The sequence below is a fragment of the Vescimonas sanitatis genome (assembly GCF_049060325.1).
GTDB lineage: Bacteria > Bacillota > Clostridia > Oscillospirales > Oscillospiraceae > Vescimonas > Vescimonas sanitatis.
Genome location: NZ_JBMGPW010000005.1, coordinates 1 through 57,671 on the forward strand (window position 1 = coordinate 1; position 57,671 = coordinate 57,671).

Here is a 57,671-nt window from a genome sequence, read left to right on the forward strand (position 1 = left end):
TCCTCACGCGTTACTCACCCGTCCGCCACTGTCCTCTGCTTCAATTGGACGAATCCTCTTTCCACAGATTCTCGTTCGACTTGCATGTGTTAAGCACGCCGCCAGCGTTCGTCCTGAGCCAGGATCAAACTCTCTATAAATCGTATCTAAACGACCGTAGCCGCTTAAATCTTTACAGAGCTATTTGTCATAGCTTAAAACTTTTTATACTTAGCTTTACCGGTAATTGACTTAACCCGGCTCCGCCAAGTTTTCAGTTGCACATCTTACAATGTGCTCCCGTCTGGTGCTTTTCGTTTCGTTCGTTGTTTAATTTACAAGGTACACGTCCCATAACCGCGGAACAGTCATTATCTTAGCACATGTCTGCCATCTTGTCAACTACTATTTTACCTTTTTTAGACATTTTTCATTGACTCGCTTTACACGCGCTCTGCCCTCCCGGACAGCTTTGTTAGACTACCATACACTGTGCCTTTTGTCAACGGTCAATTCCACATTTTGTCCACTTGGAATGGAAGGCTTCACGTCATCAGCACAGCTTATGTATTATCTCCGCCGCCTGCCTCTTTGATACTTACAGAAACACCTCGTTCTTTGCCGGCCGGGCGTAGATCTCCTCCAGTTCGCTCTTGTGGTATAGATACCCGGGGTCATCGAAATACTTGGCGCCGGTGGGACAGCCCTTGACACAGGTACCGCACTTGATGCACACTCCGTTGACTCGGGACACGTCCGCCGGGTCGATACTTCCCATGGGACACCGGGCAGCACATAGACCGCAGCCCCCGCATTTTGTCACATCCGTTTTGGGCTTGACCTTCAGGATATTGATAGAATCACCATGACGGTCACGGGGGGTGTAGTAGGGCCGTATGGGGTCGCAGCCGCCCACGGTGACGGGCGCAGTATCTCCCGCTACCAGCTTGGCGGCCACATGCTCGGCAAAGGCATCCATCTCCCCCACATCCGCCCCACTGGGCCGACCCGCGCCTAAGGTACGGGAAAAGCTGTGTTCCCCCACGAAGGCCCCTCCGGCCACGCAGGAAAAGCCGTCAGCCGTCAGCAGCTGCGACAGCTCCATCAGTGCGTCATCGTAATTGCGGTTGCCGAACAGCACCACAGGCACCGCCAAAGCACCCTCGCCGTGCACCATATCCCGCAGGTACGGCATCAGCAGATTTGGAACGCGCCCAGCGTAGGTGGGACAACCCACTACGGCCACATCACCGGACGGAATGGTCAGCTCCTGTCGGCGTGCGGCGGGCAGCGTGTAGTCATACACTTCGCAGTCTGTGCCCAACGCTTCTGCCAGACGGCGAGCGATGCGATCGACTGTTTTCTTCGTGGTGCCAGTCCCGCTAAAGTACACAGCCCATACTTTTTTAACAGTCATGCCATTTTCCTTTCACTGCACGGGCAGCCGGCGGCTGCCTATTGTGCTTACAGTTGAAAATCCTCTTCCCGCAGCTTGTCTGTATCCAGCTTCATCGGCCGGGGCGGTACCCGCTTCAATGGGTCGTACTTAAACGCGCCACAGTGGTCCTCCGGCATCACGACACCCCGCCTGACGCAGGCTACCTTGTCCTCGCCAATGCGGCTTCCTTTGGCACAGTATGCGCACCGGGGGTCCATATCCTTGCGAAACAGCATAGACTCACCTCACAATGTGTACAGCTGCACCGCGCCGTCGCGTACGGTGGCGCTGATCTGCGTAATGGGATGTTCGAACGCATCGATGATACGGGCGGCCATGGGGTCCTCCAGCTCCTTTTGGATCAGGCGCCGCAGGTTTCGGGCGCCGTAGGTCAAAGAGTAGGATTTCTCTACCAAATAGTCCACCAGTGCCTCGTCATAGCGGAGGGTATAGCCCTTGTCGCCCAGCGAGGCTTTCAACTCATCCAGCATGATACGGGCGATCCCGGCAAAGTTCTCTTTTGTCAGGTGGTTGAAGCACACGATCTCGTCCACGCGGTTCAGGAACTCCGGCCGCAGGAAGTCCTGCAGTGCCTTCATGATTCGCTCCCTGCCCTGGTCGTCAGCGCTGCCGCCGAAGCCCACTGCACCGGCGGATTTAGTGTCGGACCCTGCATTTGAGGTCATCACGATGACGGTGTTCTCAAAATTCACCTTCCGTCCGTGGGCGTCTGTGATCTGTCCGTCGTCCAAAATCTGCAGCAACACATTCAGCACATCCGGGTGCGCTTTTTCGATCTCATCGAACAGCACAACGGAGTAGGGCTTGCGGCGTATCTTCTCCGTCAACTGCCCCGCCTCGTCGTAGCCTACATAGCCCGGAGGACTGCCCACAATACGGGAGACAGAGTGCTTCTCCATAAACTCGGACATATCCAGGCGGATCAGGCTCTCCGGCGCATTGAACAGATCGTCAGCCAGCTGCTTCACCAGCTCCGTCTTGCCCACACCGGTAGGCCCCACAAAGATGAAGCTCACCGGCTTGTGCTTGGGGGAAATACCCACGCGGTTGCGGCGGATCGCGGCGGACACGGCGGCGATCGCCTCGTCCTGGCCCACCACATGGGCGCGCAGCCGCTGGTCAAGCTCCGCCAAACGCTTGAACTCTTCTTCCTTGATCTTGCTGGCGGGGATCTTTGTCCACATCTCGATGACCCGGGCAATGTTCTCCATGGTCAGTTCTGGCATCCCCTTGGCCCTGATGGCATTCAGCTCATCCGTCACCCGCAGTTCCTGGCTGCGAAGCTCCGCGATGCGCTCGTACCGCTGGTCAAGCTCCTGCTCGGTAAACTGCTGACCGTCCGACGGCTGGGCGGACATCAGATTCTCGCGCTCAAAGATCAAATTGGACAGCTCCTGTTCCAGCTCCATATGGCGGTTGATCTCCGGATCGTGGAGGTTCCGGTCGGAGCAGGCCTCGTCGATCAGGTCGATAGCCTTATCCGGCAGATAGCGGTCCGTGATATAGCGCTCGGACAGCAGCACCGCCTGGCGCAGCACCCCCTGCGGGATGGACACACCGTGGAACTGCTCATAGTAGTGGGCAATGCCCTGCAGTATCTTCAGCGTATCCTCTACATTGGGTTCGCTGACGGTAACGGGCTGGAAGCGGCGCTCCAGCGCCGTGTCCTTTTCGATGTGCTTACGGTACTCGTTGAACGTGGTGGCACCGATAACCTGTATCTCGCCCCGGCTAAGGGCAGGCTTAAGGATATTGGCGGCGTTCATACTGCCCTCGGCATCGCCGGCACCCACGATGTTGTGGACCTCGTCGATGACCAGGATCACGTTGCCGGCCTTGCGTATCTCCTCGATCAGGCCCTTCATACGGCTCTCGAACTGGCCACGGAACTGCGTACCTGCCACCAGCGCCGTCAGATCCAGCAGATAGACCTCCTTCTGCCGCAATTTGAACGGCACCTCGCCCTTGACGATCCGCTGCGCCAGTCCCTCGGCGATAGCGGTCTTGCCCACGCCCGGCTCGCCGATCAGGCAGGGATTGTTCTTCTGGCGGCGGTTCAGGATCTGCACCACGCGCTCGATCTCCTGCTCCCGGCCAATAACGGCATCCAACTTGCCCTCCCGGGCACGTTGGCTCAGATTGATGCAGTAGTTATCCAGAAATTTGCGCTTTTTCTCCGTCTTGCGGCCGGTCCCTTGCTGTCCGGCGCCGCCGTTCTGGGACGGCTGCTGCTCGGCCGGCGGATTGCTGCCGTTGTTGAACAGGCGGTTCAGAAACGGGAACGTAGCGGTCTTGCCGCTTTCCTCATCATCTTCCTCGCCCTCGTCCACCGGCGCATCCAGCTCCTCCGCGCCGCCGAAGGCCTGCATCATCTCACTGTTGATGTTCTCCAGGTCCTCCGGCGTAATACCCATGCGCTTCATCATGTCCTCCACCTGGGGCAGACCCAGCTGGGCGGCACACTTAAGGCACAGGCCCTCGTTGACCATCTCGTTCTTCTCATTCATCCGGGAGATGAACACAACGGCCACATTCTTCTTACATTTGGAACAAAGAGTCGGTTGCATGGTTTTCCTCCGTTATCTCTTATCAAAAAAAGCATATCCATTATAGCCGTTTTCACAGCTTAGCGATCAGATCGATGGGGCTGTTCTGGGCGAAAAATTTGAGCAGCACCGTTTTGTTCACCAGCTCCGGCGTCACCAGCAGCTGCAGCTTCTGCAGCACCCACACTGCCAAAAACAGCAGCAGTGCCGCCTTTACCAGCCCCAGCACACCGCCCAGCAGGGCGTTGACGCCGTGGACCACGGGCAGCTTTGTGAACAGATGCAGCGGTGTCAGTACCAGCCGCAGCAAAAGCAGCAGCAGCAAAAACGACATCACATACACCACCGCGTAGGCCGCAGACTTCAGCGCGGTGGACACCACAGCGCTCAGCAGCGTCTCGCCCGCCTGCTGGGCCTTCTCCACAGCGTTGTCCACCAGCTCTGACAGTGTATCGCCCTCAAAGCCGAAGGCCGCCAGCATCTCGCCGGCGTCGTCGGTGTTGCCCTGGGCCGTCAGCCGCTGCTCCAGCTTCTCCGAAAGGATCGGCTCCAGCCATCTGGCCGCCGGCTCCGCCAGCTTTCCGGCGATCCAGCTGGCCAGCAGCAGTGCCGCCACCACCACGATGATACGCGTCAGCGCCTGCACGAACCCCTGCCGCCAACCCAGCACCAAGCCGATCAGCAGCAGTGCCAGTAAAATCAGATCCACAAATATTCCAACATTTCCACTCATTGGTGATCACCTCACATAGGGCACTCGCCCTGTCACACCTTACGGCAGATACAGGCTTGCGGCGGTACTTCCCGCCAGCACAGCTGAGCCGTCACTCCGCATCAGCACCTCCCGTGCCTGGCTGACCTCCTCCAGCTCCGCCACGGGAAGCAGCTGCTTATCATAGATCGTCAGATGGTCGCTGCACAGCACGGCCACGTATCGTCCCGCAGCGGACAGGCTGCTGACCTCCGCGTCCAGCTCCAGCGATGCCAACTCCTGACCCTCGCTGTTCACCGTCACCACACGGTGCTGCGTGCCGGTACGGTACCGGCCCAGCAGCAGAGCGGCATAGCCGTCGCCGCTGATGCTGACCCGCCGCAGATAGTCTCCGCCGTAATCATAGGCGGCAGTCATCACGCCGCTGCCGTCAATGAAGCACAACTGCTCCTCCGTCACGGCGCAGAACCCGGTTCCCGCAGCCATCAGATCATAGACCACGCTGCCCCGCAGGGTGCAGCGTCCGACCTCCTGATCACTGTTCACCCGGTAGAAGATCACATAGCTGGCAAACGTGCCGTTTTCCTGCCCCATGGTCACCGCCGCCAAGGTACGGCTGTCGGCGGACAGCGCCGCCGTCATCACAAAGCGGTCCGACGACTTGAAGGCGAACACCGCTTCTCCGTTGCCGTCATAGACCCGTACCGCGGCCTTGCAGCCGCTTTCACTGCACACCACAGTCAGCCAGCCCTTGGTATTCAACGATGCACTGAGCACCTCTCCGGCGCAGTCCAGTGTGTACACCAGGCCCTTATCCGACAGGACGTATACCACCGTTCCGCCCACGTCATAGGCTGCGGCACGTCCGCCGCCGACGGACAACGCCGGTGACTGGAACTTCACCGCCTCGTCATACAGCGTCTTGTTCTGCTCATCCAGCACCGTCAGTTGGTGCATGGACACAGACACAAGGCTGCCCTCCAGCGAGGCAAAATGACCCGACTGGTCGCTGCTGTAACGATACAGCTGAGCGCAGCCGGTCTCATCCTTCACCGCCTTGGCGTAAATGACCTTGCGGCGCAGGCCATCAAAACCGCTGCGGTCCAGCAGCACCGCCGCCGTCACCGCCGCTACCGCCAGTACCGCCACGATCAGCAGTACCAGCAGCGGCTTCCGGCTGCGCTTGGCCACACGCCGGGGATGCTCCTCCTGGACGTCGCCCAGGGCAAACTCTTTCCAGTTGTTGGTGTTGTTATCCATTCAACCGTTCATCCTCATACCATACTCGCGTGAGATACAGCCCTCCCGGCGGTGCCGTGGGCCCCGCCAGCGTCCGGTTGCCCGAATTCAGTATCTCCGGGATGTCCTCCGGCATCAGCTTCCCCTCCGCCGCGTACAGCACCGTGCCGGTAATGGCACGTACCATATTATACAAGAAACCGTCCGCGCATACCTTCAGCTCCAGCAGTTCCCCATTCCGCGTCACACGGCAGTAGTGGATAGTCCGCACGGTGCTCCGCACGTTGGTCCCCACACTCCGCACAGCGGCGAAATCGTGGGTCCCCTCGAACATCCGGGCCGCCCGGTCCATCAAGTCCTCATCCAATTTCTTGGGATAGAAATACGCCCGGTGAACGTAAAAGGGGTTTTTGATCCGGGAGTTGTAGATACGGTAGGTATACTCCTTTTGGATGCACGACCCGATGGCGTTAAAGTCATCGGCTACCTCATAGGCCGCCTTTACCACAATATCCTCCGGGATATGGGTATTCACCGCAAAGGGCAGGCGATCCACCGGTATCCGCGACTCTGTACGGAAATTGGCCACATAGTGCTCCGCGTGGACGCCGGCATCTGTGCGCCCGCAGCCGATGACCTTCACCGGATGGCCGCACACCATAGACAAGCCCTTTTCCAGCGTCTGCGCCACAGAGGTCTCCGTCTTCTGCACCTGCCAGCCGTGATAGGCGGTGCCGTTGTACATCAATACCAGCGCGATATTCCGCATAGGCCCCGCCTCCTCTCACTCAAAAGCCAAGCTTTTTCAAAACGATAATGCCTGCCGTCAGCGCCAGGAACGCCACCAGCACAAGCCAGTCCGCCGCCTTATACCGCAGCACCCGCAGGGCTGTACGCCCCTCACCACCGTGGTAACAGCGGCACTCCATAGCCGTAGCCAGTTCATCGGCACGGCGGAACGCACTGATGAACAGCGGCACCAAAATGGGAACCAACGCTTTGGCACGCCGGAAGATATTGCCTGTCTCAAAGTCCGCGCCGCGGGCCTTCTGTGCCGACATGATCTTGTCTGTCTCCTCGATCAGCGTGGGAATGAACCGCAGCGCGATAGACATCATCATAGCCAGCTCGTGGATCGGCAGGCGCAGCTTTTTCAGCGGCCCCAGCAGGCTCTCCATACCATCCGTCAGGGCGATGGGACTGGTGGTGTACGTCATCAAAAATGTGCCCATGATGAGCATCACGATCCGCAGCACCATCTGCACGGCGGCTACAACACCCTCCCAGGTGATACTCCGCAGTAGCCAAACATCCGCCACCGGCGTACCGGCGGTGAAAAACATATTCATAACGGCCGTGAAGGCCACCACAAAATAGACGGGCTTCAAGCCCTTTGTCAACGACTTGAACGGCACCCGCGACACCAGCACCGACACCGCCAGCACCGTGATCATGATTCCATAGGTCAGTACGCTTTTGGCGCTGAACAGCGCCACGATGTAGAGGATGACGCACAGCAGCTTTGTCCTGGGGTCCAGTCGGTGCACCGGCGTGTCCGCCGGGAAAAACTGACCCAGTGTGATATCCTTCAGCACGGAGACGCACCCCCCCTCAGCGTCAGCAGCTTCTGCTCCAGCGCCTCCACGGTGTATACCGCTGTATCGATATCCAGCCCCCGCGCTTTCAGCGCGGCGGCCACCTTCGTCACCTGAGGCACGTCCAGCCCCACCTGCTCCAGTTCATGAGCCCGGGCAAACACCTGCTTCGGCGTGCCCTCCATATATACCTTTCCGTCGGACAGCACAACGATGCGGTCCACATTTCTGGCGATCTCCTCCATGCTGTGGCTCACCAGCACCACCGCCGCGCCCTTGGCGCGGTGATAGGCCTGTATCTGGGCGAGGATGGCGTCCCGTCCTTGGGGATCCAGCCCCGCCGTGGGCTCGTCCAACACCAACACCTTCGGTTCCATGGCGATGACGCCCGCGATAGCCACACGGCGCTTCTGTCCACCGGAGAGCTCAAAGGGCGACTTGTCCAGCAGCGTCTCGTGCAGTCCCACAAAGGCTGCCGCGTCCCGCACCCGCCGGTCGATCTCCTCCGCGTCCAGGCCCATGTTCTTCGGTCCGAAGGCGATGTCCTTATACACCGTCTCCTCGAACAGCTGGTATTCCGGGTACTGGAACACCAACCCCACCTTGAAGCGCACGTCCCGTATTTTTTTCGGATCCGCCCAGATGTCCTTCCCCTCCAGGAGAATACGCCCGGACGTAGGCTGCAAAAGCCCGTTCAGATGCTGTATCAGCGTGGATTTACCGGACCCGGTGTGTCCGATCACGCCCAAGAACTCCCCTGCGCCCACAGTCATGCTCAGCCCCTCCACGGCGCTGCGCTGGAACGGCGTCCCCGCCGAATAGGTGTGGGTCAGGTCCTCTATCTGCAAAATCGGTTCCAATGTTACTTCCCTTCCGCCCCGCCGAAAGCGCGGCAAATGGTATCGGCGCACTCGCCTACCGTCAGGCTTTCCAGCGGCACATCTACTCCGTCCTGCCGCAGCCGGTACAGCAGCTCCACCGTATCCGGCGCCGCCAGACCCAGTTCATGCAGGCGCTCCACCTGTGAGAACACCTGCCGCGGCATACCGTCCATCGCTACCTCGCCGTCGTTCATCACGATCACTCGGTCTGCACGCTCCGCCTCGACCATGTGATGGGTGATAAGCACCACGGTAATACCCTGTTCCCGGTTCAGCCGCAGCACGGTGTCGATGACCTCACGCCGTCCTGCCGGGTCCAGCATAGCCGTGGCCTCGTCCAGCACGATGCACTTCGGCTCCATGGCCAGAATACCCGCAATGGCGATGCGCTGCTTCTGCCCGCCGGAGAGCAGGTGCGGTGCGTGGCTGGCGAATTGCTCCATGCCCACCGCCGCCAGCGCGTCGTCCACCCGCCGGCGTATCTCCGCCGTAGGCACACCCAGGTTCTCCGGGCCGAAGGCTACATCCTCCTCCACCACGTTGGCCACGATCTGATTGTCCGGGTTCTGGAACACCATACCCGTCCGCCGCCGTATCTCCAGCAGCAGCTTCTCGTCCCGCGTGTCCATTCCGTCCACATACACGGCACCGCCGCACGGCAGCAGCACCGCGTTCAGGTGCTTGGCAAAGGTGGACTTGCCGGAGCCGTTGTGGCCCAGCACCACCGTAAAGCTGCCCTTTTCGATCTGTACCGATACATCCCGCAGGGCTGGAGGATTTGTCTCCCCCTCCGGCGCAGGGTACGTATAGGTCAGGTTCCTTGTCTCTATCATCACTGCCATACGCAATTACTTCCGTTCTTGTTTACTCGGAAAACCATCTTCCCGTGGCGCCGCAGGGCAGCGCCATGCCGCTTTCCGTGCAGGGCAGGCCCAGCTCGTCCCATGTGACCGTGCCGCCGAATTTCCGCCCTACCAGCATCTGCAATATGTACCCCAGCACCGACGGCGCCAACCCCGTGGTATAGCTGTTCAATACCACGAACAGCGGCTTGTCCGACAGCACCCGGCTGCACAGCTCCACAAAGGGATACAGATTGTCTTCTAACTTCCACACCTCGCCGCCGGGCCCGCGCCCGTAGGAGGGCGGATCCATGATAATGGCGTCATAGGTCTTACCCCGGCGTATCTCACGCTCCACGAACTTGGCGCAGTCGTCCACGATCCAGCGGATGGGCGCTTCGCCCAGGCCGGATAGCCGGGCGTTCTCCTTACCCCAGGCCACCATACCCTTGGCCGCGTCCACATGGCACACAGAAGCCCCGGCCCTCGCACAGGCTACCGTAGCCCCGCCGGTGTAGGCAAACAGGTTCAGCACCCGGATAGGCCTTCCGGCATGCCGTATCTTGTCCATGGCGAAGTCCCAATTTACCGCCTGCTCAGGGAACAATCCCGTATGCTTGAAGTTCATAGGCTTCACCTGAAATGTCAGGTCTTTGTAATGCACCTGCCAGCTTTCCGGCAGCTTGCCTTTATCCCAATGACCGCCGCCGGTAGAAGACCGGGAATAGCGTCCTGTTGCGCCGCGCCACAGCCGCGTGGTCTTGTCCGTCTCCCAGATCGCCTGGGGATCGGGGCGCACCAATACCTGCCGGTCCCAGCGCTCCAGCTTTTCGCCGCCGCCGCAGTCCAGCAGCTCATAATCCTTCCAATCCTTCGCGATCCACATACAGACGGACCCTCCCCATAATAAATCAGTTTATTATACAATAGAAGTCCCCCATCGTCAACGCCGCAACTGTAAACATTTTTCGCCAAACATTTTTTGCCGCGCTGCCCGTTGTGGCCGCGGGCAAAGTGTGGTATACTGCATATACCATACGCAAGGAGGTCTATATGGAAAAGAACACACCCAAACAGCTGGCCCCCGTCAACGGCACACCCTTCGATTACCTCCGCTGGCGCGGCGACCTGACCTTTGCCCGTGACGGCTTCAACGAGGTGGACAACCTGGTGCTGTGCATCCTCTCCTATATCAACTTCCGCCGCATCGACGCGGTCCATACCAAGGACCCCGCCGCGGCGCCCACCCTGGCCCAGGTCGCACCCCTGCTCACCGACGAGGATGACCAGCTGGGCCTCTCCGAGCTCAGCTATCTCCCCCTGCTGCGTCTGGCGGCACAGACCGAACGCTTCCGGGACTTGCGCCTGTTCGGCTATACCCACGAATACGACGAACAGAGCGCCAAGCAGTTCGACGCGCTCTCCTTCCTGGTGCCCGACGGCACATTGTTCGTCGCCTTCATGGGCACTGACACCTCTCTGGCCGGCTGGAAAGAGGACTTCAACATGAGCTTTCTCTCCGCCGTCCCCGCCCAGACGCGCGCCGTGTCCTACGCCACGGAGATGGCGTCCCTCTGCCCCGCCCTGCCCCTGCGTATCGGCGGCCACAGCAAGGGCGGCAATCTGGCCGCCTGGGCGGCCATCTATCTGCCTGCCGAGCTGCAGAAGGACCGCCTGCTGTCCGCCTATAACAACGATGGCCCCGGCTTCGCCCAGGATATGCTGGACACCCCGGAATACCGCCGGGTGGCCGATAAGCTGCACACCTATATCCCCGAGTCCTCCATCGTAGGCGTCCTGCTGGAACACGCCGAGGACTACGCCGTTATCGACAGCGCCAACCGTTCCATCATGCAGCACGAGCCCCTGTCCTGGAGCGTGGTGGGCACCCGCTTTGTCCACCTGGGCCAGCGTTCCCAGATGGGCAGGCTCTCCGACGATGTGCTCCGGGAGTGGATCGGCTCCATGACCCCCGCCGAGCGTGAGCAGTTCACCGACGCGCTGTTTGACGTGCTCTCTCTGTCCGGCAAAGCCCGGACGCTGGACGACCTCCGCAGCGGCGGTCTGGCCGGCGGCGCGGCGCTGCTGAAGCAGTACGCCGGCGCGGACGAGGAGAAAAAGAAGATCATCGCCGAGATATTCCGCCGTCTGGCCGTGGACGTGAAGGACGAGCTGAAAAGGGCCGCCGGCGAGGGGCTTGAAGGCGTGAAAAAAGCCGCCGGCGAGGGTTTGGAGGGCGTCAAGACCGTTCTGACCAACCTGACCAAGGGCGAAAAATAAAAGCGCAGCCGCCCGCAGGCACAGCCCTCGCCCCCGCAAATGTCAAAAAAAGAAAGCCCTCACGGGCTTTCTTTTTTGTTGACTTAGTGCCGCTTCTTCGCCGTCCACGCCATACCGCCCAGCGACAGCACCGCCGTCACGGCGTAGATACCCACGCCCGCGTCAAAGGTCTTGGGAGAGCCCTTGGTGGTGGTATCGGGGGTGGGGGCGTAATAGTAGTAGTTGTTGGAGGGCTTCTGCTCGGGCTGGGTAACATTGGAGCCGCCGTTCTCGTTGATGGTCAGGGTGTTATCCTTGGTCAGCGTCTTTTCCTCGACCAGCTGCTCATTGTTTTCCTTGTAGGAGACAGTCACCTTGGCAGCGGTGTTCTTCACCGTGACATCTGCGGTGTTCGTCTCGCTGATGACCTGAATATCGCCCTTACCGCCCTTGGTGCCCGTGATGGTATTGTTGTCGATAGTGGCGGTCATCGTGCCGGTGCCGCCGTTCTTAGCTTTGATGGCAGAGCTGTCATCCGCAAGCCAGCTGGTGTTGCCGGCATCGGCTGCATCACAGCCGCAGTTGGTAAAGGTGCAGCCGGTAATCGTGTCGGTGCGCGTTCTGGCACCCTTATAGCTGGTCTTGACACCCGCAGCACAACCCACAAACTCGGTGTTGGTCACGGTCAGGCTACCGTTTGTACTCATGTAGATGCCGCTGCTGTTCTTCTCAATGTGGCAGTCCTTGACGGTCGCGTTGACCGTGCCAGTGTTGCCGGTAATATACATCAGAATGCCCTTATCGCCGGTAGCCGTCTCGCCGATGTTGGTGCAGTTCTCCAGATAGAAGGTTTGGGTTACGCCATCATTGGGGGTCGCGCCCCACACCTTGATATTCTTGGCATCATAAACCTTGACCGTCACATTGGCCGCCTTACCTGCATCCGTCATGTTGACAGAAATCTCACCATACTGGAAGTTCGCACCGTTGGCATAGATGGTCAGATCCTTCGTCAGGTCCAGCGTTCTGTTGGTATCCACCGCTCTCTGCCGCATGCGCAAAGTCGCGCCAGCTTTACAATAGATCGTCGTTGCGTCATTCGCGATAGCCGCATTAACATCGGCCGCATACTGCACGTTGCCGCTGGCATCCACATAGGCCACAAGAGCGGTCTTTTCCGAATCCTCAGTTCCACCAGACTTTACCTCGCCCAGATAGTTCGTGTAGTACACGGTCTGCGCGCTTTCAAAGGAAGCGTCGGTCACGCCATCAGGATATTTCGCCGTAGTTGTGTCTGCCCAAGATACGGTGCAGAGGGCCAGGGCCATGAGCAGGGCCAGCACCAAGCTTATACATTTCTTCATTGTTTTCTACCCCTTTTCAGGTCAAATTTCCGCAGGACGCTTCGTTTTAATCTCTGTTAAAACGCTAAAGCAGGAGTACTCCTGCGGATACACAGATTATACCACATTCTTCCCATTTGTCCACCCCAATTTCAGCATTTTCCCCGAAAACCTCCATTCCCGGTAACAAATTTCTTTCATTTTTCCACATTTTGGAAATATTCCCGCATCGGTCCGCCCAGCCCCTTGCCTTCCCCTCGAGGGGTTCACGGTGTTGAATGACACGTCGGTGGCGTGTCAGACCCGTGAACCGACCGACCCGCAGGGAGACAGGTGGCAACGCGGAGCGTTGACGGATGAGGTATCATCGTGCACTCACCGCTCCCCCCCCCAAAAAAACAACTCCCCCGGCTTCGCCGGGGGAGTCATACGCATTTTCACTCAGTCCAGCATACTCTTCAGGTCAACGGCGACCTCGAAGGGAGCGGCCGTGGCTTCCTTGATCTGATCGACAGTGAACTCGGGGTTGATCTCGGTCATCAGCAGGCCCTTGTCAGTGACCTCAAACACGCACATCTCGGTGATGATCTTATTCACGCAGTGAGAGGCGGTCAGGGGCAGACGGCACTTCTCGAAGATCTTGGGGTTGCCCTTGGCGGTGTGCTCCATGCACACAATGCAGTGCTTGGCGCCCACGCACAGGTCCATGGCGCCACCCATGCCGGGCATCTTCTTGCCGGGGATGATCCAGTTGGCCAGGTTGCCCTCAGCATCGACCTCCAGCGCGCCCAGGAAGCAGGCATCCACATGACCGCCGCGGATCAGGCCGAAGTTGCTGGCGGAGTCGATGAAGCCGCCGCCATAGGCCACGGAAGCGGGGCTGCCGCCGGCATCCACAACGTGGTACGGATCATAGTTCTCGTCGCCCTCCTTGGGCGCCTTTCCGGCGGAGACGATACCCAACTCAGCGTGGATGATCAGCTCCACGCCCTCGGGCAGGTAGTGGGGGATCAGGGTGGGCAGACCGATGCCCAGATTCACGACGTCGCCATCTTTCAGCTCTTTGGCGCAGCGCTTGGCAATAAAGCCCTTGATCTCAGACTTTTCCATTACTTTCTGTCTCCTTCCACGATGTAGTTCACGCACATACCGTAGGTATGGACGTTCTCCGGCTCGATGTCGCCCACAGGGACGATATACTCGCACTCGGCGATCACGGTGTCTGCGGCAGTGGCCATCACCACGTTGAAGTTGCGCATGGTGCCCTTGTACCAGCAGTTGCCGTACTCATCGCACTTATAGGCGCCCAGCAGGGCGAAATCGGCGTGGATGGGCTTCATCAGCAGATAATCCTTGCCGTCCACAGTGTGGCGGCCCAGGCAGAAGGGGGACTCCTCCACCAGGGTATCGATGCCCACGGGGGTCAGCACGCCGCCCAGACCGGCGCCGCCGGCGCGGATGCACTCAGCCAGGGTGCCCTGGGGCAGCAGATTGACCTCCAGCGTACCCTCGGTGTTCTGCTGGCCGACCTCGGGGGTCATGCCCACATGGGTTGCGATGACGCGCTTGACCTGATGGTTGTGGATCAGCTCCGCGATGCCGAAGAACTCCTCGCCCATGGGGCCAGTCGCGCGGCCCATATCGTTGGCGATCAGGGTCAGGTCCTTCGTGCCCCGGGCCACCAGCTCCTTGACGATAGCGCGGGCCTGGCCGCAAGCCAGGAAGCCGCCGCACATAATCGTGGCGCCGTCGGGGATCATGGCCGCCGCTTCCTTGGCAGTCAATACAGGTTTCTTTGCCATTTCTGTTCCTCCTACTTTTTTATGACAGCAACCACTGGGCCATCTGCCTATGCAGTTGACCCAGTGGTGCCGTATGGTTTTACTTCATGCCGCGCTTGACCATTTCGGTCACGGCGAAGGACGCCACGTCGTCGGCATACTTGCCGGCGCCGAAACCGGCGTCAAAGCCCAGCTCCTTGGCCAGCTCATGGGTGATGCGGGGGCCGCCGCAGCATACGACGAACTTGTCGCGCAGGCCCTCGGCCTCCAGCAGCTCGATGAGGTTGGTCAGGTTCTGGATGTGTACATCCTTCTGGGTAACGGTCTGGCTGACCAGCAGCACGTCCGCGTGCAGCTCCAGCGCCTTCTTGATGAATTCCTCGTTGGGGACCTGAGAGCCCAGGTTATAGGCCTCGATCATCTCGTAACGCTCCAGGCCGTAGTGGCCGGCGAAGCCCTTGCGGTTCATGATAGCGTCGATACCCACGGTGTGAGCATCGGTGCCGGTGGAGGCACCCACCATCACGACCTTGCGGCCGATGTGCTCTTTGATGTACTCATTGGTATCCTCCATGCTCATCACATCGGACTCCACAGTAATAACATGGATATCCTCATAGTTCACGGAGTGTACGCAGCTGCCATAGACCACATAGAAGGTGAACTCCTTGTCCAGCGCGGTGTGATAGGCCACGTTGGGCTCCTCAAGACCCATCTTCTTGGCGATCTGGCGGGCAGCCTCCTCACCGCGCTCATCATCCTTGATGGGCAGGGTGAAGCTGGTCTGCACCTTACCGTCGTTCATGGTGTCGCCATAGGGCTTCAGGCGGGTCAGATCCAGCGTTGTATCGAAATCGATCTTATGGGTATTATACAGTCCGCTGCTCATGCTCCCACCTTGCCTTTCATGACTTCAATGAACGGGTTGAAGTATTTGTCGTCCTTGATGACCACGCCGGCCAGGCCCTTGCCGCCGTCCTTGGGACGCTTCACGTCGGCGAAGATGCCCTTCTCGATGGTGGTGAACAGGCCCAGCTTCTCGATCTCGGAGAGCAGGTCGGTGGCCTTGGTCAGCACCTCGTTGGCGCGGGTACGGATGATGCCGCCCTCTTTATAGGTCAGCTCATCGCCCAGATCCTTCATGGTGCGGAAGATGTACTGCGCGTTCTCAATGGACAGCGCGCGGTCGGACATGAACGGGGTGTGGATAGCCTCGGTCATCATGCCCAGCAGGCACAGCTTCTGGTTGGTCAGGATGGTCACCATGTTGAACAGGGCGTCCTGAATGTGACCGCGGAAGATGTTGCCGGTCATGAACTTCGTGGGAGGCATATACTTCAGGGGCGCGTTGGGGAATATCTCGCGGGCCATCTGGGCCTGCGCCAGCTCGTACAGGAACGTATCCTCCACGGCGGGATCCATCTCGAAGGCGTGGCCCAGACCCATCTGCTCCTCGCGCATACCGGCGGTCTTGGCAAAGGCCTCGTTGATGAACTGGGAGGCCAGCACGGTGTGGGCCGCGGTGATAGCGTCGTCGGTGGTCAGATAGTTATCCTCACCGGTGTTGATAATAACGCCGGCATAGCCGTTGATGACACGGGAGAAGTACTGGTCCACGATGGTGCGCTGCATATTGATGTCGCGGAACAGGATGCCGTACAGAGCGTCGTTCAGCATGACGTCCAGACGCTCCAGAGCGCCCATAGCGGCGATCTCGGGCATGCACAGGCCGGAGCAGTAGTTGCACAGCCGGATATAGCGGTGCTGCTCCTCGCCCACCTCGTCCAGCGCCGCGCGCATCAGGCGGAAGTTCTCCTGGGTAGCGTAGGTACCGCCGAAGCCCTCGGTGGTCGCGCCGTAAGGCACGTAGTCCAGCAGGGACTGACCGGTGGTACGGATCACGGCGATGATGTCCGCGCCCTGCTTGGCACCGGCCTTGGCCTGCGTGATATCCTCGTAGATATTACCGGTAGCCACGATGATGTACAGGTACGGGCCTTCCTTATCACCCCACGCCTTCAGGTAGCTGTTACGCTTGGCGACGTTCTTGTTGATGCGCTCCACGGTAGCGTTCACCACGGGGGTGATGGCGCCGCGAATCTCCGCGTCGGAATGGGCGGGGACCTTGCTCAGGTCCAGCTCGCCGCTGTTCACGGCATCTGCCACGCCCTGGGGATCCTTGCCGGTCTCCACCATAGCGTTGCCGATAGCCCACGCGGCACCCACGGGCAGCAGGGAGTTTGCCATCAGGTGGTCAACGACCACGTTGGGCAGAGGAACGTCCATATCGTTGACGCCATCGATACCCAGCAGACGGCAAACAGCGCGCTCCACCGTGACGGTGGTGTGCTGGTCGATAAAGTGCTGGGTGTCGTCCGCGATCTTGGCGGCGGAGGCACGGGCACGGTTGACCAGCTCAAAATTCAAGCCGAGTTTGCTTTCCATAGTTTTTCCTCTCTCTTACTTCTTGACGTGACGCTCGTTACGCAGCAGCTTGGTGGGCTCCAGATAGCGCTGCTTGGTGCCTTCGGCGACCCATGCCACGCCGGTCTTCTCCACCTTCTTCTTGCCGGTGCAGACGTCGCAGTGGCAATCCTGAACATAGTGCTCGGGCTGGGTGTAAGAGGTGATAACGCCCTCGAAGTTGCGCAGGATGACCTTACGAGGCGTCTCGGAGATCAGATAGTTGGGCATAACGGGGGTCTTGCCGCCGCCGCCGGGAGCGTCGACCACGAAGGTGGGGATGCAGTAGCCGGAGGTATGACCGCGCAGAGCTTCCATGATCTCGATGCCCTTGGACACGGGGGTACGGAAGTGGCTCAGGCCCAGGGAAGGATCGCAGGCATAGATATAATAGGGGCGCACACGCATCTTGACCAGACCGTGGACCAGCTCCATCATCACGTGAGAGCAATCGTTCACGCCGGCCAGCAGCACGGACTGGTTGCCCAGGGGGATACCGGCATCAGCCAGCATAGCGCAGGCCTTGGCGGCTTCGGGAGTGAACTCCTTGGGGGTGTTGAAGTGGGTGTTCAGCCACACGGGGTGATACTTCTTCAGCATGGCGCACAGCTCGGGAGTGATACGCTGGGGGCACACAACGGGCGTACGGGAGCCCAGACGCACGATCTCCACATGGGGGATGGCGCGCACGCGCTTGATGATGTACTCCAGGGTGTCGTCCTCGACCATCAGGCAGTCACCGCCGGACAGCAGCACGTCGCGGACCTCGGGGTGGGCGGCCACATAATCGATGCACTTGTCAATCTGCTGCATAGGCACTTCGCAGTCGTTCTGACCGGCAAAACGACGACGGGTACAGTGGCGGCAGTACATGGAACACTGGTCGGTGATCAGCAGCAGCACGCGGTCAGGATAGCGGTGGGTCAGGCCGGGGGTGGGAGAGTCGGTGTCCTCGTGCAGAGGATCGGCATCCTCATAGTCGGCATACTCCAGCTCCTCAGCGCGGGGGATAGCCATCTTGCGGATGGGATCAAACGGATCGTCCAGATCGATCAGGGACAGATAGTAGGGGGTGACGGCCATGCGCAGCTTGCCCAGGGTCTTGGCAACGCCGGCTTCCTCGTCGGGGGTCAGGGTCATGTACTTCTTCAGATCCTCAACCGTCTCAGCGCGGTTAGCGACCTGCCAATGCCAGTCGTTCCACAGATTTTCGGGAACGTCAGCAAACAAACCATTGCGAGTTTTCATGTCGTTTCTCCTTCACAAAAATCGTTGTTTTAGGTACGCCAAAGGCTGGGAGTCCCCCGAAGGGGACACCCAGCTTCGGTCAGTTTCGTTTAGCAGTACTTCTCGTCGAACAGCTTACGCAGCTTGGGGTTCTCACGCAGCACGTCCAGGGTGATCTGCGCGTGGTTCTTGGTATAGCCGTTGCCGATGATCATGGTGACGTCCTTGCCGATACCCTCGGCGCCCAGGGCAGCCTTGGTGAAGGAGGTAGCCATGGAGAAGAAGTACACCAGACCGTCGTCGCGGACGGGCAGGATAGCGGACATCTCGCAGGACTCGATGTTCACGCAGCAAATGGACAGATCATACTCCTTGCCGTCGTTGGCAGCCAGAGCAGCCTCCATGACCTCAACGGGCTTGGTGCAGTCGGCCACGATCACGTCGGTGTACACGCCCAGCTCCATCAGGCCGGGGACCTGCTTGGGGTTGCGGACGACGCCCACGACCTTACCCTTGGGGCCGACCTTCTTCATAGCTTCCCAACCGCACAGAACGCCGGACTTGCCGTTGGCGCCCAGGATCAGGACGCTGTCACCCTCGTGGGGCAGCTTGCGGGCCTGCGCGGGAGCGCCGGCCACGTCCAGAGCAGCCAGGGCCAGAGGCTCGGACATATCATCGGGCATCTTGGCATACAGAGCGGACTCGAACAGGATGGCCTTGCCGACGATGTCCACGCGGTCGATATCCTTGTGGATGGCCAGGATCTTGTCGATCTTCAGCGGGGTCATGGACAGGGAGACCAGAGAGACGATCTTGTCGCCTTCCTTCAGGTCGAAGCCGGGCTTCTTCTTCAGGTCCTCGCCGATGTGAGCGACAACGCCCTTGAACATACCGCCGGAACCGGTAACGGGATTCTGCTGCTTGCCGCGCTCAGCGACGATGCCCAGGATCATTTCGCCGATCTTCTTCTCGTCGCCGCCGCAGGCCTCAGAGATCTGAGTGAAGGAAGCGGAGTCGATGTTCAGGGAGGTGACATCGCAGACGATCTCGTTGGAATAGACCTTGCTCATGTCGTTGTCGATCTTCCAAGCAGCCTGGGTCAGAACGCCCTTGGGCTCGATAACGCGGTGGGTACCGTACTTGTTGCCTTTCAGTTCAGCCATGATAAATTTCCTCCTAAAATATATTTATAATTCTTTCTTTCGGATGCTTACTTGAGGGGCTTGAGGGACAGGATCTCGCGGGCCTCAGCGGGGGTCGCGATCTCGCGGCCCAGCTCCTTGGCGATACGGACGACCTTGGCCACCAGCTCGCCGTTGGACGCGGCCTTCTGGCCCTTGCCCAGATAGATGTTGTCCTCGAAGCCCACACGGACGTTGCCGCCCATAGCGATAGCGGCAGCGGCCATGGTCCAGGCAGCGCGGCCCACGCCGGACACGGTCCAGGTAGCGTTGGCCGGGATCTTGCTGGCGAAGAACGCCAGGTTCTCCACAGTGGCGGGGGTGCAGCCGTGCACGCCCAGCACGAAGTTGAACTGCATGGGATCGCCGGGGACCTCGCCCTTCTTGGCCATGCCCAGAACGGTGTCGATATGGCCCAGCTCGAAGCACTCGTACTCGGGCTTGATGCCGTTCTCGATCATGCGCTTGCCGAAGGCGCGCATGGTGGGCATGGTGTTATCGAAGATCTCATCGCCGAAGTTGCAGGTACCGCAGTCCAGGGTGGCCATCTCGGGGAACAGCTCGGTGGGCTGCAGACGCTCCTCGGGGCTCATGCCGGTGGCGCCGCCGGTGGAGGGGATCATGATGACGTCGGGCAGCTCCTTGCGGATGGCGTCCATGACGACTTTGAAACGCTCGCGGCCCTGGGTGGGAGTGCCGTCATCCTCACGGACGTGGATGTGCAGGATCGCCGCACCGGCCTCGTAGGCGGACTTAGCCTCGCGGACCATCTCCTCGACGGTATAGGGAACAGCCTCGTTCTGGGCCTTAGTGACCTCAGCGCCGCAGATAGCGGCGGTAATAATGAGCTTCTCCATTGTTTCCGCTCCTTACTTCTCGATGGGCAGACGCTGGCAGTCCTTGGGGGTGACGCAGGTGCCGTGGGCACGGCAGACCACCACGGGCTCAGCCAGAACGTCAGCGGCGGAAGCGCTGATGTCGGGGCGGGAGACGATGACCTTGCGGGCCTCGAACTTCATGGTACGGGAGGTGTTGCCGATCTTCTCGATCTCGCCGTAGGCCTCGATGTAGTCGCCGGCGTAGACGGGTGCCAGGAACTCCACGTTGTCATACGCGCAGAACAGGCCCTCATCGCCGTCGCACTTGATCAGCAGCTCGGTGGCCACATCGCCGAACAGGTGCACCATGTGTGCGCCGTCCACCAGGTTGCCGCCGTAGTGGGCGTCCTTCGCGCTCATACGCAGACGAAGCAGAGATGTCATCTTTTCCATAAGTTTTTCCTCCTTCAAATTTTTGGACGTGCATTTCCAATACCAGAGCTGGCCTCGGCACTTCTTTTGGGTATGAAAAAAGCGCTATCGGTCAAGGTCGTTGACCAATAGCGCTCCATGTATCACTACATGACAGCAGCGCCGCTTACACCGCGCTGCCAGGAACCGCACGCACAGACCCGTCCGGCCCCTTCGGCGGAAGACCCCTTCCTGCAAATTTACCGGGTGCCTGTCCCCAAATATGCAGTACCCTGTCCTCCGCGCCTCTATTGACTGATATTATGAAATTTCTATCTATAAATTATACCTTTTTCAGCGGTCTTGTCAAGTGACATTGTGACAGAAAAGACAATAATTTTTTTGTGCGATACGAATAAATTTCAGCCTTGTATTTCGGCATTTCCCCGAGAAAGCACCCCTCCCTCCATGTCCGCACCCCGCACAGAAAAAAAGCGCCCCGCAGGGCGCTTTTTTAATAGCTTTCCTCCACCATTTTCAGTATCTCCGGCTTCAGGGACAGCATCCGGCAGATGTTCAGCGCGTCCCGCGGGCAGTCGGACTTTCCCTCCACCCGATACAGGCCGTAGTTCATGTGCCGCGCGATGACCGCCACGCCGTCCTCGCTGGTCACGGCCAGCTCCCGGCGGATAGCCTCCGGGTCGATATCCCGCAGACCGATGATCTGATAGTGGGTCCGGGCGTACTCCGCCACCTTGTCATAGTGGGTGGTCAGCAGTGAGATGGCGTCCACACCGTTGAGATACCGCGTCACCGCCTGCACGATCACCGCGCCCTCGTCCGGGTTGGTGCCCCGGGCAAACTCATCCAGCAGGAACAGCGAATAGCCCTGCTCCACCTCGGAGAGCGCCTTCTGGAACTGTACGATCTCCGAACCGAAGCCGGACAGGCCGGACTGGATGGACTGCAGGTCGTCAAAGAGCATCTTCACGCTGTGGAACAGCGGCATACGGGCTTTTTTGGCGCACACCAGGAAGCCCGCCTGCAGCAACAGCACGTTCAGCGCCACCGTCTTCATGGCCACGGACTTGCCGCCCATGTTGGCGCCAGTGATGACCGTGGCCCCGGGCGTCAGGGAGATGGACACCGGCACGAAGCGGCGGCCCTGCTGCTCCAGCAGGTCGCAGATCTCCGGATTGATCATATCCTCCAGCTCCAGGTCCTTCTCCGTCAGCTCCGGCTTCACACCGCCGTAGCGCACGGCAAACAGTGCCTTTTGGATAATAAAGTCCAGACGCCCCGCCGTCTCCGCATCGGAGAGCAGATCGTCCACCATAGGGGCCAGCGCCGCGCCCATGGCCTTGCGGACGTGCATCTCCTCCGCGTCCTCCTCGCCGCACAGCCGGGTGCGCTTCAGGCGCAGATCGTCCTTTTCCGCGTCGGTCTGGGCGTGGAACAGCCGTTCCTCCACCTCTTTCTTGGCGCTGCGGATCTCCTTCAGTTTTGCCGTGGCGCTGTCCGGGATATAGAAGCCCCGGCTCCCGGTACCATCCGGGTCCAGCACCGCCAATGCGTCCTTCACCTCGTGGAAGGTCATGCCCTTGAAGTGCGTCACCGCGTTGATCTGCTCAAACAGCGGGCGCATACCGTCCAGCCGCTGCAAATAGCCCTTGATCTCAAACAACTCCACATGGTCCGGCGTCTCCCCCGCCGCGCAGCGGCGCAGGGAGTTGCGGATATCCTTCATCTGGCACAGGCCGGTCATCAGCTTGTTGTACACGTCCTTCAGCTCACCGGCGGCGTTGGCCGCCTGCTCCACGTTGTACAGCTCCTCCTCCAGTGCGGCGCGTTCCTCCGGCGCATAAAACCGCAGCCGCCGAATGCGTTCCTGCCCGAAGGGCGAGCAGCCGTGCAGTGTTTCCAGCGCGTATTGCAGGCCGATCTTCTCTTTTTCCTCAAACTTGACCGCGATCATGCCAGTTCCTCCTTCACATTGATGACCGGTACGTCCACCGCCTCTTTCATGCGGAACAGGAATTCATCCTTGTCGAATTTCCATCCGTAGGCGGACACCGGGTTCACGGTGACGCACAGCGTCTTCGCCGCGTCCTCCGTCTCCAGCGCCACCTCACGCACCGCCAGCTTATCCAGTGTATCGGCGCTGAGCAGCACCTTGCTGGGGTCCTTGACCACCAGGCGGCACTTCCGCAGCACGCCGCTTCGCAGCAGCGGCACCACCATTGTATCCGTCAGTGCACCGGTCACCAGCGCCGCGCCGTGCTTCCGGACACAGGCCTCCAGCCCGTCGGGGCACTCCGGCGGCAGTGTCTCGGCCTTGGGCAGGTTCATCAGCCGGTAGATGTGCACCGTGTCGGCGATGACCTTCTCCATGCTGGCGTTGTAGCTGGCGCCGGTACACAGGATAACGCCCTCCGCCACCGCCCGGGCGCCCAGGCTCTTGCGCCCCAACGCACCGTCGATGACGGACTTCTCAGCCCCCAAGGCAAAAAAGCTCTCAGACACCGACCGCAGCTGCGTGGTGATAGAGGGCCCCGCCAGCTGCACATAGCCGGCGCTGCGGGCGCGCATGATGACCACCTCGCCCAGCGGGGTAGGGATACCTGTGGTCATCAAAATCTCCTTTGTCACGTCGCCCAGCCGCAGCATATCCTTGGCCGTGGCGATCAGTGTACCCTCACGGACAAAGATACCCGGTTTTTCCGTGCCGGTGACCACATCGGTGGACTCGCCGTCCCGCCCGATGGAGGTCAGCCCCAGCGTACCCCGCAGATGGCCCGCCGTCAGCAGCCAGTTGAGCATGGTGGTCTTGCCCGCGTTCTTGCACATACCCACGATGGACATGGTCTTTGTTTCATTGAGCCGGCGTATCAGCTCGTCGTGCATGGCGTACACGCCCTTTCCTTGGTATTCAGTCAATTTTTGAGTATAACATACCCTTTTGAAAAAAGAAAGGGGGGAAAATGCTTTCCCCCCCTTTCCTTGCCATTTGTCAGAATGTCAGGCGCATCTTGTGCCACACCGCACCGCCGTGGGTAGAACCAGAGATGCCCTCGTCCACGAAGCCCACCTTGCCGTAAAAGTGCAGCAGATGCTCCTTGCAGGTCAGCACAAGGCCCTTTCTTCCCTGCTGGCGGGCCTGCTCCACCACGTAGCGCAGCAGCTTTTCCGCGCAGCCGCGGCGCTGATAATCCGGGTGGGTCGCCACGCCGAATATCATCTGCCACCCGCCGTTCTCGCTGTGATAGGACACATCATCGAACATCTCATCCGTCAGATCATACACATCGGTGACAAGGCCGTTGACGAAGCTCACCAGCCGTCCCTCGTCCTCCAGAAGCCAGAAGTGGTTCGGGTATGCGGCCAACCGTGCGCGGAGGCTGTCCTCCTGCGCCGCCTCGGCCGGTGGGAAGCACACCGCCTCCAGCGCCGTTACAGCGGCCAGATCGTCCATTGCTGCCAAACGGATCTCCATAGCTGTTCCTCCTTTTCGTAAGTCCTGTGTATACCAGCGGTCATTCCACAGTGACGCTCTTTGCCAGATTACGCGGCTTATCAATGTCGCAGCCGCGCTCCAGCGCTGTGTAGTAGGACAGCAGTTGCAGCGGGATCACGCCCAGCTGCGGCAGGAGCATAGCCTCCGCCTCCGGCACGGTCAACACCGTATCCACCCGCTTGTGCAGGGCCTCGGCCCCGGCCTCGGTGGTCAGGGCCAGCACCCGCGCGCCGCGGGCCTGTACCTCCACCACATTGCTGACCGCCTTATCCAGCAGCGGCAGATAGGCAGCCACAGCGATCACCGGCGTTCCCTGGCGGATCAGAGAGATGGTGCCGTGCTTCAGCTCACCGGAGGCATAGGCCTCCGAGTGGATGTAGCTGATCTCCTTCAGCTTCAGGCTCCCCTCCAGGGACAATGCATAGTCCAGATTCCGGCCGATGAAGAACACATCCTCCTCCTGCGCCAGCCATTTGGCGGCCGCGCGGATATCCTCCGTATGGGAGAGCACCTGCTCCATCTGCCCCGGCAGGGCCTCCAGCCCCCGTACCATAGCGCTGTATGTCTCATAATCCACGGTGCCCAGCACATCGCCGAAATACAGCCCCAGCAGGTGCAGCACCGCCATCTGGGTGCTGTACGCTTTCGTGGTGGCCACGGCGATCTCCGGTCCGGCCCAGGTGTAGAGCACGTCGTCGCTCTCCCGGGCGATGGACGAGCCCACCACGTTCACGATGGACAGCACCCGGGCGCCGCGCTTTTTGGCCTCGCGCAGGGCGGCCATGGAGTCCAGCGTCTCACCGGACTGGCTGATGACGATGATCAGATCGCCCTCGCCCACCAGGGGGTCGCTGTACCGGAACTCTGACGCCAGGCAGACCTCCACCGGGCGGCGCAGCAGCCGTTCCAGGGTGTATTTGCCCACCATGCCCACATGGTAGCTGGACCCGCAGGCCACGATGCAGATGCGGCCGATATCACGGATCTCTCTGTCCGTCATAGTCAGGTCGCTGAGCACCACACGGCCGTCCCGGATGCGTCCGGTGATGGCGCGGCGCACCGCCGCCGGCTGCTCATAGATCTCCTTGAGCATGAAGTGGTCGTAACCGCCCTTTTCCGCGGCGTCCACATCCCAGTCGATGTGACGGTGCTCCTTGTCGATGGGCCGGCGGCGCTCGTCGTAGATACGGATACCCTCCGCCGTGATGACAGCCAGCTCGCCGTCATCCATATACACCACGTCACGGGTGTGCCGCAGCAGCGCCGTCACATCCGAGGCCAGGAAGTTCTCCCCCCGGCCGCAGCCCAGCAGCAGCGGCGCGTCCTTTCGTGCGGCGATGATCCGGTCCGGCGTGTCGGCGCACAGGATACCCAGCGCATAGGCGCCCTCCACCCGGGAGAGCATCTGGTTCACCGCCTCGAACACATCGCCGCACTGGCTGTAATACCAGGCCAACAGCTGGGCCACCACCTCCGTATCCGTCTCGGACACGAACGTGCAGCCCTTCTGGATCAGCTCCTGCTTCAGCCGGGCGAAATTCTCGATGATCCCGTTGTGCACCACGGCGAACTTTCCGTCGCCGCTGACCTGCGGATGGGCGTTCACCTGATTGGGCTCGCCGTGAGTAGCCCACCGGGTGTGGCCGATGCCCACTGTCCCCGGCAGATCCGCCCCGCCGTGGGTCAGCGTCTCCAGCGCCGCAAGACGCCCCGGCGTCTTGCGTACCTGAAGGGTGTCTCCGCTGCAGACCGCGATACCGGCGGAGTCATAGCCCCGGTACTCCAGGCGGCACAATCCATCCAGCAGCAGCGGCGCAGCCTGCTGCTGTCCAACGTATCCTACGATACCACACATATAAATAAAATCCTCCGATCAATATAATAGGTCGGAAGCACAAACGCGCAGATCATTTGTCTTCACATCCGGTCACAGCCTCTCTGTTTTGCGGTCACCCGCATATTTGCTGACTGTGTACGCACCCGGACGGCACGGGAGAGCATCCGCCGAATACTTCGATCACTCTCCGCCTCGTCGTCTCATGTTCGCCGCCGCCTTCAAAAAGAGCAGCGACAAGCCGGCGGGAAACATCCGTCGGCTGTATGAGCGCTGGCGCTTATGTCGGCCTGTGCCGAGATCCTCCTTTCCGTTCTGCGAGCCATATACAAAGCGGCTTTGCCGCTGTATACCAACATAATTTGCCCCGCCGCGGGGCATACTGCTCCGGAATACAACTTCCGAAGGGGTGTACGATCATGGCGACTGCCTTTTTCCGCACGGTCATTCTCTATCTGCTGCTGATCGCGGGCCTGCGCCTCAGCGGCAAGCGGCAGATCGGCGAGCTGGAGCCCATCGAGCTGGTGCTGACGCTGCTGATCTCCGACCTGGCCTCCGTACCCATGCAGGACTTTGCCCTGCCGCTGTTCAACGGCGTCATTCCCATCATCACGCTGATCGCCCTGTCCACACTGTTCAGCGCCATCAGCCTGCGGAATGTACGCTTCCGGGACCTGGTCTGCGGCCAGCCGGCCCTGGTGATCGTGGACGGCAAGCTGCGGCAGGAGACCATGCGCCGCAACCGACTGACGCTGGACGAGCTGTTCGAGCAGCTGCGGGGCCAGGGGATCACCGACCTGAGCGACGTAAAGTACGCCGTGCTGGAGACGAACGGCCGGCTGTCTGTGCTGCCCCGCAGTCCCCTCCAGCCGGTCACGCCGGAGCATCTGGGGCTGGACGTACAGGACAACGTATTCCTGCCCATCATCCTCATCAACGACGGCCGGGTGCTGACGGATAACCTCCGGCAGGCGGGCCGTGATGACCGCTGGCTGGCGCAGGAGCTTCACCGGCAGGGCATCGCCCGCAGTCAGGACGTGTTTTTGCTGTCCGTGGACCAACATGGCACCGTGGTGTGTCTGCGGAAGGAGGCTGCGCGATGAGGGCCGTCCGCATCCCCCTGTTCGTACTGCTGGCCGTGCTGTTCTTCATCCTGTGGAACGCCGCCTGGGTCACGGACCGCTGCGGCGAGTGGACTGCCGCGGTGGACACAGTCACCGCCGACCTGGATGCCGGCGGCGACGGCGGGGCGGCGCTGGGCACCTTGGACGACCTGTGGCAGGACGTTCAAGGCTATATGCACATCATCGTCTCCCATGAGGACCTGGACGAGGCCGAGGCCCTGATGGCCCAGGCCAAGGCCCTGTCTGCCCAGGGCAGCACCGAAGAGCTGTACCCCGTGATGGCCCAGCTGCGCCACCAGTTCCGGCTCATCGCCGAAACGCAGCAGCTCAGTCCCAAAAATATCTTCTGACGGTCACTTCTCGCTCAGCAGCTTATTCAGCTCGGACATGAACGTGTTGATATCCTTGAACTGCCGGTACACGGAGGCAAAGCGGACATAGGCCACCTCGTCGGCCTTTTTCAGCTTCTCCATGACCTTCTCGCCGATGACATCGGTGCTGACCTCGCGCTCCAGGGAGTTTTGCAGCTCCTGCTCGATCTCCAGCGCCATGCGCTCCATGTCCGCCACGGGCACCGGCCGCTTCTCGCAGGAGCGCTGGATGCCCCGCAGCACCTTGCTTCTGTCAAAGCTCTGGCGGGAACCGTCCTTCTTAATGACCACCATCGGCAGGCTCTCCACCGTCTCATAGGTAGTGAAGCGCTTTTCGCACTGCAAACACTCCCGGCGGCGGCGGATACTGCTGCCCTCGTCGGCGGGGCGGGAATCCACCACCTTGCTCTCTTTATAACCGCAATAGGGGCATCTCATCTCTCTTGCTCCTCCTTATCTCTACGGCAGATGCCGTATAGTCAGAGACAGTATAGCATATATCCACAACATATGGTAGTCTTTTTTCAAATTTTCGCCGTTATTTCGGCATAATGGGCCGGCCCTCGCCATCAAAGAGGTACGTCACCCGTCCCTGCCCCACGCTTGCAAAGCAGAACAGCTCCGGGATCGGGAAGGGCTCCCCCTCCCGCCACGGGACCAGCGCCCGCACACAGCGCCCCTGCCGCGCCGTCCGCGCCATCTCCGGCAGTCGGGAGAGAAACCCACGCCGTTCCGGCGCTTCGCCGCCGCACAGCCGCAGCACACCGCGGCGCAATTCCCCGGCGGGAGCAAGCAGCTCCCGGGAAAAGCAGCGCCGCAGCCCGCCGTCCTCGGTGACGCCCAGCAGCACCTCGCCCCTGTTGCCCTGCACGTACAGCCGGTACAGTCCCTTCTCCGTTCCCCGGCACACCGCCCGCAGCTCCGTCTCCTCTCCCCGCGGACACACGTACAGCGTCCCCACGCAGCTATCCGCCAGACAGACCGGATATTCCACGGCGCGCCGCCCCCTTTCACAAAAAACAGGCCTGTGCCATACTATGCACAGGCCTGTTTTCTCATGTCATCGCCGCCGTTCACACCAGATGGCTCCCCGTCAGCCCGAAGCTGACGGCAATGGCGGCGTCCACCTTTTCCATCACTGCGCTGTCCACACGGCCCATGCGCTCCCGCAGGCGCTTTTTATCCAGCGTCCGTATCTGCTCCAGCAGGATCACGGAATCCCGCGGCAGTCCGCTGCCCTGGGCCGCCAGCGCGATATGGGTAGGCAGCTTCGCCTTCCCCAGCTGCGACGTGATGGCGGCGGCGATGACGGTGGGACTGTGCCGGTTGCCGGTATCGTTCTGTACGATCAGCACCGGGCGCACGCCCCCCTGCTCGCTGCCCACCACGGGGCTGAGGTCCGCATAGTAAATGTCGCCGCGTCTGACAGTCGTATCCACACAGTTCACACTCCGAGGCAAGAAGTACCGGAGGGAGATATGTCCCCAGGTCACTTCCATTGTCCCACGCAGCCGCCGGATTTATACGCCGCAGCGCCGTAAATTCCGTTTTGTCCCGCCCGGTCTATCCTATGCGCGCCGCGGCGCCGATGTGAAGCCTCAGAACCGCAGCAGCAGCTCCTTTTCCACTTCCCGTCCGTCCTTATAATACACCCGTGGTACCCGCCGGCTGACGGCGCAGGTCAGCTCATAGGGGATGGTCCCGGCGGCAGCCGCCAGCACGTCCACCCGCTGCCGCTTGCCGAACACCTCCACCTCGTCGCCCACCTGCACACCAGGCAGGTCCGTCAGGTCGATCATGCTCATGTCCATGCAGATCCGCCCCCGCTGAGGCGCCATACCCTCCGCGGTCATAAAGCCGCACCGATCCGACAGACACCGGTGAAAGCCGTCCGCGTAGCCGTAGGGCACCACGCCCATCCGCGTGACGCGCTCTGTGGTGAACCGCCGCCCGTAGCTGACGTCCGTGCCCGGCTCATAGGTCTTGATGGTGCTCACTGTGGTCTTGAGCGCCATCACCGGGTGCAGCCCCAGCTTCTCCGCCAGGTCGCCGCAGCCGTACAGCAAAATGCCGGGACGCACCATGTCCATATATGTCTCCGGGTACGACGCCACGCCGCCGGAGTTGGCACAGTGGCGTATGGCGAACCGCTGGCCGCGCTTTGCCTCCACCGCGTCGATGACCCGGCGGAACAGCGCCAGCTGCTTTTCCGTATAGGCGCGGCTGTCCGTATCCGGCTCGTCCGACACGGCAAAATGGGTAAAGATGCCCTCCGCCCGCAGACCCGGCAGGGCGCAGGCCGCGCAGATATCCGCCGTGCCGGTGTCGAAATGCCTGCCGGAAACCAGATATCCCAACCGCGACATACCTGTGTCCACCTTGATGTGCACCGTCAGCTCGCCGCCGCAGCGCACGGCCTCCTCGCTGTACTCCAGCGCCTTAGCCTGGCAGGACACCGCCTGGGTAATGTGCAGGTCGATGAGCCGTCCCACCTGCTCACGGGGCGTGTGGCCCAGGATCAGGATGGGCATGGTGATGCCGTTGCACCGCAGCTCCGCCGCCTCGTCTATGCTGGACACCGCCAGGTAGTCCGCGCCCAGCGCCTGCAGGGTCCGGCTCACCTGTACGGCCCCGTGGCCGTAGGCATCCGCCTTCACCACACCCAGAAACTTCACCTCCGGGCCTACCCGGTCACGCAGCGTCCGATAGTTGTGCGCCAGCGCGTCCAGGTCGATCTCCGCCCATGTTCTCCTCAGTGTCGATTCCATTGTTACGCCTCCGTATCTCCCGTGGTGCAGGCAAAGGATATCATTCGCACCGTCAGCACCACATTTCCGTTCTGTGAAAACTCCGCATACCGCGGGATCAGGCTGCTCTCGTCCAGCCACACGCTGCATAGCACCGCCGCGCCGCTTTGCCCGGTGGTCTCCAGCGTCAGGCGCAGGCATGGCGTGTCCTCCAACGGCTCCGTGCCCTGCTCCTTCAGATAGCCCTCCGCCAGTGTTCGCAGCAGCTCTGGCAGACAGTTGGCCGGGCAGATATCCGTGGCATCCCCTGCCGGCAGCAGCTGGTCACGGCTCTTCAGCGACAGCTGTCCGTCCGCCAGCACGGCGGTCAGGCCCTTCAGCGCCTCCGGCGCCGTTACCGTGGTGACAGACTGCCCCGCCCGGTCATACCGGCACGTCAGGGTGAAGGTGCGGTCGTCGCTGGCCGTACGGCTGACCACCTCCGCCTCCATGTCCGCCGATACCACCGTCCGGTACTGGTCCTGCACCGTCAGACTCTTCTCACCGCCGCAGCCGCACAGCAGCACCGCACACAGCAACAGCGGCAGCACACATTTTCGCATGGTCCGTCCCTCCTTTTTTCAGAAGGGCTTTCCGGTCATTCCACCTCTTTCAGCGCATAGGGCAGCTTCTCTATCATATCCGCCGGGGTCATGCCCCGCCGTCCCTTTTCCTCCGCCGCCATATCCCCGGCACGGCCGTGGATCCACACCGCCGCGCAGCAGGCGTCAAATGGTTCCATGCCCTGGGCCAGCAGTCCGGTCAAAAGACCCGTCAGCACATCGCCGCTGCCGCCCTTGGCCATACCGTCGTTCCCGGTGGTGTTCACCGCCAGACGGCCGTCCGGCGCGGCTGCCACCGTCCGATGGCCCTTGCGGATCAGGTACACGCCGTGATCGGCGGCAAAGGCGGCGGCCGCCGCCTCACGGGGCGCGGTCATGTCGCCGCCGATGCGGGCCAGTTCCCCGTCGTGGGGCGTCAGCACCGTCACACGGCCCCGGCGGCAGGACAATGTATCTATATGCCCCGCCAGCGCGTTTATGCCGTCGGCGTCCAACACCAGCGGCTTTTCCAGCGTCAGCAGCGCGTTCACCAATGCATCGCTGCCCTCGCTCCGCCCCAGGCCGCAGCCCACGGCCACGGCATCGCAGACGGCGGCACGGTGGCGTATCTCCGTCTCCGCAGCCGCGGAGAGCCTTCCGTCCTGCTCCGCCAGCGGATGAGGCATAGCGCACAGGCATCTGGCCGCCGCGATGGGCCACACCGTCTCCGGCACGCCCAGGAACACCAGCCCGCAGCCGCTGTGTACCGCCCCGCCGGCACACAGCACCGGCGCGCCGGTGTACCCCACGCTGCCGCCCAGCAGATAGACCTTGCCGAAGGTCCCTTTGTGTCCGCCCTGGTCCCGGGCGGGCATAAGGCCCCGCACAAACGCCCTGTCGATGACCTGCATAGCGCACCTCCCCGTGCCTTTTTGTACAGTATAGCACATATGTCAATTACAAAACCTGCTTTTTTCGTATCGCGCCGCGAAAAAAGTGCTTGCAAGTTTCCCTTTGTTGTGGTATAAGTTATCCATCAAGCAAAAAAGCTGTGAACGGGAAGATCTGCGCCCACGCATCCGGCAGAGAGAGTCGGCCACCGGCTGCAAGCCGACTTGGGATGTACCGCAGTGTTCGCCCGGGAGCTGCCGCGAGGAAATGCGCGGCCGGGCCCCGCCGTTACCGGGTAATGAGTGCGCGGACAAGGTCCGCGAAGCTGGGTGGTACCACGGAAGTTCGCCTTTCGTCCCAAGACATGGGATGAAAGGTGTTTTTTATTGCGCTTTACCCCATTAAACAACTCTGAAGAGGAGGAAGCAAATACATGAAAGAAAAACTGGAACAGCTGCTGGCCGAGGGCAAGCAGCGCATCGCCTCCGTCGCCACCGAGACGGAGCTTCAGGACATCAAGGCCGCGCTGTTGGGCAAGCAGGGCAGCCTGACCGAGCTGATGAAGGAGCTGCCCAAGCTGGATGTATCCCTGCGACCCGAGATGGGCAAGGCCGTCAACCTGGTGAAAGGACAGCTGTCCGCCCTGCTGGACGAGCGCCGTGACGAGCTGAAGATGAAGGCCTCCGAGGTGGACCCGGACTTTGACATCTCCGTCCCCGGCACCATGCCCCTCAGCGGTGGTCTGCACCCCATCACCCAGATGTGCTACGACCTGAATGACGCCTTCCGTTCCATGGGCTTTGAGATCTTTGAGGAGGATGACATCACCAGCGAGCTCTACGGCTTCGACAACCTGAACTTCCCCCCCAACCATCCCGCCCGCGAGAGCATGGACACCTATTGGCTGGCGGGCCATGACAAGGGCGAATGCTGGGACAAGCTGTGCCTGCGGCCCCACCTGACCGGCGGCTCCGTCCGCTATCTCCAGACCCACAAGGCCCCCTACCGCTTCGTGTATCCCGGCAAGGTGTACCGCAACGAGACGACGGACGCCCGGCACGAGCGTGCCTTCTTCCAGTACGAGGCGCTGATCGTGGACAAGGACTTCACCTTTGCCTCCGGCAAGGTGATGATCAAGAGCATCCTCAGCAAGGTCTTTGGCCGCGACGTTCCGGTCCGTATGCGCGCCGGCTTCTTCCCGTTCGTCGAGCCCGGCTTTGAGATCGACATGGGCTGCCTGGTCTGCGGCGGCAAGGGCTGCAGTGTGTGCAAGCACGTGGGCTGGATCGAGGTCATGCCCGGCGGCACGCCTCACCCCAACGTGCTGAAGGCCGCCGGCCTGGACCCCAATGAATACACCGGCTTCTACGTCAACATCGGTCTGGACCGCCTGGTAATGATGCGCTACGGCGTGGATGACGTCCGTCTGTTCCACAGCGCCGATCTGCGCTTCCTGGAACAGTTCCGCTGATAAGGGAGGGTACACGACATGAAAGTATCTTTGAATTGGATCCGCGATTACGTCCAGCTGCCGGCTGACGCCGACCTGAAAAAGCTGGCCTACGACCTGACCATGTCCACCGTGGAGGTGGAGGACGCCACCGATCTGGGCGCGTCCTTCCACGACATGGTGGTGGGCGTTATCAACACCATCGAGCAGCACCCCAACGCCGACAAGCTGAAGGTGTGCAAGACCGATATCGGCGGCCGTGTGGAGGACATTGTCTGCGGCGGCAGCAATCTCCGCGAGGGCATGAAAGTAGCTGTGGCCCTGCCCGGCGCCATGTGCAAGTGGCACGGCGAGGGCGACCTGGTGGAGATCAAGAAAAGCAAGCTCCGCGGCGTGGACAGCTACGGCATGATCTGCGGCGCGGTGGAGATCGGCCTGGCCGACCTGTTCCCCACCAAGGAGGAAGCCCACATTCTGGACCTCAGTGACTTTGACGCCCCCGCCGGCACCCCTTTGGCCGACGCTCTGGACCTGAACGATATCATTCTGGAGATCGACAACAAGTCCATGACCAACCGTCCCGACCTGTGGGGACACTACGGCATCGCCCGCGAGATCGCGGCGCTGTACGACCTGCCCATGACGCAGTTCCCCCACTTCGACCGGAACGTGGAGAACACCGCCGGGTTCCACGTCACCGTGGAGGACGCTGAGCGCTGCCCCCGCTACCTCTCTGCCCAGATCGAGGGTCTGAACGTCAAGCCCGCCCCCTATCAGATGCAGAACCGCATCTGGAAGGTGGGCATGCGTCCCATCAACGCGCTGGTGGACATCACCAACTACGTTATGCTGGCCACTGGCCAACCCACCCATGCATTTGACTCCGACCACATCGCTGGCCACGTGATCGTCCGCCGCGCCGGCGAGGGCGAAAAGCTCCTGCTGCTGAACGGCAAGGAGCTGGCCCTGTCCTCCGACGATCTGGTCATCGCAGACGACGCCGGCGTGGTGGGTCTGGCGGGCGTTATGGGCGGCGCCAAGGACTCCATCCTGCCGGATACCTCTAAGGTCATCCTGGAGGTCGCCAACTTCGACGCCAAGGGCATCCGCCGCACCGCCCTGCGGTATGACAACCGCACCGAGGCCTCCGCCCGTTATGAAAAGGCCATTGACCCGGAGCGCTGCGACCAGGCCTTCGACCTGTCCATGCAGCTGTTCTCCCAGCTGTACCCGGAGATGAAGGTCACCGGCCTGGTGGACCAGTACCCCGAGCACCTGAAGCCGGCGGAGATCGACGTGGCCCTCAGCTGGCTGGAACGCCGGCTGGGCAAGCACCTGTCCCCGGATGAGATCAAGCACAAAATGGAGCTGCTGGGCTACAGCATCACCTTCAACGGCGACAATATGCATGTGGTGGTCCCCACCTGGCGTTCCACCGGCGATGTATCCATCCAGGCGGACATCATGGAGGAGGTCGCCCGGATGTACGGCTACGAGAACTTCGAGGCCGAGCCCATCACCACCACCTTCGACGGTGCCATCAACCAGCTGGACAAGGATCTGGAACGGCGCATCAAGGAGTATCTGGCCATCCGCTGCGGCATGCAGGAGATCTTCACCTATCCGTGGATGGAGGAATCCTACGTCAACGCGGTGCTGCAGAGCACAGAGGGCATTCTGTCCCTGTCCACGCCGCCGTCTCCCGCCGAGCGGTTCGTGCGCTCCTCCCTGCTGCCCAACCTGTGCAAGGCCGTGGTGAAGAACGAGCGCTACTTCAACGAGTTCTCCATTTTCGAGACGGCGCAGGTGTTCCGCGACGAGAACTACACCTCCCCCTACGATCCCCGCGAGAAGCTGCCCTCCCAGCGCAAGAACGTGGCGGGCGCCTTCGCCACCACCGACAAGGACATCACCGCCCTGTTCCGCAAGGCCAGGGGCGTGGTGGAGATGATGGCGCGGTACGTCCACATGGAGACGCTGACCTTCCGCCAGACGGAGAAGCCCGTGTGGGCCGACAACGTGGTGTGGCTGAACATCTACCGCGGTGACGAGAAGGTAGGCGACCTGGCCCTGCTGGCCAAGAAGGTCTCCATGGCCTGCGGCATCAAGAACATGAACGTAATGCTCTTCCAGCTGGATCAGGACTCTTTGGTCCCCCTGAAGTCCCGCACCAACACCTTCACCCACCTGGCCGAGTATCCCATGACCGACTACGACATCTCCCTGCTGGTGGATGGTTCCGTCCAGTGGAAGGACGTGGCCCAGACCGTCCGCGGCATCAAGAGTGAGCTGCTCCACGGCGCGGCCTTCGTAGATGAGTACCGCGGCAAGCAGGTCCCGGCAGGCAAGAAGTCCCTGACGCTGCGCCTGGCCATCGGCTCCAAGGATAAGACCCTGACCTCCGCCGAGATCGAGGAGGTCGCCTCCGGCGTGCTCAACAAGATCTCCAAGCGCTTCGGTGCGGAGCTGCGCCGCTGATCCCGCGCAGATTTCCCCCTGTACCGCGCACTTTTTCCCCTTTACAGTTCCGGGAAAAGAGCGTATACTAAAAGCGATATTGAGAAAATGAGAAAGGCGGTGCCCACATGGACGAATTTACCCGTAAGTTCAACGCGGCAGAGGATAAGGAGCAGCAGGTACACCACATCCTCACCTCCGTCTACGAATCACTCAAGGAGAAGGGCTATGATCCCATCAATCAGATCGTGGGCTACATTCTCTCCGAGGATCCTACCTACATCACCAACCACAACTCCGCCCGGTCCCTGATCTGCAAGATCGACCGGGACGAGCTGCTGCAGGTCCTGGTGAAGAGCTATCTGGAGCTGTAAGCGTACCGCTGTAAGGGGCTGCCGTGCAGAAGCGCGGCAGCCCCTTTTTCCTTTGCGGCACAAAGTCCCATATTTTTCCTGCCGCGCCTGCGTTGACAGCCCCGTTCAAATGTGTTACAATTTGGTTACAAAAATTTTCGGAGGTATCATCATGGCTGAAAACAAAAAGCCCGAAGGGCTTGTCTATAAGAACCACCCCCTGCGCCGCGTAGACAATTTCATCTACTACGGCAGCATGGCAGACAAGTACATCGTCCTCCTGCAGATTCTCGACACCGTCAAGGAGCAGGACATGGACGTGGCCAAGCGTGTATCCGTCCAGCTTCAGCTGACCGACCCGGACCTCAAGTCCCGGGACCGCGTGGTCAAGAAATCTGAGAAGGACAGCCTCTATGCCGCCATGGATGTGGGCTGCATCTGGCTGGAGCGTGCCCTCGCCGGCAAGCTGTAAGCCATGAAGCGTATTTTTTCCGCATTAGCAGTGGCTCTGGCCACGCTGTTGGTCATCGGCGGTGACGCGGTGGTCAACTTCGGCGGTGCCGCCGCCAGCATGACCGACGCCGCCCCCGCCGTGCCCCTGACCATTGCCTCCGTCTCCGCCCTGCCCACCGACACCACTGAGCCCTCTCCCGAGACAGCACTGTTCTCCGGCCTGCTGGGCGCAGCGGCGCTGACGGCCCATCCCGGCGGCGAGACCGCCGAGGATGCCCTGCTCAACAACGAGGACGCCGCCAAGGCTGCTGCCGCACAGGCCGCCGAGGAAGAACCGCCCCAGGAGACGCCCGAGGCCGACGAGGCGCCCGTCTCCACCGCCGTTCAGGCACTGGGCGTGATCTCCGGCACCGGCGTCCGTATGCGCAGCGGCGCGGGCACCGGCTATGACATCCTCAAGACCCTGGACAAGGGCACCGTTATCGAGCTCACCGCCCAGGAGGGTGACTGGTACCGTATCTCCTTCGACGGCAAGCGCGGCTATGTGGCTGCCCAGTATGTCACCCGCTACGACACCGCCTCCGGCCTTAACGGCGCCGGACGTGTCACCGCGGACGTGCTGAACATCCGCACCGCCGCCAAAAGCGGCAGCACCTCTCTGGGCACCGTATCTCAGGGCACGGTCATTGCCGTCACCGGCATTGAGTCCGGCGGCTGGTTCGCCGTTACCTACAACGGCATCAGCGGCTATGTGGCCTCGCAGTACGTGCTGATCTGCCCCACCTCCGCCCTGACCGGCACGGCGGACAAGCCCGCCGAGAATACAACGACCGAAGGGTCTCCCGCTGAAGCACCTGCCGAGACCCCGGCAACGCCGGCCGCCTCCGCCTCCGGCAGCAGCATCGTCTCCATCGCCCAGCAGTATCTGGGCGTGCCCTACGTCTACGGCGGTTCCTCTGCCAGCGGCTTCGACTGCTCCGGCTTCACCATGTATGTCTTCGCCCAGGTGGGCATCAAGCTGCCCCACGGCGCCACCAGCCAGCTCAGCTACGGCACCGAGGTCTCCCGCAGCGATCTGCAGCCCGGCGATCTGGTATTCTTCCAGGACTACGGCTATACCGCCTCCCATGTGGGCATCTATATCGGCGGCGACCAGTTCATCCACGCCTCGTCCTCCTACTACAACGGGCACTGCGTGGTGATCACCTCCCTGTCCGAGACGTACTACAACAACCACTACCTCACCGCGCGGCGGCACTGATGCAGACAAAACACCCACGGCTGAAGCCGTGGGTGTTCTTTTTTTACAGCGCCGCCCGTTCCGAAAGCGGGCTGCATATGGTGTTCTGCAATGGACCTGTACACCGCGCCGAAGCCGCATCGCGTCACTCCGCGCTGCCGTCCGCGCCTTCGCCCTCTGCCGCCTTCTGCGCCGCGGCGATATTCACATACAGCTCCTCCGGCTTGTGGGGATGCAGCTTGATGTTGTACAGCAGCATGAACGCCGACACCAGCACCATCACCAGGCTCAGCGCCTGGCTGACGCGGATGGGATCGCCGCCGATGGTCCAGTTGAACAGGTACAGGCTGTCGGTCCGCAGCCCCTCGACCCAGAACCGTCCGATACCGTACCACAGGAAGTAGAACCAGGTGTTCTCGCCGTCGAAGCGGCGTCCCTTCGCCACGATAAAGACGATCAGCAGCAGCCCCACTACGTTCCACAGGCTCTCGTACAGGAACGTAGGATGCACCTCCACCAGCGTCCCCGCGGTGGTGGTCAGCTGCATCCGCCACGGCAGCGTCGTCTCCGCGCCGAAGGCCTCCCGGTTCATGAAGTTGCCCCAGCGCCCGATGGCCTGCCCGATCAGCAGCCCCATCACGATCAGGTCGGTCAGCGCCCCCAGCTTGAAGCCCCGCTTTTTGCTGAGCACGAAGCACACCAGCACCGCCGCGATCACGCCGCCGTAGATAGCCAGCCCGCCGTCCCATATAGCCACGGACTCCGCCCAGTCAAAGGAACCATCCGCTTTTTTGAACCGGTCCAGATAAAACAGCACATAGTACAGCCGCGCCCCCACGATAGCCAGAGGAATGCCCCACAGCACACCGTCCATCAAGTTATCCTCGGTGATTCCGTACTTTTCCTTCTGCTTCATGCAGAACCACAGCGCCAGCAGCACGCCCAGCGCGATGATGATTCCGTACCAATAAATGGCCTTTCCTCCGATATGGAAGGCTACGGACGAGCCGGTAAAGGCCCAGTCCCCGAAAAGCCCCGGAAACCGGATGGGGCTGTCCGCCATGATCCTCACGTTCATGTTATCCCTCCTTGGGCGCGATCACCGACAGCGCCATGTGCGCCCGCGTGAAGTTCTCCCGCAGGAACGCGCGCACATCCTCCGCGGTGATGTCATCGTATATCTCCGGGAAGCGGTACGGGTCATACCCCTGGAACCGCCCCTCCGCCATGGACACGGCGATGGACTCAAAGGCGTTCAGCTCCCGCAGCGCCGCGCCGAAGTTGGCGTTGACGATCCGCTTGTAATAGTCGCCGTCCACACCCTCCGCCGCCAGCCGCTGCGCCTCGTCCAGAATGGCCTCCGCCACGGCCTTCGGGTCCTTGCTGTCGCCGCCGGCATAGGCATAGGCCGCGCCGGGCAGCAGGTCGAACGCCGCGCCGAAGGAGCCGTTGATCAGTCCCTGGCTGTACAGCCGCGCATACAGCGGGCTGGACTCGCCCATGAGCACATCACAAGCCAGCTCGCCGATGGCGGCAAACCGGTGCTGCGCCTCCCCTCCGTGCTGGGGCGGGCACTTGAAGCCTACCAGGAACGTGGGCATGGCCACCTCCATCTGTGCCTCGGCATAGCCGCAGGCAGCGTCGGTACTCTCCTCCGCGCCATAGTCGCGCCGGATGATCGCCCCACTCTCCGCCGGCAGCACCCGCTTTGCCGTGGCCAGCACCGTCTCGGGGTCCACATCGCCTACCACCACCAGGCACATATTTGCCGGGGTGTAGAACGCCTTGTGGCAGTCATACAGCGTCTGCGCCGTGATATGGCTGATGCTCTCCACGCTGCCGGCCACCGGCGTCCGCGCGGGACTGCTGCGGTACAGCGCCTGCATCATCTGCTTGTACACCTGCCACTCGGGGTTGTCCTCGATCATGCCGATCTCCTGGCCGATGATGCCCTGTTCCTTCTCCACGCTCTCATCGGTGAAATAGGGCACAGACACGAAGGACAGCAGTATCTCCAGATTTTCGTAAAACTTCTCCGTAGAGTCAAAATAGTAGCACGTAATGGCGTTGGAGGTGAAAGCGTTGGGCTCCGCGCCGTTTTTCGCCAGCTCCTGCAGGGCGTTGCCGTCCTTCGTGTCGAACATCTTGTGCTCCAGATAGTGGGCGATGCCTGCCGGAGTGTCCAGCCACTGTCCGTTCAGCTCAAAGCGCATATCCATGCCGCCGTAACGGGTGGCAAACAGCGCGTACTTTCGGGAAAAGCCCTGCTTCGGCACGATGCACACCGGCAGTCCGTTGTCCAGCGTCTCCCATATCACTTCCTCGCCGATGCGGGGATACAGCTTCTTGTCCATGTTACGCCTCCTCCTTTCCCCGCAGGAAGTACACCGTATCCGGCTTCACCGTCTGTGCCGCCGCCACGATGCGCTCCTTTGTCACCTGCTCCAGCGCCGCGGCCAGCTCCTCCGGTGTCTCCTCGACCCCAGCCGCGATCTGGCCCAGATAGAAATTCTCCAGCGCACCCTGAGAGTCCGACAGTGACAGCAGCGACGCGCGGATGGCCTGCAGAGCACCCTCCTGCTCCCAGTCCTCCCAATCGCCCTGCTGCACTGCCTGCAGCTGGCGGCCGATCTCCGTCTCCGCCCGTTCAAAGTCTGCGGTCTCCACGCCGCTGGACACGGTCAGGATGCTCTTGCTGCGGGCATAGCTGCTGGAGGCGTAGTAGCACAGGCTCAGCCTCTCCCGCACGTTCAAAAACAGCTTGGAGTTGCTGGTGCCGCCGAAAATCAGATTTGCCAGCACCATGGCCGGATAGTCGTCGCTGCTGCAGCGGTAGCCCATGGCCAGCTTGCCCTGGGTCACGTCCATCGTCTCCACGATCCGCCGGGGCGTATCCGGTGCCTGTATGCGCTGCACCTCCGGCAGCGCCGTCTGGGCGCCGCGGGGCAGCGCCGCCAGCGCCGTGAGCACTGCGTCCTCCACACGCTGCGCCTCCGCGCTGCCGCAGTAGATGACCTCCACCCGGCTGGACGCCATCAGCGCCTGCCCATGGACATACAGTGACTGGTTGGTGATACGCCCGGCCGTCTCCTCGTCTCCCAGGCGCAGCACGCTGTACGGCTCGCCGGCGCACATCTCCTGCATGAGCCGGATATCCGCCCAGTCACGCTTGTCGTTCTTCAGGCCCCGAATGGCGTCGATCAGGTTGGCCTTTTCGCTCTCCACATAGCTGCTCAGAAAACGTCCCCCGTGGGTCACAGGGTCCAGCAGCAGCTCGCCAAGCATCGCCGACACAGGCTCCAGCAGCTTCTCGCCGTGGGGCGTGAAGGCATCGTCGATAAAGCCGGCAGCAAAACCCACACACTGGCGCTCACCCTTTTTGCGGACGGTATAGTCGATATTGGCGCCGTACAGCGTATCCAGCGCGGCGGACAGGCTCTCCATATCCGGGCAGCGGACGGTACCCCGCCGCAGCACGGCGGGCAGCAGCGCGTTGGCCGCCGCTGTCTCTCTCTGCAAAGGTGCGATCAGCTGCACGGTCATGCGGCTGGTTTTGAAACGTTGTGCGGGCAGATACGTCAGAAATACATCCTGCATGATCTCCCGTCGATTATCAAACATAGTTAGTACCTCCGGTGCAAATACTCATTCAGCATATAGTATACACCAAACTTTTCCAAAAGAAAAGAGGGCGTTTTTCAAAAGACGCAAAAGACACAAGTATCCCCCGGCGAAGCCGGGGGATACTCACATATTCTTCCTGATGCTGCCCAGTGCTGTCTTTTCCAGTCGTGACACCTGCGCCTGTGAGATACCGATCTCGCTGCTGACCTCCATCTGCGTCTTCCCCTGGCAGAACCGCAGCGCCAGTATGCTCCGCTGCCGCGGGTCCAACCGGGCTATGGCGTCCTTCAGCGCGATGCGGTCCAGCCAGCTCTCGTCGGTGTTCTTCTCGTCCCGCACCTGGTCCATGACGCACACCGTGTCCCCGCTGTCGGCATACAGCGGCTCGTACAAACTCACCGGATCGCTGAACGCGTCCATGGCAAACACCACGTCCTCCCGCGGAATGTCCAGATACCGCGCCAGCTGCTCCACCGTGGGCTCCCGCTGCGTCTCCACCAGCAGCGCCTCACGGGCCCGCAGGATCTTGTAGGCCGTGTCCCGCATACTGCGGCTGATCCGCAGGGCGCTGTTGTCCCGCAGATAGCGGCGTATCTCCCCCACGATCATGGGCACGCCGTAAGTCGAGAACCGCACCGGCTGCTCCACATCAAAGTTGTCGATGGCCTTCATCAAACCGATGCACCCCACCTGGAACAGGTCGTCGGCGCTCTCGCCCCGCCCCGCGAACCGCTGCAGCACCGACAGCACCAGCCGCAGATTGCCGCAGATCAGCTGCTCCCGCGCCGCTGTATCACCTGCGTGGGCGCGGCGCAGCAGCGCCGTCATCTCGTCGTTTTTCAGCACAGGCAGCTTCGCTGTGTTGATGCCGCTGATCTCCACTCTGCCCCGCATGACGCCACCTGCCTCTTTCGTGATAGTGGCAGTATTTCCCGCCGGTGCGGCGGTTATTCTCCCCGGCGAAAAGCCCTAAGATCCGACGGTATGGGACAGCCTCCGCCGCGCATATCCTGACGGCAGGAGGTGACGCCGATGCTGTGCAAATTTTCGCTGCTGCGGCGCAAAGAGGTCATTAACCTGTGCGACGGCTGCCGCCTTGGCTGCGTAGGCGACGTGGAGGTCACGGTGCCGGAGGGCTCCGTCAAGGCGCTGATCGTCTTCGGTCCCTGCCGGTTCTTCGGGCTGTTCGGCCGGGGCGAGGATTACTACATCCCCTGGGAGTGCGTCCAGAAGTTCGGCGATGACATCATTCTGGTGGATAAACCCTTCCGCCGGGACCCGCCGCCACCGCCCCGCCGTAAAAAGGGTTGGCTTTTCTGAACCATGCTTGTTAACAGCTTCTTATCACACGATCGGATTTGTTGCAGGTTCTTCTGAAATTTGTCATATGAGCGCATGATTTTCACACATCAACCCTCCATTTTTGCCGATTTTATGTGGAAAAATGTCGAAAAAGGAATTGACTTTACGGCGAAAATGCAGTATAGTAATTTTCACTACATACAGTAGGGTATTGTAGGGGTTGAAAACACTACCGCGAGGCGCAGACTGCGTCCCGCGTTTTTGCCCCTACTTAATTTTTTTGCTTTTTACCGTTTGGAGGTGTATTCCGTGACATATATGCGGCTGGGCGATCTTTTGGTTTCCTCCGGTATCATCACCGGCGAGCAGCTGGAGCAGGCCCTGGCCCTGCCCCGCGAGGACGGCCAGCGTCTGGGCGATGTTCTCATCCGGCAGGGGGTTATCTCCGAAGCGCAGCTCATTGACGCGCTGCGTGTGCAGCTGGGCGTGGACTTCGTGGACCTGACCGCCGTGTCCATTCCCGTGGAGCTGGCCAAATACGTCCCCCGGAACCTGGCCAAAAGGTTTCTCGTGGTCCCGGTAAAGCTGGTGCAGGACCGTCTGTACCTGGCCATGCACGACCCCCTGGACTTTGTGGCCCAGGACGAGGTCAAAACCGCCTCCCGCAAACGCATCATCCCCATGATCGCCACCCGCAAGGCGGTGGAGCAGGCCATCGAGCGCCTGTACGGCAGCGAGGGCACCGCCCGCGTCATCGAGGAGATGAAGCGCGAGGCCGGTGCCGGCGAGGACATCATCCCCGCCCAGATGGCCCGGGACACCGCCGACCCGGAGGCCTCCGCCCCCACCATCCGCTTTGTCAACTCCCTGATCGAGCGCGCCTTCACCGAGCGCGCCAGCGACATCCATCTGGAGCCCCAAGAGGGTGAAATGCTGGTGCGTATGCGTATTGACGGCCTGCTGCAGCGTGTGCTCACTGTGCCCGCCGATCTGCAGAACACCGTCATCTCCCGCCTGAAGATCATGGGCGGCATGAATATTGCCGAGCACAAGGTGCCCCAGGACGGCCACGCCATGTTCTCCGTCCGGGGCCACAGCCTTGATCTGCGTATCTCCTCCATGCCCACCGTCTACGGTGAGAAGATCGTCCTTCGCCTGCTGGACAAGTCCGCCCAGGTGCTGGACAAGTCCGTCCTCGGGCTGGAGGGCCGCGACCTGGACAACTACAACGCCCTGCTGAAAAACACCAGCGGCGTGGTGCTGCTGGTGGGCCCCACCGGCTCCGGCAAGTCCACCACCATGTCCAATATGCTCCGCGACCTGTCCAGCGACGCGCTGAACATCGTCACGCTGGAGGATCCGGTGGAGTACCACCTCCCCGGCGTGAACCAGTGTCAGATCAACGAAAAGACCGGCATGACCTTTGCCAGCGGCCTGCGCGCGATCCTGCGTCAGGACCCGGACATCATCGCCGTGGGCGAGATACGCGACGGTGAGACGGCCTCCATCGCCATGCGGGCAGCCATCACCGGCCACCTGGTCCTCTCTACCCTGCACACCAACGACGCCGTCTCCGCCGTCCACCGTCTGGAGGACATCGGCGTGGAGCCCTGGTTGGTGTCCAGCGCCCTGCGGGGCGTGGTCAGCCAGCGTCTGGTCCGCAAGCTCTGTCCCCACTGCAAAACGGCTTACCGTCCCTCTGCCGAGGAGCTGCTTCTTCTCGGCCTGCCCGAGGACAGCGACGTCACCTTCTACAAGGGCGTCGGCTGCCCCGAGTGCCGCCATTCCGGCTACATCGGCCGCCGCGCCGTGTTCGAGATACTGCTGCTCAATAGCCGCCTCCGTCGGCGCATCAGCCACGGCGCCGACGGCGACGAGCTGCTCTCCGCCGCCCGGCTGGACGGCTTCACCACCCTGCGGGAGAGCTGCCGCGAGCTGGTGCTTGCCGGCGTCACCTCCGCAGCGGAGGCCGCCCGCGTCATCAACACCGCCGCCGAGACCTGATTTCACAGAAAGGAGCGCCCCGCGCCCATGACCACATTCCGTTATAAAGGCCAGACCGCCGGCGGCGCGAAAGTCTCCGGTGTGCTCCGCGCCTACGATGAATTTGAGGCGGCGGACAAGCTCCGCGAGAGCGTTGCCATCATCACGAAGCTGGAGGCCGTTCCCGAGAAGAAGGAGAGCGTGCTCTCCCGCCCCGTGGCCTTCCGGGTCAAGGAGAAGGAGCTGGCGCTCCTGTGCTCCCAATTCGCCATCATTCTGGCCTCCGGGCTGTCGGTGGAGCGCTGCGTGTCCATGGTAGCCGCCCAGACCAAGAACAAATACCTCCGCCGGATGCTGGATAAGGTCTCCGAGGAGGTGGGCGCGGGCTACTCCCTTGCCCAGAGCTTCGAGAACAACGCCCCCTACCTGCCCAAGACCTTTACCGAGACGCTGCGCGCCGGCGAGCAGTCCGGCACGCTGGAGAGCTGCTTCCAGCGTCTGCATGCCTACTACGACCGTTCCGCCAAGACCAGGGCCAAGATCGTCAGCACCCTGACGTACCCTGTGATGGTCATCATCGTGGCCATCGTCGTGTTCGTCATCATCATCGCCGTGGCCGTCCCCGCCTTTACTACCGCGTTTAACGAGATTGGCAGCGACCTTCCCGGCGTCACCAAGGCTCTGATGGCCGTCAGTACCTTCTTCACCAAGTGGTGGTGGCTGCTGCTGGCCATCCTCGCCCTGCTGGTCATCGCCTGCCTGACCTTCCGCCGCACGGAGCGCGGCCGCGCCGCGCTGGCCGCCTGGAGCCTGACGCGCGCCCCGCTGCGCCGCATACACTCCATGAACGCCGCCGCCCAGTTCGCCCACAGCATGGCCACCCTGCTGGCGGCAGGTCTGCCGCTGCCCCGGGCACTGGAGGTCACCGCCAACGTCGTGAGCAACTACACCTTCTCCCTGGCGGTCCGTCAGGTCCGGCAGGACGTGGAGCGCGGCCGTCCCATGGCTGAGAGTATGTCCGCCATCGACTACTTCCCCCCCATGCTCACCGAGATGGTGGGCGTGGGCGAGCGCTCCGGCTCTCTGGAGGAGACGCTGGACGTCATCGGCGACTACTACGACAACGAGGTGTCCGTCACCACCGCGCGGCTGCTGTCCGTGCTGGAGCCCATCATCACCATCTGCCTTGCGGTGCTGGTGGTGGTGCTGCTGCTGGCGGTGTACCTGCCCATGTTCACCCTGTACGGCGGTATGTGATTCACTTTGTCATCCTCCCGGCGCGCCACCCCGTGCCGGCTGCGATATAGACCAAAAAATCTGAAAACGAAAGAGGTAGAAATCATGAAGAAACTCACCAATTAAGAAGGGCTTTACCCTGATGGAGATGCTGATCGTCGTCGCCATCATCGTCGTGCTGGTGGCCATCGCCATCCCCGTGTTCACTGGCCAGATCGAGAAGGCAAATCAAGCCACCGACGCCGCGAACGTCCGCGCCGCGTATGCCGAGGCTGTTGTAAGTGCTCTTGAGAACGACGGCAATGGCACCGCCACCACGGACTCCGTCATGAAGAGCGACAAATGGGACAAGCTCGGTGACGACAACAAGGAGATCGGCGGCGTCTCCGTCAACGACATTGCTAAGACAAAGGGCAAGACGATGACCGTCACCATTGCCAACGGCGTTGCGACGTTCAAAGCCGACACCTAATCTCATCGCATTTTCCTCCCCCCGCCCCGGCCAACCCCTGGGGCGGGGTGGAGTCCCCTGTCGTATGTTCCCGGCGCGGGACAGCCGAGGGTTGGCGGCTGTCCCGGTCCCGGGAGAACACACCACACCGAAGGAGCCTCCCCATGCTGTACACTGCCCCCGCCATCACCGTATACAGCTGCTGCATCGCCGCCCTGCTGGGCGCCTGCATGGGCAGCTTTCTCAACTGCGCCGCCTGGCGCATCGTCCATGGCGAGAGTGTCCTCCGGGGCCGTTCCCACTGCGACGTCTGCGGCCATGTGCTGGCGCCCCGCGACCTGGTGCCGGTGTTCAGCTATGTGTTCAGCCGCGGCCGTTGCCGTTACTGCGGCGCGAAGCTCTCCCCCCGCCACGCGGTGGGTGAAGCGGTGGCTGCGCTGGTGTTCGTGTCGCTGCTGCTGCGCTATGATATCTCCCTCCGGACCCTCGAAGCCTGGGCCGTGGCCTGCCTGCTGCTGGCCTGCGCCTTCGCGGACCTGGAGGGGTACATCATCCCCGACCGCTTTATCGCGGTCGGCGTTGTGCTTTTTATCGTCACCCTGTTTTTTGTCCCGGACCCGGGCAAACGGGCGCTGGACGGCCTCATCGGCGGCGTCGCCGTGGGCGGCGGCGTCCTGCTGCTGGCGCTGCTGATGGAGAAGCTGCTCCGCCGCGACGCCATGGGCGGCGGCGATATCAAGCTGCTGTTTCTCACAGGGCTGTTTCTGGGCTGGCAGAAAAACCTGCTGTGCCTGCTGCTGGCCTGCGTCGTCGGCCTCCTGTGGGGCCTTGTCCGCGCCAAGCGCGGACAGCAGGGCCTTCCCTGGGGCCCCGGCATCGCGCTGGCCGCCTGGTGCGCCGCCCTGTTCGGCCAGAACCTTATCGACTGGTACCTGTCATTGCTGTGAGCCCCCATCTCCAAGAAAGCGAGGTATTCTGTTTTGAAGAAGATCGTTGGCATTGATATCGGCGGCAGCAGCGTCAAGCTGGCCTACTTCGCCGGCAGTACGCTGAAAAAGGCCGCCATGGCCCCCCTGCCGGACAACATGGTGGCTGACGGCAGGATCTTGTCCATGGACGCCATGGCGGACTTCCTCCGCCAGGCCGCCCGGGACAACAGCATTCCCCTGACCAACGCCGCCGTGGTCCTGCCCTCCACCGAGGTCTTTACCCGCGAGCTGACCATGCCCGCCATGACGGAGCAGCAGCTGCGCTACAACCTGCCCTATGAGTTCCGCGACTTCCTTACGGACGAGAAGAGCAAGTACTACTTTGACTACTCCATGCGCGACATTCTCCGCGACCAGGACGGCTATCCCACCGAGATGACGCTGCTGGCCTGCGCCATGCTCAAGGAGACGGCGGAGCGCTACCGCGCCATGATGCGCCGCGCCGGCTTCAGGCTGCAGGTCCTCACCCCCAGCGAGTGCGCCTACGCCGGCGTGCTGGCGGCCTACTACCGCCGCACCGGCCTGCCCCAGCGGGATATGTGCATCGTCAACCTGGGCTACACCGCCGCCTATCTCTACATCTACCGCGGCGCCTTCTTCGAAAGCCGCCGGGAGATCGACCTGGGCCTGAACCGTCTGGAGCAGCTGGTAGCGGAGCACTGCGGCGTGGATATCCATGTGGCCCACAGCTATGTGCTGCAAAACTACAACGACGTGCTCTCCTCCGACTATGCCCAATCGTTTTACGCCCGCATCGCCGTGGAGGTGATGAAGGCCGTCAACTTCTTCAATTACAACAACCGGCAGCAGGAGCTCACTGACCTGTGCCTGTGCAGCGGCGGCTGCAATATTGTCCCCCTGCGTCAGGCGCTGGCCGAGACCACTCACCTGCACCTGCACACCGCCCAGGAGCTGCTGGGTGACGATGTGGCCCTGGATGAGCCGTGGATGTATCTCCGCGCCATCGGCGGCGTGGACGAGGGACTGAGAGGAGGTCTGCAATGATCGCGGAAAAGAACGGTATCACCGTGGATACGCGCACTGCCGCGCCCGCGCGGAAAATGATAAAGTGCCCCCAGAAGACCGGTATCAACCTGAACCTGCAGGAGGACCGCCAGCGTGACCGCCGGACCCTGCTCATCGGTATTCTGGCCATTGCGGCGCTGGTAACCGTTGTGGTCAACTTCGGCGTGCTCCAGCAGTACCGCCGTCTGGACAAGGCCCAGGCCGCCTACGACCGCGTCCACACCCAGTATGTGAGCGCCCAGGATGCCCTGGCCGACTATGACCGCGTCCTGCTGGAATACCGCACCTACTCCATGGACTGGATGACCGCCGCCGGCAGCGAGGACATCCCCGCCGCCGTGGACCGTCAGGCGGCCCTGGACCTGCTGGAGCAGGAGATGCTCAGCCATGGCTCCCTCACGGCGCTCCAGATCACCCAAAACACCATGAACGTGGATATGTCCGGCATGACCCTGGACCAGATCTCCGCCATGTTCGCCCGCCTGCGCCTCTCCCCCATCGTGGACAGCGTCTCCCTCAGCGTCGCCTCCACGGAGGAGGGCAAGGCCGCCACCATCATGGATTTCACCGTCCGCATCGAACTGCGCCAGCCGGAGGAGGTGTCTCAATGAACCGCGAGCTTACCAAGCGAGAAAAGACCCTGCTGCTGGTCCTGGTGGTGCTGGTGCTGGTCCTGGGCTACTGCAAGCTGTTTCTGGAGCCCATCGACCGCCAGATAACCTCCCTCCGCACCAACACCGACATCGAGCAGGCCGAGCTGGACACCGACCGTGTCCGTCTGGCCCAGCTGGAGCAGATGCAGCAGGCCATTGCCGCCATCAAGGCCTCCGGCCAGGAGCGTGCCCTGCCCCAGTACGACAACGACCAGGCCCTGATGACCGAGCTGGACAAGCTCATGGCCGCCACCCTGCAATACGAGGTGGACTGCACCGAGGGCACCACCCAGGAGGGCTATCTCGTTCTGCGCCCCGTGACGCTGACCTACCAGACCGCTTCCTACGCCCAGTCCCGCCAGATCATCGACGCGCTGAGCGCCAGCGCCAATGTCAACTTCCTCTCCAACGTGGACGTGCAGTATGACGCCGACAAAGCACAGTACAAAACCGTGCTTCACCTCATCTTTTTCGAGCTGATACCCTGACTGCGTCCCCACCATTTTTCCGCCCGCGTCCCTTTGCGGGGCAGCGTATCGATTGTGTTATGCAAAAAAAGCTCTCAAAACAGAATAATTCCGGCTTTACGCTGTCCGAAGTCCTCATCGCGGTCGCCATCCTGATCGTGCTGCTGGGCCTGGCCATGATCCCCATCACCCGCCATCAGCGCGACCTGCGCCAGACAGAACTGGACGCCAGGGCGGAGATCGTCTACCACGCCGCCCAGAACAAATTGTCCGAACTGCTGGCCAATGGCCGCATTTCCGACTGCTATGCGGAGGATCTGCAGCCCCTGAACAACACGCCGCTGGACGCCGCCGAGAGAAAAACCTCCCTGTACTATGTGACCTCCGCCGCCAAGACCGGCGAAGGCTCCGCCGCCGCGGCCATCCTCCCGGAGGACCAGGTGGACCGCCAGCTGTGGGACAACCATTGGGTGATCGAGCTCGACCCCGCCAGCGGCAGCGTCTACGCCGTGTTTTACAGTGAAAAAAACCTGACCTACGACTTTGACAGCTTCAATCCCCTGCGGTTCCGTGATGGCCGGCTGAGCGCCGGCGCCACCGTGGGCTATTACGGCGGCGACAGTGTGCAGTCCGAGATCACCGGCAAGCTGACGCCCCATATGGAGATCATCAACAAAGAGCAGCTTCTTCTGCGCGTCACCTGCGACACGCCTATGGAGCCGCTGCACTTCTATGTGACCGTCTCCGACGGCGTCCACAGCACCTCCCGCATCGAGCTGACCGGCAGCGAGGTCAAGACCGACTATCTCACCTACACCGCCACCATGGTCCTGGACTCTCTGACGGACGGTATGCGCTTCGGCCAGCAGGCCCGCTTCAAAAACAAAAATCTGACCCCCGGCGCGGACCTGACCATCACCGTGGAGGTGACGTGTGAGAACCGTCTGGTGGACTCCGCCTCCGGCACGCTGACCGCCAACAGTCTGTTTGCCGAGGTTCGCGGCGGCGACACCGCCGTTGTTACCTACGCCCGCCACCTGCAAAATCTGGACACGGCCTCCCGCTTGCCCGACAGCATCACCCGCGCCGTGCAGGAGCAGGATATCCAATTTGTCAACGAAAACGCCGACGACGGCTGGGACCGCCTGTACGGCTCCCGCACGTTCACGCCCATCACCAACAGCCGCCTGACCTACTGCGAGAGCAAGGCCACCGTGAACGGTCAGGTCTACCACCCGGTCATTTACGGTCTGACCGTGAACACCACCGGCGACGGCGGTCTTTTTGCCGCCTTCTCCGGCACGCTGAAGAACCTGCGCCTTTGCGGCGCCGACATCACCGCCTCCGGCAATGCCGGCGGCCTGGCCGGCCGTCTCAGCGGCAATACCGAGATCCTCGACTGTCAGGTGTATCTCAGTCCCACCCGCGACAAACTCAGCACCAAGACCGAACAGGACATCTGGCTCCGCGGCAGCACGGCGGGCGGTCTGGCAGGCCGCTGCGACGGCACGCTGACCATCCGCCGCAGCTTCGCGGCTACCGTGATTCAGGGCGTCCGCTATGCCGGCGGCCTGGTGGGCAATACGGACAGCGCTGCTCTGACTGTGGACCATTCCTACGCGGACTGCTACCTGTATGCCGCCGCCAATAACGGCGTCGCCGGCGGCCTGATAGGCGCCTGCAACGGCACCGCCAATATCGCCCTGTCCAACTGCTACGCCGCCGGCTTCCAGAGCGCCGGCACCACCGCCGGTCTCTCCGGCGGCGAGCTCTCCGGCGGTGACAGACTCAAGGCCTGTTACAGTGCCTGCGTCCGCCTGGGCACCGACATGAAGCTGACCTACTCCACCGCCAAGCCCCCTGCTGCCGGCACGGCTCCCGCCGATATAGACGCTGTCTATTACCTGTTCCCCAGCCGGAACGATCTGTCCGGCACCAGCTTCATCAATTACGCCAAATGGAGCGGCCAGAACCGTACTGAGGGTGTCAAGGCTCTGGGTACCGCCTTTACCGCGGAGACAAGCGACACCGTGGCCTACAACCTCATGGACAACATGGGCCTGAGCACCTACTCCTACCCCCGGCTCACCGGTCTGCCCCACTACGGCGACTGGCAGGCGGATTTCGAGTCCGGCGCGCTGGCCTACTATGAAAAATACAGCGACGGCACCTACGGCTTCCTGGGTGCCAACCGCTCCACCCTCCGTTCCGGCGGCACCGTCGTGGATGACGGCTACGGCATGGTCTACCGCGCCCAGCCCACGGACGCCATCACCGTTGCCTATACCCTGGGCGATACGGCACGCACCGCCACCCTGTGGAATTCCATCAAACTCGACAGCGAATACTGGCTGGTACGCCTGCCCGACGAGTTGGTCTATACCAGTGAGGTGTCCCCCGCCTTCTACCGTCAGGTGACGGTGGATGACATCTCCTACTTTTTCAATCCCCACTTCGCCTGCCGCGTGATCCAGGGCGCCGCCCTGCCCAGCGCCCCGGCGGAGATCGGCCTCCGCACGGCCCGTCATCTGCACGACCTGAGCCTGTATTACGATACCTACCGTACCCTGCTGGACAAGACAGCCGTCTTCCGGCAGGAGCGCCCCATCGACTACAACAGCTACGCCCGTCCCACGGTGCACACGCAGCCGCCTATCGGTGCCGCGGACGGCAAGCCTTTCATCCACACCTACGACGGCGGCGGCTATACCATCGCAGCGCCCTCCTTTACCGGCGCCGTCAACACCGACGGCACCAGCTATGCCGGTATGTTCGGTCTGAACCGGGGCACCCTGCGCAATATCATACTGCTCACCGCCAATAAGGATCGTACCGTTTCTCTGGAAGGTCAGCTCTCTCTGCAAACCGCCTGCATCGGCGCCCTGACCGGCTGCAACGAGGGCACGGTCTACAACTGCGCCGCCGCGGGCTTCTCCGTGAACGGCGACGCCCGTCACGGCAGTATCCTGTATCTGGGCGGCCTGGTGGGACGCAACAGCGGTACGGTCCGCGCCTCCGGCGTCAGCGCACCGCGCCTTTTCGCCAATAGCCTGTACGCCACGCTCTGCGCCGGCGGCTTCGCGGGCGGCAACAGCGGCGTCGTCCAGCAGTGCTACGCCATGGCCGACATTGAGATCGGCACGATCAACGGCGGCGGCGTGACGCTGGGCGGCTTTGCCGGCAGCAACACCGGCTCCCTCCGCGCCAGCTACTGCGCCACAGCCATGACTTCACCCAATGCGGATATTCACGGCTTTGCCCCCACTGCCGGCGGCGTATCCGGCTGCTGCTACCTCAACGGCGGCACATACCGCTTTGTAGACAGCGTTCACCTGTACCAGTACACGGACAGATCCGGCGCGGCTCCGGTGAACGAGCCGGCCCTGCGCGGCATGAGCACCCGGCTGGGCGGCTTTGGCGCCGTCTCCGCCGCCAATACCTTCCAGCACGATAAGACCCTGGACTCCGCCGGCAAGGCCTACCCCTATCCCGGCATCGTCGCCGGCCACGACGGCAGCCGCGTCCATTACGGCGACTGGGTGACCCCTGCCGATATGGGCGTTCTGGGCCTGCTGTACTGGGAATATGAGTCCAAGCCCACCGGCAGCGGCTACTATTTCTCCTCGATCGGTGTCGAGGACGGCGAATACAAGGCCAACAGCAGTCTCTGTGTCTCCCATGACGACGGCGGCACCGTCACCGCTTACGGCTACGGTTACTATTGGTCCGCCGGCAGCACCACTGAGCCTGCGCTCTCCACCGGCATCACCGTGACCGGCACTCGCTATACCGAGGCGGCCGATGACCTGCACCGGCAGATGCCGGAATTCAATTTCGTCACCTACAAGACCTCCGATAACGGTCTGCACCTGACCAGCGGCACCCAGGCCAACGATGCCTGGACGCTGACCCACGAGGACGCCGCGCTGACCTACACCGTCAGCCCCTTCTTTGCCGACGCCTTCGCCCTGTCCTCCAACAATGCGCCGGGAACGGCCTCCAAGCCCTACCAGGTACGCTCCATAGAGCAGCTGCAATACATTAACTGGAGCTATATCGACAGTCAGGGCAGCACGACGCGCGATGTCACAGGCAGTAATAGTGACTACAAGTACTACCCCTATCTGCAATACACCAACCGCCGCGGCAATGCGCTGCAGACAAAGGCGATGGCGCTGGCCGGCGACAGCACCGGCGGCCCCCGTCCTATCCTCACCTGGCAGCAGACCCACGACCTCAACGGCGCAGGACACGGCACCGCCGCCGACGGCACGGCCGCAAACTACGACTTCCACCCCATTGCCGGCGCGGTGAACAACGGCCAGTTGAACAGGGGCAATGAAACCTATGATCTGACGCTGTACAACTGGTTCGGCGGTATCTACGACGGCGGCAACTACTACATCAAGAATGTGAACATCACCTCCCATTGCTACAACGTGGGTCTGTTCGGTACCACCGCCGGCGCGGAGATCAAAAACATCGTGCTCTACAGCGACAACGACGCCGTTATCCAGCGCAAGACCGACGCCACCCCCGCCTCCGGTGCCACCGGGCCGGAGAATTACGCCACCTCCTACGCCCTGGGCGGTCTGGTAGGCATTGCCTACGACTATGATGAAAACCTGAAGGACAAGACGAAGGTCAGCACCATCAGCAACTGCGCCATTGCCGGCTACACCGTGACCGACAACAGCAAAAACCGGCAGTTCGTGGGCGAAGCCGCCATCGGCGGGCTGGTGGGCGTATCCAGCGCCAATCTGAACAGGTGCTCCGCCGTGGTCAAGCTGAATATCAACTGTACCCACCGCTACGCCAGTGAAACAAACACCGGCGCCATGAACAAGGCCCAGTGGGGCAACTATGTCCGCGTGGGCGGCCTGGTGGGCGGCGTCCGCTATGATGTGTCGGACTGCTACACCGGCGGCAGCATCACCGTCGCCAACGATCTGCTGAACGAGCGCATCCTTACCGGTGAACCCAACACCTCCTTCGTGGATCGCTATGAGAAGACGCCTAAATCCGTCAAAATGACCCAGGGCGGCGCAGAGGCCGGCCCGGACACCTACGTGTACATCGGCGGCATCGGCGGCAGCGGCTTCTCCGCCACCTTCTCCAACTTCTCCGGCAGCAAGGACGGCCAACCCACCTACAACAACTGCTACACCTACATGACCTTCCCTGCCATGGAGGGCACCATCACCGGCATCTCCCTCATCGGCAGCATCGCCGACCGCGCCGGCGTGAACGGCGGCACCGCCCGGCTGACCATCAACAACTGCTACTACCTGGACAGCAGCGCCGCGATCTACTTCGGCAACCTCCCCACCTTCTACGGCAAGTCCACCCAGTCCAATGGGCAGTACACCTACTACTCCCTGGCCACCCTGCTGAGCACCGATACCGCGCGGATGGATATGCTCCGTGGCAAGCTGAGCTATCTGTCCAAGTACACCTGGAACACCGGCAGCAGCCCCTACAACATCAACGACCTGACAGCCCTGAGCTACGAGCAGATGTCCGGCCGTGCGGACATCGACGGAAAGAGCTTCACCGCGCTGCTGAACGGCGGCAGCGACGACGGCAGCTTCCACTGGGTCACCACGGAGGAAAACGGCCAGTCGGCCCACGGCAAATACAGCTTCCCCGGCAGTGCGGCAGCCCTCCGCGGACAGGACTACCCCTTCCCCACCGTATTGACCCAGGGCACCGCCTGCCTGCACTACGGCGAATGGCCCTCCCGCGGCCTGTACTGGAGCAGCGGCGTCCTTTCGCTGGACCGTATCACCACCCCCAACGCCACGCTGTCGCTGCACTTCACCCAGGACACCGACGCTGACGCCACACCCACCATCACCTGCTCCCGCGAGGGCATCGTGGACGTCTCCGTACCGCAGGCACAGACGCCCCCGGCAGACGTCAGGCACAGCTACGCTGTGACCCTCACCGGCCTGTCGGTCGGCTCTACCGAGGTCTTCGCCACGCTGGGCGGCTATACCGCCCGACTGCTGGTGAGCGTCACCTCCACGCTGGACATCTCCGTGGACGGCCTGCCCGGCGATGACTTCTTTGTCGGTGACACCTGTAATTTAACGCTCACCGCCCGCGACAGCCGCGGCAGCGCACTGGATGTCGAATGGACAGTCACGCCCCAGCACGGTGACAGGGTCCTCACGGCCTCTGCCCCCGCCGTTGATGCCGGCGGCACGGTCTCTGTCACCCTCACCGCCACTGGTGAGGGCGAGGACCGCACCATGGTCACCGCCACTTACACTGCCCCCGGCGGCGAGACCTTCACCAGCCAGTTGCCCCTTGTGATCCCCGTCCGCATGCAGGGCGTGCTGGGCATCGCCAACACCTCCGGCGAACCCTCAGTCTACTGGCAGGGCGTCATGGATCGGGACGGCACGGCCTTCACGGACGACGTGCCCTCCGGCGCCCCCTACACCGACACCCCCGCCTACACCGGCGCGCCGCTGTACCTGTACGGCCAGGGCAGCGCCGCGGACCTGACGGCCGCCAACGAGGACGGAAGCTACCGCTTCACCCTCTCCGCCGCTGCTGTCACTGTGGGCGCCGGCACCGACGCCGTGACTTACGACGCCCTCTCCGGCACGGCGGATTACCGCATCATAGAGGGCGCGCCCCAGAGCCTGACGGACACCCTGTTCACCGTCCGGCCCCTGACCGTCAAGGGCAAGCAGGCGGGCCCCGTGACGCTCACTGTCACCCTCATGGACACCGAAGGCCACGCCTTCACCCTGTCCATTCCCTACACCCTGACGGAGGAGGACACCCGGGTGACCGCCACCCTCCGGGTGGATGAGCAGGCACTCACCCTGTCTGTCCCCTACGGCACAGCGCCGGCGGCAGAAGCCCTGTCCCAGCTGCTGACGGACAACGGCATCTCTCCGGACACCATCGACAGCTGGACCCCGGACATCACCCAGCCGCTGTATGCCGACACGGCCTTCACCGCCGTGCGCAAAACGACGGACAGCGGCGGCGCCCCCACCGTCCCGGACGCCGATACCCCCGCTTCCGGCAGCAAGGACCCGGAGGACACGCCCTCCGATGATCCATCCGCCCCGGACAGCAGCAGTTCCGGCACCGATCCCACGCCCGAGCCGTCACCGGACACCCTTCCATGACCCACCGCAGAAAGGAGGCCCTCCCGTGCACAAACTGAAAAACCAACAGGGCGCCACGCTGATGATGGCCCTCCTTCTGCTGCTGGCCGCCAGTATGGTCAGCGCGGTGATCCTCACCGCCGCCACCTCCTCGGCCCGCCGTCTGGAGAATGACCGGGCTGCCCGGCAGGCGTATCTGACGGTCAGCTCCGCGGCCCGTCTGCTGCGTGATGATATCCTGAACGCCTCCTTTGTCCAGGAGACGGTGAAAACCACCTATACCGATGACACCTCCACCGAAACGAGCCGCGAAACGACCTCGCCCACCGGGTTTACGGCCGCATGGCTCAAGGCCGGCAAGGCCGCCGTGGACAGGGACAGCGGCAAAAGCTTTACCGACACCATCACCCTATCCGTGGACGGGCTGGATGATGTCTCCGCCGTCTTTACCATGGCGCCCAATTACGACATCACCATCGTCCTGCACCTGGCCGACGGCGGCGACAGTGACTGCCGCCTGGTGCTGACGCTCCGCGAAAACAAGGCCGATCCCACTGTCAGCACCGTCAGCGGCGGCGGTCTCTGGGTCCGCGATGTCACCACGACCACAACAACGATCTCCTGGTCGCCGGACAACGCCACCATCGAAAAGGAGGCGGTCGTATCAAAAAGCTGAACAGCACCCACGGCGAAACGCTGGTAGAGACGCTGGTCTCCATCCTGATCATCGTACTGACCTTCGTGTTTCTGACCACCGCCGCCGTTTCCGCCGCCAAGATCAACGCTAAGGTCCGTTCCGCCGACATCTCCTTCCACTATAGCAACGCGGTGTCGAACGGCACCGCCGCCCTGACTGCCTCCGGCGGCGGCACCCGCAGCGGCCGCACCACCGTGCAGGTCTATGAGGACAACGGCTGCCTCTATTACGAGGAGGTCATGCCATGAACAAGCTTCGTGACCGCCGCGGCTTCACCCTGACGGAGCTGCTGTGCGCCGTTCTCATCGTCCTGCTCGTCAGCGCCCTGCTGACCGTGGGCGTCCGCTTCGCCGGCCGCACCT

At 62.0% G+C, this 57,671-nt stretch carries 53 protein-coding genes, 1 rRNA gene, 1 riboswitch and 1 other annotated feature (1 of these 56 running past the window's edge); of the genes, 20 read left to right on the top strand and 34 right to left on the bottom strand.

Annotated elements, in window-relative coordinates:
- From ACOMDU_RS07160 to ACOMDU_RS07210, 11 genes are all read right to left on the bottom strand, one after another.
- Positions 1–140: ribosomal RNA gene (locus ACOMDU_RS07160) — 16S ribosomal RNA — on the bottom strand; the annotation flags it as partial.
- Between the two features lie 437 nt (positions 141–577).
- Positions 578–1,396, bottom strand: coding sequence for a 4Fe-4S binding protein (locus tag ACOMDU_RS07165; protein ID WP_421129720.1), 819 nt, complete (start codon positions 1,394–1,396; stop codon positions 578–580).
- Positions 1,397–1,443: 47 nt separating this feature from the next.
- Positions 1,444–1,653 carry a hypothetical protein gene (locus tag ACOMDU_RS07170; RefSeq protein ID WP_421129721.1) on the bottom strand — a complete coding sequence of 70 codons (210 nt, stop codon included), beginning with the start codon at positions 1,651–1,653 and terminating at the stop codon, positions 1,444–1,446.
- Between the two features lie 9 nt (positions 1,654–1,662).
- A complete protein-coding gene (locus tag ACOMDU_RS07175; RefSeq protein WP_421129722.1) occupies positions 1,663–4,005 on the bottom strand; it encodes an ATP-dependent Clp protease ATP-binding subunit in 2,343 nt (780 codons plus the stop codon).
- Positions 4,006–4,057: 52 nt separating this feature from the next.
- Entirely contained in the window at positions 4,058–4,717 is a 660-nt protein-coding gene (locus ACOMDU_RS07180; protein WP_421129723.1) for a CvpA family protein, read from the bottom strand.
- A gap of 39 nt (positions 4,718–4,756) precedes the next feature.
- Positions 4,757–5,956 carry a DUF5711 family protein gene (locus ACOMDU_RS07185; protein ID WP_421129724.1) on the bottom strand — a complete coding sequence of 400 codons (1,200 nt, stop codon included), beginning with the start codon at positions 5,954–5,956 and terminating at the stop codon, positions 4,757–4,759.
- Positions 5,949–6,704 (bottom strand): tRNA pseudouridine(38-40) synthase TruA, encoded by a 756-nt coding sequence (gene truA / locus ACOMDU_RS07190; protein ID WP_022136254.1) that lies wholly within the window; start codon positions 6,702–6,704, stop codon positions 5,949–5,951. The genes ACOMDU_RS07185 and truA overlap by 8 nt, the downstream gene beginning before the upstream one ends.
- Before the next feature lie 19 nt (positions 6,705–6,723).
- Positions 6,724–7,530: an energy-coupling factor transporter transmembrane component T family protein gene (locus ACOMDU_RS07195; protein WP_421129725.1), complete on the bottom strand. Its 807-nt coding sequence runs from the start codon at positions 7,528–7,530 to the stop codon at positions 6,724–6,726.
- On the bottom strand, positions 7,524–8,390 hold the full coding sequence (locus tag ACOMDU_RS07200) for an energy-coupling factor transporter ATPase (protein WP_421129726.1): 867 nt from the start codon (positions 8,388–8,390) through the stop codon (positions 7,524–7,526). The genes ACOMDU_RS07195 and ACOMDU_RS07200 overlap by 7 nt, the downstream gene beginning before the upstream one ends.
- Before the next feature lie 2 nt (positions 8,391–8,392).
- On the bottom strand, positions 8,393–9,253 hold the full coding sequence (locus ACOMDU_RS07205) for an energy-coupling factor transporter ATPase (protein ID WP_421129727.1): 861 nt from the start codon (positions 9,251–9,253) through the stop codon (positions 8,393–8,395).
- A gap of 22 nt (positions 9,254–9,275) precedes the next feature.
- The gene (locus ACOMDU_RS07210; RefSeq protein ID WP_421129728.1) at positions 9,276–10,139 is read right to left on the bottom strand and encodes a class I SAM-dependent methyltransferase; all 864 of its coding nucleotides are present in this window, start codon (positions 10,137–10,139) and stop codon (positions 9,276–9,278) included.
- 167 nt (positions 10,140–10,306) lie between these two features.
- On the opposite strand from ACOMDU_RS07210, the gene ACOMDU_RS07215 reads away from it, so the two are divergent.
- Positions 10,307–11,533 carry an Mbeg1-like protein gene (locus tag ACOMDU_RS07215; RefSeq protein ID WP_421129729.1) on the top strand — a complete coding sequence of 409 codons (1,227 nt, stop codon included), beginning with the start codon at positions 10,307–10,309 and terminating at the stop codon, positions 11,531–11,533.
- An 83-nt stretch (positions 11,534–11,616) separates the two neighbouring features.
- On the opposite strand, the gene ACOMDU_RS07220 is transcribed toward ACOMDU_RS07215, so the two are convergent.
- The 13 genes from ACOMDU_RS07220 to glmS form a co-directional block, all read right to left on the bottom strand.
- On the bottom strand, positions 11,617–12,876 hold the full coding sequence (locus ACOMDU_RS07220; protein WP_421129730.1) for a hypothetical protein: 1,260 nt from the start codon (positions 12,874–12,876) through the stop codon (positions 11,617–11,619).
- 420 nt (positions 12,877–13,296) lie between these two features.
- Positions 13,297–13,965, bottom strand: coding sequence for a 3-oxoacid CoA-transferase subunit B (locus ACOMDU_RS07225; RefSeq protein ID WP_022136436.1), 669 nt, complete (start codon positions 13,963–13,965; stop codon positions 13,297–13,299).
- Positions 13,965–14,657, bottom strand: coding sequence for a CoA transferase subunit A (locus ACOMDU_RS07230; protein WP_421129731.1), 693 nt, complete (start codon positions 14,655–14,657; stop codon positions 13,965–13,967). Before ACOMDU_RS07230 ends, ACOMDU_RS07225 begins: the two co-directional genes overlap by 1 nt.
- A 79-nt stretch (positions 14,658–14,736) precedes the next feature.
- The gene (gene kamE / locus ACOMDU_RS07235; RefSeq protein WP_022136434.1) at positions 14,737–15,525 is read right to left on the bottom strand and encodes a lysine 5,6-aminomutase subunit beta; all 789 of its coding nucleotides are present in this window, start codon (positions 15,523–15,525) and stop codon (positions 14,737–14,739) included.
- Positions 15,522–17,081, bottom strand: a complete 1,560-nt coding sequence (gene kamD, locus ACOMDU_RS07240; RefSeq protein WP_421129732.1) for a lysine 5,6-aminomutase subunit alpha — start codon at positions 17,079–17,081, stop codon at positions 15,522–15,524. Before kamD ends, kamE begins: the two co-directional genes overlap by 4 nt.
- 15 nt (positions 17,082–17,096) lie before the next feature.
- Positions 17,097–18,347, bottom strand: coding sequence for a lysine 2,3-aminomutase (gene kamA, locus ACOMDU_RS07245; protein ID WP_421129733.1), 1,251 nt, complete (start codon positions 18,345–18,347; stop codon positions 17,097–17,099).
- 89 nt (positions 18,348–18,436) lie between these two features.
- The gene (kdd, locus tag ACOMDU_RS07250; protein ID WP_421129734.1) at positions 18,437–19,489 is read right to left on the bottom strand and encodes an L-erythro-3,5-diaminohexanoate dehydrogenase; all 1,053 of its coding nucleotides are present in this window, start codon (positions 19,487–19,489) and stop codon (positions 18,437–18,439) included.
- A 47-nt stretch (positions 19,490–19,536) separates the two neighbouring features.
- Positions 19,537–20,364 carry a 3-keto-5-aminohexanoate cleavage enzyme gene (gene kce, locus ACOMDU_RS07255; RefSeq protein WP_421129735.1) on the bottom strand — a complete coding sequence of 276 codons (828 nt, stop codon included), beginning with the start codon at positions 20,362–20,364 and terminating at the stop codon, positions 19,537–19,539.
- Between the two features lie 12 nt (positions 20,365–20,376).
- Positions 20,377–20,769 carry a 3-aminobutyryl-CoA ammonia lyase gene (gene kal, locus ACOMDU_RS07260; RefSeq protein ID WP_421129869.1) on the bottom strand — a complete coding sequence of 131 codons (393 nt, stop codon included), beginning with the start codon at positions 20,767–20,769 and terminating at the stop codon, positions 20,377–20,379.
- A 109-nt stretch (positions 20,770–20,878) separates the two neighbouring features.
- Positions 20,879–21,055: riboswitch (Lysine riboswitch) on the bottom strand.
- A 195-nt stretch (positions 21,056–21,250) separates the two neighbouring features.
- Positions 21,251–22,711 carry a lysine 5,6-aminomutase reactivase ATPase KamC gene (kamC, locus tag ACOMDU_RS07265; RefSeq protein WP_421129736.1) on the bottom strand — a complete coding sequence of 487 codons (1,461 nt, stop codon included), beginning with the start codon at positions 22,709–22,711 and terminating at the stop codon, positions 21,251–21,253.
- A complete protein-coding gene (gene kamB, locus ACOMDU_RS07270; protein WP_421129737.1) occupies positions 22,708–23,640 on the bottom strand; it encodes a lysine 5,6-aminomutase reactivase subunit KamB in 933 nt (310 codons plus the stop codon). Before kamB ends, kamC begins: the two co-directional genes overlap by 4 nt.
- Before the next feature lie 106 nt (positions 23,641–23,746).
- On the bottom strand, positions 23,747–24,229 hold the full coding sequence (locus tag ACOMDU_RS07275) for a GNAT family N-acetyltransferase (RefSeq protein ID WP_421129738.1): 483 nt from the start codon (positions 24,227–24,229) through the stop codon (positions 23,747–23,749).
- A gap of 40 nt (positions 24,230–24,269) precedes the next feature.
- Positions 24,270–26,105, bottom strand: a complete 1,836-nt coding sequence (gene glmS / locus ACOMDU_RS07280; protein WP_421129739.1) for a glutamine--fructose-6-phosphate transaminase (isomerizing) — start codon at positions 26,103–26,105, stop codon at positions 24,270–24,272.
- Positions 26,106–26,503: 398 nt separating this feature from the next.
- On the opposite strand from glmS, the gene ACOMDU_RS07285 reads away from it, so the two are divergent.
- On the top strand, positions 26,504–27,187 hold the full coding sequence (locus ACOMDU_RS07285) for a DUF421 domain-containing protein (RefSeq protein ID WP_421129740.1): 684 nt from the start codon (positions 26,504–26,506) through the stop codon (positions 27,185–27,187).
- Positions 27,184–27,558, top strand: a complete 375-nt coding sequence (locus tag ACOMDU_RS07290; protein WP_421129741.1) for a DUF4363 family protein — start codon at positions 27,184–27,186, stop codon at positions 27,556–27,558. Before ACOMDU_RS07285 ends, ACOMDU_RS07290 begins: the two co-directional genes overlap by 4 nt.
- Before the next feature lie 3 nt (positions 27,559–27,561).
- Here the strand turns inward: ACOMDU_RS07290 and nrdR are convergent, their stop codons facing one another.
- The 6 genes from nrdR to ACOMDU_RS07320 all read right to left on the bottom strand — a co-directional run bounded on the left by nrdR (position 27,562) and on the right by ACOMDU_RS07320 (position 31,818).
- Positions 27,562–28,017, bottom strand: coding sequence for a transcriptional regulator NrdR (nrdR, locus tag ACOMDU_RS07295; protein WP_022136214.1), 456 nt, complete (start codon positions 28,015–28,017; stop codon positions 27,562–27,564).
- Positions 28,018–28,117: 100 nt separating this feature from the next.
- The gene (locus ACOMDU_RS07300; RefSeq protein WP_421129742.1) at positions 28,118–28,573 is read right to left on the bottom strand and encodes a hypothetical protein; all 456 of its coding nucleotides are present in this window, start codon (positions 28,571–28,573) and stop codon (positions 28,118–28,120) included.
- A gap of 79 nt (positions 28,574–28,652) precedes the next feature.
- A complete protein-coding gene (locus ACOMDU_RS07305; RefSeq protein ID WP_022136212.1) occupies positions 28,653–29,018 on the bottom strand; it encodes a type II toxin-antitoxin system PemK/MazF family toxin in 366 nt (121 codons plus the stop codon).
- 159 nt (positions 29,019–29,177) lie between these two features.
- On the bottom strand, positions 29,178–30,347 hold the full coding sequence (gene alr, locus ACOMDU_RS07310; RefSeq protein WP_421129743.1) for an alanine racemase: 1,170 nt from the start codon (positions 30,345–30,347) through the stop codon (positions 29,178–29,180).
- 2 nt (positions 30,348–30,349) lie between these two features.
- Entirely contained in the window at positions 30,350–30,928 is a 579-nt protein-coding gene (locus tag ACOMDU_RS07315; protein ID WP_022136210.1) for a hypothetical protein, read from the bottom strand.
- Positions 30,929–30,963: 35 nt separating this feature from the next.
- On the bottom strand, positions 30,964–31,818 hold the full coding sequence (locus ACOMDU_RS07320; RefSeq protein ID WP_421129744.1) for an NAD(P)H-hydrate dehydratase: 855 nt from the start codon (positions 31,816–31,818) through the stop codon (positions 30,964–30,966).
- 131 nt (positions 31,819–31,949) lie between these two features.
- Positions 31,950–32,161: a binding site (T-box leader), on the top strand.
- Positions 32,162–32,231: 70 nt separating this feature from the next.
- Here ACOMDU_RS07320 and ACOMDU_RS07325 point away from each other — a divergent pair.
- The 5 genes from ACOMDU_RS07325 (at position 32,232) to ACOMDU_RS07345 (ending at position 37,772) form a co-directional block, all read left to right on the top strand.
- Positions 32,232–33,269, top strand: coding sequence for a phenylalanine--tRNA ligase subunit alpha (locus ACOMDU_RS07325; RefSeq protein ID WP_421129745.1), 1,038 nt, complete (start codon positions 32,232–32,234; stop codon positions 33,267–33,269).
- Between the two features lie 18 nt (positions 33,270–33,287).
- Entirely contained in the window at positions 33,288–35,726 is a 2,439-nt protein-coding gene (gene pheT / locus ACOMDU_RS07330; protein WP_421129746.1) for a phenylalanine--tRNA ligase subunit beta, read from the top strand.
- A gap of 107 nt (positions 35,727–35,833) precedes the next feature.
- Positions 35,834–36,079, top strand: a complete 246-nt coding sequence (locus tag ACOMDU_RS07335) for an IreB family regulatory phosphoprotein (protein WP_022136206.1) — start codon at positions 35,834–35,836, stop codon at positions 36,077–36,079.
- Positions 36,080–36,230: 151 nt separating this feature from the next.
- Positions 36,231–36,530, top strand: a complete 300-nt coding sequence (locus tag ACOMDU_RS07340; protein WP_022136205.1) for a hypothetical protein — start codon at positions 36,231–36,233, stop codon at positions 36,528–36,530.
- A gap of 3 nt (positions 36,531–36,533) precedes the next feature.
- A complete protein-coding gene (locus tag ACOMDU_RS07345) occupies positions 36,534–37,772 on the top strand; it encodes a C40 family peptidase (protein ID WP_421129747.1) in 1,239 nt (412 codons plus the stop codon).
- 124 nt (positions 37,773–37,896) lie between these two features.
- Here the strand turns inward: ACOMDU_RS07345 and lgt are convergent, their stop codons facing one another.
- The 4 genes from lgt to sigG all read right to left on the bottom strand — a co-directional run bounded on the left by lgt (position 37,897) and on the right by sigG (position 42,269).
- A complete protein-coding gene (gene lgt / locus ACOMDU_RS07350; RefSeq protein ID WP_421129748.1) occupies positions 37,897–38,829 on the bottom strand; it encodes a prolipoprotein diacylglyceryl transferase in 933 nt (310 codons plus the stop codon).
- 1 nt (position 38,830) lies between these two features.
- Positions 38,831–40,105: an EF-P 5-aminopentanol modification-associated protein YfmH gene (gene yfmH, locus ACOMDU_RS07355; protein ID WP_421129749.1), complete on the bottom strand. Its 1,275-nt coding sequence runs from the start codon at positions 40,103–40,105 to the stop codon at positions 38,831–38,833.
- 1 nt (position 40,106) lies between these two features.
- A complete protein-coding gene (yfmF, locus tag ACOMDU_RS07360; RefSeq protein WP_421129750.1) occupies positions 40,107–41,372 on the bottom strand; it encodes an EF-P 5-aminopentanol modification-associated protein YfmF in 1,266 nt (421 codons plus the stop codon).
- 126 nt (positions 41,373–41,498) lie between these two features.
- Positions 41,499–42,269 carry an RNA polymerase sporulation sigma factor SigG gene (gene sigG, locus ACOMDU_RS07365; protein ID WP_421129751.1) on the bottom strand — a complete coding sequence of 257 codons (771 nt, stop codon included), beginning with the start codon at positions 42,267–42,269 and terminating at the stop codon, positions 41,499–41,501.
- Between the two features lie 138 nt (positions 42,270–42,407).
- Here sigG and ACOMDU_RS07370 point away from each other — a divergent pair, with 138 nt between their 5' ends.
- The 12 genes from ACOMDU_RS07370 to ACOMDU_RS07425 form a co-directional block, all read left to right on the top strand.
- Positions 42,408–42,695 carry a YlmC/YmxH family sporulation protein gene (locus tag ACOMDU_RS07370; RefSeq protein WP_022136199.1) on the top strand — a complete coding sequence of 96 codons (288 nt, stop codon included), beginning with the start codon at positions 42,408–42,410 and terminating at the stop codon, positions 42,693–42,695.
- A gap of 300 nt (positions 42,696–42,995) precedes the next feature.
- Entirely contained in the window at positions 42,996–44,681 is a 1,686-nt protein-coding gene (locus tag ACOMDU_RS07375) for a GspE/PulE family protein (protein ID WP_421129870.1), read from the top strand.
- A 27-nt stretch (positions 44,682–44,708) separates the two neighbouring features.
- Entirely contained in the window at positions 44,709–45,917 is a 1,209-nt protein-coding gene (locus ACOMDU_RS07380; protein ID WP_421129752.1) for a type II secretion system F family protein, read from the top strand.
- 100 nt (positions 45,918–46,017) lie between these two features.
- Complete coding sequence (locus tag ACOMDU_RS07385) at positions 46,018–46,368, top strand: prepilin-type N-terminal cleavage/methylation domain-containing protein (protein ID WP_421129871.1); 351 nt, start codon at positions 46,018–46,020, stop codon at positions 46,366–46,368.
- 143 nt (positions 46,369–46,511) lie between these two features.
- Entirely contained in the window at positions 46,512–47,294 is a 783-nt protein-coding gene (locus tag ACOMDU_RS07390; protein ID WP_421129753.1) for a prepilin peptidase, read from the top strand.
- 33 nt (positions 47,295–47,327) lie between these two features.
- Positions 47,328–48,341: a pilus assembly protein PilM gene (pilM, locus tag ACOMDU_RS07395; protein WP_421129754.1), complete on the top strand. Its 1,014-nt coding sequence runs from the start codon at positions 47,328–47,330 to the stop codon at positions 48,339–48,341.
- A complete protein-coding gene (locus tag ACOMDU_RS07400) occupies positions 48,338–48,973 on the top strand; it encodes a hypothetical protein (RefSeq protein WP_421129755.1) in 636 nt (211 codons plus the stop codon). Before pilM ends, ACOMDU_RS07400 begins: the two co-directional genes overlap by 4 nt.
- Positions 48,970–49,503, top strand: coding sequence for a hypothetical protein (locus ACOMDU_RS07405; protein WP_421129756.1), 534 nt, complete (start codon positions 48,970–48,972; stop codon positions 49,501–49,503). Before ACOMDU_RS07400 ends, ACOMDU_RS07405 begins: the two co-directional genes overlap by 4 nt.
- A 59-nt stretch (positions 49,504–49,562) precedes the next feature.
- Positions 49,563–56,633 carry a type IV pilus modification PilV family protein gene (locus tag ACOMDU_RS07410; protein WP_421129757.1) on the top strand — a complete coding sequence of 2,357 codons (7,071 nt, stop codon included), beginning with the start codon at positions 49,563–49,565 and terminating at the stop codon, positions 56,631–56,633.
- 25 nt (positions 56,634–56,658) lie between these two features.
- Positions 56,659–57,288: a hypothetical protein gene (locus ACOMDU_RS07415; RefSeq protein WP_421129758.1), complete on the top strand. Its 630-nt coding sequence runs from the start codon at positions 56,659–56,661 to the stop codon at positions 57,286–57,288.
- Positions 57,289–57,353: 65 nt separating this feature from the next.
- Positions 57,354–57,557, top strand: coding sequence for a hypothetical protein (locus ACOMDU_RS07420; RefSeq protein ID WP_421129759.1), 204 nt, complete (start codon positions 57,354–57,356; stop codon positions 57,555–57,557).
- A protein-coding gene (locus ACOMDU_RS07425) for a type II secretion system protein (protein WP_421129760.1) crosses the window boundary here: on the top strand, positions 57,554–57,671 show its beginning. 374 nt of this gene lie beyond the right edge of the window; only the first 118 of its 492 coding nucleotides appear in the window; it begins with the start codon at positions 57,554–57,556; its stop codon lies off the right edge, out of view. The genes ACOMDU_RS07420 and ACOMDU_RS07425 overlap by 4 nt, the downstream gene beginning before the upstream one ends.

What these genes read in the sequence shown, in the direction of transcription:
- ACOMDU_RS07165 (WP_421129720.1), bottom strand. Translation starts at nt 1,396, where the DNA reads ATGACTGTTAAAAAAGTATGGGCTGTGTACTTTAGCGGGACTGGCACC.
- ACOMDU_RS07170 (WP_421129721.1), bottom strand. Translation starts at nt 1,653, where the DNA reads ATGCTGTTTCGCAAGGATATGGACCCCCGGTGCGCATACTGTGCCAAA.
- ACOMDU_RS07175 (WP_421129722.1), bottom strand. Translation starts at nt 4,005, where the DNA reads ATGCAACCGACTCTTTGTTCCAAATGTAAGAAGAATGTGGCCGTTGTG.
- ACOMDU_RS07180 (WP_421129723.1), bottom strand. Translation starts at nt 4,717, where the DNA reads ATGAGTGGAAATGTTGGAATATTTGTGGATCTGATTTTACTGGCACTG.
- ACOMDU_RS07185 (WP_421129724.1), bottom strand. Translation starts at nt 5,956, where the DNA reads ATGGATAACAACACCAACAACTGGAAAGAGTTTGCCCTGGGCGACGTC.
- truA (WP_022136254.1), bottom strand. Translation starts at nt 6,704, where the DNA reads ATGCGGAATATCGCGCTGGTATTGATGTACAACGGCACCGCCTATCAC.
- ACOMDU_RS07205 (WP_421129727.1), bottom strand. Translation starts at nt 9,253, where the DNA reads ATGGCAGTGATGATAGAGACAAGGAACCTGACCTATACGTACCCTGCG.
- ACOMDU_RS07210 (WP_421129728.1), bottom strand. Translation starts at nt 10,139, where the DNA reads ATGTGGATCGCGAAGGATTGGAAGGATTATGAGCTGCTGGACTGCGGC.
- ACOMDU_RS07215 (WP_421129729.1), top strand. Translation starts at nt 10,307, where the DNA reads ATGGAAAAGAACACACCCAAACAGCTGGCCCCCGTCAACGGCACACCC.
- ACOMDU_RS07220 (WP_421129730.1), bottom strand. Translation starts at nt 12,876, where the DNA reads ATGAAGAAATGTATAAGCTTGGTGCTGGCCCTGCTCATGGCCCTGGCC.
- ACOMDU_RS07225 (WP_022136436.1), bottom strand. Translation starts at nt 13,965, where the DNA reads ATGGAAAAGTCTGAGATCAAGGGCTTTATTGCCAAGCGCTGCGCCAAA.
- ACOMDU_RS07230 (WP_421129731.1), bottom strand. Translation starts at nt 14,657, where the DNA reads ATGGCAAAGAAACCTGTATTGACTGCCAAGGAAGCGGCGGCCATGATC.
- kamE (WP_022136434.1), bottom strand. Translation starts at nt 15,525, where the DNA reads ATGAGCAGCGGACTGTATAATACCCATAAGATCGATTTCGATACAACG.
- kamD (WP_421129732.1), bottom strand. Translation starts at nt 17,081, where the DNA reads ATGGAAAGCAAACTCGGCTTGAATTTTGAGCTGGTCAACCGTGCCCGT.
- kamA (WP_421129733.1), bottom strand. Translation starts at nt 18,347, where the DNA reads ATGAAAACTCGCAATGGTTTGTTTGCTGACGTTCCCGAAAATCTGTGG.
- kdd (WP_421129734.1), bottom strand. Translation starts at nt 19,489, where the DNA reads ATGGCTGAACTGAAAGGCAACAAGTACGGTACCCACCGCGTTATCGAG.
- kce (WP_421129735.1), bottom strand. Translation starts at nt 20,364, where the DNA reads ATGGAGAAGCTCATTATTACCGCCGCTATCTGCGGCGCTGAGGTCACT.
- kal (WP_421129869.1), bottom strand. Translation starts at nt 20,769, where the DNA reads ATGACATCTCTGCTTCGTCTGCGTATGAGCGCGAAGGACGCCCACTAC.
- kamC (WP_421129736.1), bottom strand. Translation starts at nt 22,711, where the DNA reads ATGATCGCGGTCAAGTTTGAGGAAAAAGAGAAGATCGGCCTGCAATAC.
- kamB (WP_421129737.1), bottom strand. Translation starts at nt 23,640, where the DNA reads ATGCACGACGAGCTGATACGCCGGCTCAATGAAACAAAGACCATGTCC.
- ACOMDU_RS07275 (WP_421129738.1), bottom strand. Translation starts at nt 24,229, where the DNA reads ATGGAGATCCGTTTGGCAGCAATGGACGATCTGGCCGCTGTAACGGCG.
- glmS (WP_421129739.1), bottom strand. Translation starts at nt 26,105, where the DNA reads ATGTGTGGTATCGTAGGATACGTTGGACAGCAGCAGGCTGCGCCGCTG.
- ACOMDU_RS07285 (WP_421129740.1), top strand. Translation starts at nt 26,504, where the DNA reads ATGGCGACTGCCTTTTTCCGCACGGTCATTCTCTATCTGCTGCTGATC.
- ACOMDU_RS07290 (WP_421129741.1), top strand. Translation starts at nt 27,184, where the DNA reads ATGAGGGCCGTCCGCATCCCCCTGTTCGTACTGCTGGCCGTGCTGTTC.
- nrdR (WP_022136214.1), bottom strand. Translation starts at nt 28,017, where the DNA reads ATGAGATGCCCCTATTGCGGTTATAAAGAGAGCAAGGTGGTGGATTCC.
- alr (WP_421129743.1), bottom strand. Translation starts at nt 30,347, where the DNA reads ATGGAATCGACACTGAGGAGAACATGGGCGGAGATCGACCTGGACGCG.
- ACOMDU_RS07315 (WP_022136210.1), bottom strand. Translation starts at nt 30,928, where the DNA reads ATGCGAAAATGTGTGCTGCCGCTGTTGCTGTGTGCGGTGCTGCTGTGC.
- ACOMDU_RS07320 (WP_421129744.1), bottom strand. Translation starts at nt 31,818, where the DNA reads ATGCAGGTCATCGACAGGGCGTTTGTGCGGGGCCTTATGCCCGCCCGG.
- ACOMDU_RS07325 (WP_421129745.1), top strand. Translation starts at nt 32,232, where the DNA reads ATGAAAGAAAAACTGGAACAGCTGCTGGCCGAGGGCAAGCAGCGCATC.
- pheT (WP_421129746.1), top strand. Translation starts at nt 33,288, where the DNA reads ATGAAAGTATCTTTGAATTGGATCCGCGATTACGTCCAGCTGCCGGCT.
- ACOMDU_RS07335 (WP_022136206.1), top strand. Translation starts at nt 35,834, where the DNA reads ATGGACGAATTTACCCGTAAGTTCAACGCGGCAGAGGATAAGGAGCAG.
- ACOMDU_RS07340 (WP_022136205.1), top strand. Translation starts at nt 36,231, where the DNA reads ATGGCTGAAAACAAAAAGCCCGAAGGGCTTGTCTATAAGAACCACCCC.
- ACOMDU_RS07345 (WP_421129747.1), top strand. Translation starts at nt 36,534, where the DNA reads ATGAAGCGTATTTTTTCCGCATTAGCAGTGGCTCTGGCCACGCTGTTG.
- lgt (WP_421129748.1), bottom strand. Translation starts at nt 38,829, where the DNA reads ATGAACGTGAGGATCATGGCGGACAGCCCCATCCGGTTTCCGGGGCTT.
- yfmH (WP_421129749.1), bottom strand. Translation starts at nt 40,105, where the DNA reads ATGGACAAGAAGCTGTATCCCCGCATCGGCGAGGAAGTGATATGGGAG.
- yfmF (WP_421129750.1), bottom strand. Translation starts at nt 41,372, where the DNA reads ATGTTTGATAATCGACGGGAGATCATGCAGGATGTATTTCTGACGTAT.
- sigG (WP_421129751.1), bottom strand. Translation starts at nt 42,269, where the DNA reads ATGCGGGGCAGAGTGGAGATCAGCGGCATCAACACAGCGAAGCTGCCT.
- ACOMDU_RS07370 (WP_022136199.1), top strand. Translation starts at nt 42,408, where the DNA reads ATGCTGTGCAAATTTTCGCTGCTGCGGCGCAAAGAGGTCATTAACCTG.
- ACOMDU_RS07375 (WP_421129870.1), top strand. Translation starts at nt 42,996, where the DNA reads ATGCGGCTGGGCGATCTTTTGGTTTCCTCCGGTATCATCACCGGCGAG.
- ACOMDU_RS07380 (WP_421129752.1), top strand. Translation starts at nt 44,709, where the DNA reads ATGACCACATTCCGTTATAAAGGCCAGACCGCCGGCGGCGCGAAAGTC.
- ACOMDU_RS07390 (WP_421129753.1), top strand. Translation starts at nt 46,512, where the DNA reads ATGCTGTACACTGCCCCCGCCATCACCGTATACAGCTGCTGCATCGCC.
- ACOMDU_RS07400 (WP_421129755.1), top strand. Translation starts at nt 48,338, where the DNA reads ATGATCGCGGAAAAGAACGGTATCACCGTGGATACGCGCACTGCCGCG.
- ACOMDU_RS07405 (WP_421129756.1), top strand. Translation starts at nt 48,970, where the DNA reads ATGAACCGCGAGCTTACCAAGCGAGAAAAGACCCTGCTGCTGGTCCTG.
- ACOMDU_RS07410 (WP_421129757.1), top strand. Translation starts at nt 49,563, where the DNA reads ATGCAAAAAAAGCTCTCAAAACAGAATAATTCCGGCTTTACGCTGTCC.